The 57671-nt window shown below is 66.6% G+C and carries 48 protein-coding genes, 1 tRNA gene and 1 pseudogene (2 of these 50 cut by a window edge); 43 read left to right on the top strand and 7 right to left on the bottom strand.

Annotation, left to right across the window (positions count from 1 at the left end):
* Both YWC_RS0107400 and YWC_RS0107395 read left to right on the top strand, forming a co-directional pair.
* On the top strand, window positions 1-886 hold the 3' portion of the coding sequence (locus tag YWC_RS0107400; protein WP_027864792.1) for a sensor histidine kinase. Its footprint begins 344 nt before the window's first position; only the last 886 of its 1230 coding nucleotides appear in the window; the start codon falls outside the window, past its left edge; its stop codon occupies window positions 884-886.
* 2 nt (window positions 887-888) lie between these two features.
* Window positions 889-1659, top strand: a complete 771-nt coding sequence (locus YWC_RS0107395; protein WP_027864791.1) for a LytR/AlgR family response regulator transcription factor — start codon at window positions 889-891, stop codon at window positions 1657-1659.
* 4 nt (window positions 1660-1663) lie between these two features.
* On the opposite strand, the gene YWC_RS0107390 is transcribed toward YWC_RS0107395, so the two are convergent.
* Complete coding sequence (locus YWC_RS0107390) at window positions 1664-2263, bottom strand: response regulator transcription factor (protein ID WP_027864790.1); 600 nt, start codon at window positions 2261-2263, stop codon at window positions 1664-1666.
* Window positions 2264-2281: 18 nt separating this feature from the next.
* Window positions 2282-4411 (bottom strand): sensor histidine kinase, encoded by a 2130-nt coding sequence (locus YWC_RS0107385; RefSeq protein ID WP_027864789.1) that lies wholly within the window; start codon window positions 4409-4411, stop codon window positions 2282-2284.
* 182 nt (window positions 4412-4593) lie between these two features.
* Between YWC_RS0107385 and YWC_RS28660 the strand changes: the two genes are divergently transcribed.
* On the top strand, window positions 4594-5931 hold the full coding sequence (locus tag YWC_RS28660; protein ID WP_051306305.1) for an MFS transporter: 1338 nt from the start codon (window positions 4594-4596) through the stop codon (window positions 5929-5931).
* Window positions 5932-6007: 76 nt separating this feature from the next.
* Here the strand turns inward: YWC_RS28660 and YWC_RS0107375 are convergent, their stop codons facing one another.
* Together YWC_RS0107375 and xseA are read right to left on the bottom strand one after the other, a co-directional pair.
* Window positions 6008-6586, bottom strand: a complete 579-nt coding sequence (locus tag YWC_RS0107375) for a superoxide dismutase (RefSeq protein WP_027864788.1) — start codon at window positions 6584-6586, stop codon at window positions 6008-6010.
* Between the two features lie 85 nt (window positions 6587-6671).
* Window positions 6672-8045 (bottom strand): exodeoxyribonuclease VII large subunit, encoded by a 1374-nt coding sequence (gene xseA, locus YWC_RS0107370; protein ID WP_027864787.1) that lies wholly within the window; start codon window positions 8043-8045, stop codon window positions 6672-6674.
* Window positions 8046-9316: 1271 nt separating this feature from the next.
* Here xseA and YWC_RS0107365 point away from each other — a divergent pair.
* From YWC_RS0107365 to adk, 6 genes are all read left to right on the top strand, one after another.
* Window positions 9317-9922, top strand: a complete 606-nt coding sequence (locus tag YWC_RS0107365) for a MotA/TolQ/ExbB proton channel family protein (RefSeq protein ID WP_027864786.1) — start codon at window positions 9317-9319, stop codon at window positions 9920-9922.
* The gene (locus YWC_RS0107360) at window positions 9922-10362 is read left to right on the top strand and encodes an ExbD/TolR family protein (protein WP_027864785.1); all 441 of its coding nucleotides are present in this window, start codon (window positions 9922-9924) and stop codon (window positions 10360-10362) included. Before YWC_RS0107365 ends, YWC_RS0107360 begins: the two co-directional genes overlap by 1 nt.
* A 30-nt stretch (window positions 10363-10392) precedes the next feature.
* Window positions 10393-11421 carry a tetraacyldisaccharide 4'-kinase gene (lpxK, locus tag YWC_RS0107355; RefSeq protein ID WP_027864784.1) on the top strand — a complete coding sequence of 343 codons (1029 nt, stop codon included), beginning with the start codon at window positions 10393-10395 and terminating at the stop codon, window positions 11419-11421.
* Window positions 11402-11572 (top strand): Trm112 family protein, encoded by a 171-nt coding sequence (locus tag YWC_RS31970; protein WP_081926130.1) that lies wholly within the window; start codon window positions 11402-11404, stop codon window positions 11570-11572. Before lpxK ends, YWC_RS31970 begins: the two co-directional genes overlap by 20 nt.
* A 4-nt stretch (window positions 11573-11576) precedes the next feature.
* Window positions 11577-12329 (top strand): 3-deoxy-manno-octulosonate cytidylyltransferase, encoded by a 753-nt coding sequence (gene kdsB, locus YWC_RS0107345; RefSeq protein WP_027864783.1) that lies wholly within the window; start codon window positions 11577-11579, stop codon window positions 12327-12329.
* A gap of 181 nt (window positions 12330-12510) precedes the next feature.
* Window positions 12511-13167 (top strand): adenylate kinase, encoded by a 657-nt coding sequence (gene adk, locus YWC_RS0107340; RefSeq protein WP_027864782.1) that lies wholly within the window; start codon window positions 12511-12513, stop codon window positions 13165-13167.
* Window positions 13168-13211: 44 nt separating this feature from the next.
* Here adk and YWC_RS0107335 read toward each other — a convergent pair whose 3' ends face one another.
* On the bottom strand, window positions 13212-13724 hold the full coding sequence (locus tag YWC_RS0107335; protein WP_027864781.1) for a DsbA family protein: 513 nt from the start codon (window positions 13722-13724) through the stop codon (window positions 13212-13214).
* A 162-nt stretch (window positions 13725-13886) separates the two neighbouring features.
* Here YWC_RS0107335 and YWC_RS0107330 point away from each other — a divergent pair, with 162 nt between their 5' ends.
* From YWC_RS0107330 to YWC_RS0107315, 4 genes are all read left to right on the top strand, one after another.
* On the top strand, window positions 13887-14567 hold the full coding sequence (locus YWC_RS0107330; RefSeq protein ID WP_036213535.1) for a hypothetical protein: 681 nt from the start codon (window positions 13887-13889) through the stop codon (window positions 14565-14567).
* Between the two features lie 140 nt (window positions 14568-14707).
* Window positions 14708-15466 carry a 3-hydroxyacyl-CoA dehydrogenase gene (locus tag YWC_RS0107325; protein ID WP_027864779.1) on the top strand — a complete coding sequence of 253 codons (759 nt, stop codon included), beginning with the start codon at window positions 14708-14710 and terminating at the stop codon, window positions 15464-15466.
* A 63-nt stretch (window positions 15467-15529) separates the two neighbouring features.
* Window positions 15530-17344, top strand: coding sequence for a gamma-glutamyltransferase (gene ggt, locus YWC_RS0107320; protein WP_051306322.1), 1815 nt, complete (start codon window positions 15530-15532; stop codon window positions 17342-17344).
* A 13-nt stretch (window positions 17345-17357) separates the two neighbouring features.
* A complete protein-coding gene (locus YWC_RS0107315) occupies window positions 17358-17969 on the top strand; it encodes a class I SAM-dependent DNA methyltransferase (protein WP_027864777.1) in 612 nt (203 codons plus the stop codon).
* Window positions 17970-18013: 44 nt separating this feature from the next.
* Here YWC_RS0107315 and YWC_RS33670 read toward each other — a convergent pair whose 3' ends face one another.
* Window positions 18014-18907, bottom strand: coding sequence for a PEP-CTERM sorting domain-containing protein (locus tag YWC_RS33670; RefSeq protein ID WP_156923552.1), 894 nt, complete (start codon window positions 18905-18907; stop codon window positions 18014-18016).
* 356 nt (window positions 18908-19263) lie between these two features.
* Here YWC_RS33670 and YWC_RS0107305 point away from each other — a divergent pair, with 356 nt between their 5' ends.
* The 6 genes from YWC_RS0107305 to YWC_RS28645 all read left to right on the top strand — a co-directional run bounded on the left by YWC_RS0107305 (window position 19264) and on the right by YWC_RS28645 (window position 28313).
* Window positions 19264-20421 (top strand): patatin-like phospholipase family protein, encoded by a 1158-nt coding sequence (locus YWC_RS0107305; RefSeq protein ID WP_027864775.1) that lies wholly within the window; start codon window positions 19264-19266, stop codon window positions 20419-20421.
* Window positions 20418-24737 carry a hybrid sensor histidine kinase/response regulator gene (locus YWC_RS28650; RefSeq protein ID WP_051306304.1) on the top strand — a complete coding sequence of 1440 codons (4320 nt, stop codon included), beginning with the start codon at window positions 20418-20420 and terminating at the stop codon, window positions 24735-24737. Before YWC_RS0107305 ends, YWC_RS28650 begins: the two co-directional genes overlap by 4 nt.
* Window positions 24734-25411, top strand: a complete 678-nt coding sequence (locus tag YWC_RS0107295; protein ID WP_027864774.1) for a response regulator transcription factor — start codon at window positions 24734-24736, stop codon at window positions 25409-25411. Before YWC_RS28650 ends, YWC_RS0107295 begins: the two co-directional genes overlap by 4 nt.
* Before the next feature lie 83 nt (window positions 25412-25494).
* A complete protein-coding gene (locus tag YWC_RS0107290) occupies window positions 25495-27123 on the top strand; it encodes an AMP-binding protein (protein ID WP_027864773.1) in 1629 nt (542 codons plus the stop codon).
* 7 nt (window positions 27124-27130) lie between these two features.
* Window positions 27131-27640 (top strand): MarR family winged helix-turn-helix transcriptional regulator, encoded by a 510-nt coding sequence (locus tag YWC_RS0107285; RefSeq protein ID WP_027864772.1) that lies wholly within the window; start codon window positions 27131-27133, stop codon window positions 27638-27640.
* A 7-nt stretch (window positions 27641-27647) separates the two neighbouring features.
* Window positions 27648-28313 (top strand): EAL domain-containing protein, encoded by a 666-nt coding sequence (locus YWC_RS28645; RefSeq protein WP_036213527.1) that lies wholly within the window; start codon window positions 27648-27650, stop codon window positions 28311-28313.
* Here YWC_RS28645 and YWC_RS34160 read toward each other — a convergent pair.
* Entirely contained in the window at window positions 28310-28393 is an 84-nt protein-coding gene (locus YWC_RS34160; RefSeq protein ID WP_371846142.1) for a PEP-CTERM sorting domain-containing protein, read from the bottom strand. The genes YWC_RS28645 and YWC_RS34160 overlap by 4 nt on opposite strands.
* A gap of 292 nt (window positions 28394-28685) precedes the next feature.
* Between YWC_RS34160 and YWC_RS0107270 the strand changes: the two genes are divergently transcribed.
* From YWC_RS0107270 to YWC_RS0107155, 24 genes and pseudogenes are all read left to right on the top strand, one after another.
* Window positions 28686-28760, top strand: a tRNA-Arg gene (locus tag YWC_RS0107270).
* A gap of 134 nt (window positions 28761-28894) precedes the next feature.
* Window positions 28895-31651, top strand: a complete 2757-nt coding sequence (locus YWC_RS31490; protein WP_051306303.1) for a PAS domain-containing hybrid sensor histidine kinase/response regulator — start codon at window positions 28895-28897, stop codon at window positions 31649-31651.
* Between the two features lie 108 nt (window positions 31652-31759).
* Window positions 31760-33715 carry an ATP-binding cassette domain-containing protein gene (locus YWC_RS0107260; RefSeq protein ID WP_027864771.1) on the top strand — a complete coding sequence of 652 codons (1956 nt, stop codon included), beginning with the start codon at window positions 31760-31762 and terminating at the stop codon, window positions 33713-33715.
* 54 nt (window positions 33716-33769) lie between these two features.
* Window positions 33770-34498 carry a CAAX prenyl protease-related protein gene (locus YWC_RS0107255; RefSeq protein ID WP_084416344.1) on the top strand — a complete coding sequence of 243 codons (729 nt, stop codon included), beginning with the start codon at window positions 33770-33772 and terminating at the stop codon, window positions 34496-34498.
* A gap of 55 nt (window positions 34499-34553) precedes the next feature.
* Entirely contained in the window at window positions 34554-35783 is a 1230-nt protein-coding gene (gene epsL / locus YWC_RS0107250) for an XrtB/PEP-CTERM-associated polysaccharide biosynthesis outer membrane protein EpsL (protein WP_229413038.1), read from the top strand.
* Window positions 35784-35802: 19 nt separating this feature from the next.
* The gene (locus YWC_RS0107245; RefSeq protein ID WP_027864768.1) at window positions 35803-37185 is read left to right on the top strand and encodes an undecaprenyl-phosphate glucose phosphotransferase; all 1383 of its coding nucleotides are present in this window, start codon (window positions 35803-35805) and stop codon (window positions 37183-37185) included.
* 296 nt (window positions 37186-37481) lie between these two features.
* Window positions 37482-38597, top strand: a complete 1116-nt coding sequence (gmd, locus tag YWC_RS0107240) for a GDP-mannose 4,6-dehydratase (protein WP_027864767.1) — start codon at window positions 37482-37484, stop codon at window positions 38595-38597.
* A gap of 2 nt (window positions 38598-38599) precedes the next feature.
* Window positions 38600-39637 carry a GDP-L-fucose synthase gene (gene fcl, locus YWC_RS28635; protein ID WP_229413037.1) on the top strand — a complete coding sequence of 346 codons (1038 nt, stop codon included), beginning with the start codon at window positions 38600-38602 and terminating at the stop codon, window positions 39635-39637.
* Window positions 39638-39806: 169 nt separating this feature from the next.
* Complete coding sequence (locus YWC_RS0107230; RefSeq protein ID WP_051306302.1) at window positions 39807-40874, top strand: EpsD family peptidyl-prolyl cis-trans isomerase; 1068 nt, start codon at window positions 39807-39809, stop codon at window positions 40872-40874.
* Window positions 40875-40921: 47 nt separating this feature from the next.
* Window positions 40922-41710 carry a polysaccharide export protein EpsE gene (gene epsE / locus YWC_RS0107225; protein ID WP_027864765.1) on the top strand — a complete coding sequence of 263 codons (789 nt, stop codon included), beginning with the start codon at window positions 40922-40924 and terminating at the stop codon, window positions 41708-41710.
* Window positions 41711-41923: 213 nt separating this feature from the next.
* A complete protein-coding gene (epsF, locus tag YWC_RS0107220) occupies window positions 41924-43330 on the top strand; it encodes a chain length determinant protein EpsF (RefSeq protein ID WP_027864764.1) in 1407 nt (468 codons plus the stop codon).
* A gap of 48 nt (window positions 43331-43378) precedes the next feature.
* A complete protein-coding gene (gene epsG / locus YWC_RS0107215; protein ID WP_229413036.1) occupies window positions 43379-44278 on the top strand; it encodes a chain length determinant protein tyrosine kinase EpsG in 900 nt (299 codons plus the stop codon).
* A 1-nt stretch (window position 44279) separates the two neighbouring features.
* The gene (xrtB, locus tag YWC_RS0107210) at window positions 44280-45263 is read left to right on the top strand and encodes an exosortase B (RefSeq protein ID WP_036213524.1); all 984 of its coding nucleotides are present in this window, start codon (window positions 44280-44282) and stop codon (window positions 45261-45263) included.
* The gene (gene epsI / locus YWC_RS0107205; protein ID WP_027864761.1) at window positions 45260-46012 is read left to right on the top strand and encodes an exosortase-associated protein EpsI, B-type; all 753 of its coding nucleotides are present in this window, start codon (window positions 45260-45262) and stop codon (window positions 46010-46012) included. Before xrtB ends, epsI begins: the two co-directional genes overlap by 4 nt.
* A 25-nt stretch (window positions 46013-46037) precedes the next feature.
* Window positions 46038-47501 carry an O-antigen ligase family protein gene (locus YWC_RS0107200; protein WP_027864760.1) on the top strand — a complete coding sequence of 488 codons (1464 nt, stop codon included), beginning with the start codon at window positions 46038-46040 and terminating at the stop codon, window positions 47499-47501.
* Complete coding sequence (locus YWC_RS0107195; RefSeq protein ID WP_027864759.1) at window positions 47501-49024, top strand: oligosaccharide flippase family protein; 1524 nt, start codon at window positions 47501-47503, stop codon at window positions 49022-49024. Before YWC_RS0107200 ends, YWC_RS0107195 begins: the two co-directional genes overlap by 1 nt.
* 14 nt (window positions 49025-49038) lie before the next feature.
* Window positions 49039-50247, top strand: coding sequence for a glycosyltransferase family 4 protein (locus YWC_RS28630; RefSeq protein WP_229413035.1), 1209 nt, complete (start codon window positions 49039-49041; stop codon window positions 50245-50247).
* Window positions 50237-51046 (top strand): glycosyltransferase family 2 protein, encoded by an 810-nt coding sequence (locus YWC_RS0107185; protein ID WP_084416343.1) that lies wholly within the window; start codon window positions 50237-50239, stop codon window positions 51044-51046. Before YWC_RS28630 ends, YWC_RS0107185 begins: the two co-directional genes overlap by 11 nt.
* Window positions 51047-51101: 55 nt before the next feature.
* Window positions 51102-51723: pseudogene (locus tag YWC_RS28625) on the top strand (IS607 family transposase).
* Window positions 51717-52913 carry an RNA-guided endonuclease InsQ/TnpB family protein gene (locus YWC_RS0107175; RefSeq protein WP_027864757.1) on the top strand — a complete coding sequence of 399 codons (1197 nt, stop codon included), beginning with the start codon at window positions 51717-51719 and terminating at the stop codon, window positions 52911-52913. Before YWC_RS28625 ends, YWC_RS0107175 begins: the two are co-directional and overlap by 7 nt.
* Window positions 52914-53230: 317 nt before the next feature.
* Complete coding sequence (locus YWC_RS0107170; RefSeq protein WP_027864756.1) at window positions 53231-55465, top strand: DUF4962 domain-containing protein; 2235 nt, start codon at window positions 53231-53233, stop codon at window positions 55463-55465.
* A 114-nt stretch (window positions 55466-55579) separates the two neighbouring features.
* Window positions 55580-56440 (top strand): beta-1,6-N-acetylglucosaminyltransferase, encoded by an 861-nt coding sequence (locus tag YWC_RS0107165; protein ID WP_027864755.1) that lies wholly within the window; start codon window positions 55580-55582, stop codon window positions 56438-56440.
* A complete protein-coding gene (locus tag YWC_RS28620; protein ID WP_051306300.1) occupies window positions 56427-57386 on the top strand; it encodes a cation diffusion facilitator family transporter in 960 nt (319 codons plus the stop codon). The genes YWC_RS0107165 and YWC_RS28620 overlap by 14 nt, the downstream gene beginning before the upstream one ends.
* Before the next feature lie 121 nt (window positions 57387-57507).
* On the top strand, window positions 57508-57671 hold the 5' portion of the coding sequence (locus YWC_RS0107155) for a glycosyltransferase (RefSeq protein ID WP_027864754.1). Its footprint extends 1054 nt past the window's final position; only the first 164 of its 1218 coding nucleotides appear in the window; it begins with the start codon at window positions 57508-57510; its stop codon lies beyond the right edge, outside the window.

Genomic DNA, 57671 nt, shown 5'->3' with positions numbered 1-57671 from the left:
CGTGTGCGCATTGCTGCTGGGCGTGCTGCTGGCCTGGTCGCTGACCCCTTTCGTGAGGACCGGCGGCCAGCCGACGCAAGGGCAGGCGTCGGCCGAACTGCAGGCCGAGCAGGAGCGCGACAACCGCCTGGTCAACCTGGTGATCTGGTTCCCGGTGCTGGTCTGGCTGGCCGGCCCCTTCGACCTGGCCGCCTATTTCCGCCAGCGCAGGATGCTGCGCGAGGCCGCCCTGCAGGCGGAGGCGGAGCGTTACAAGCACCAGCGCAACGAAGTCGAGGTGAAGCTGGCGGTGCTGGCCAGCCAGGTCGAGCCGCACTTCCTGTTCAATACGCTGTCGGGCGTGCGCGCCGCCATGCTGTCCGATCCGGACCGCGGCATCGTCATGATCGACCACCTGATCGACTACCTGCGCTCGACCATCCCGCAACTACGCGCCGACCGCGCCAGCACCTTCGTCACCCTCGGTTCGCAATGCGATTCGGTGCGGGCCTACCTGGGCGTGATCGCGGCGCGCATGCCGCGCCTGCGCACCGAGGTGAGCTGTGCGCCGGAGCTGCGCGCCGCCCTGATTCCGCCCCTGATGCTGATTTCGCTGGTGGAGAACGCGGTCAAGCATGGGATCGAGCCCAGGAAAGGGCCGGCGCGGATCCGGGTGACGGCCGCCTCGCGCGAGCTGAATGGCGTCAGGATGCTGGAGCTGAGCGTGATCGACGACGGCATCGGCTTCTCCGCATCGAGCGGCAGCGGCATTGGCCTGGCGAATATCCGCGAGCGCCTGAAGCACCTGTATGGCGGCGCCGCCGCGCTCGAACTGCGCACCGGCGAGGAATGCGGCGTGGTGGCCAGCATCGCGCTGCCGCTGGTCGAGACCATGGAGGAAGATTGAGCATGCCGACCGCGATCATTGCCGACGACGAGGACCTGCAGCGCGCCGAGCTGCAACGCCTGCTCCTGCTTGCCTGGCCGGAGCTCGAGATCGTCGCCTCCGTGGAAGACGGCAGCGAAGCGCTGGCCGCGATCGCCGAGCTGGAACCAAGCGTGGCCTTCCTCGACATCCGCATGCCCGGCATCAGCGGGCTCGAGGTCGCGCGCGCCAGCGCGGGCAAAGCCTGCGTCGTCTTCACGACCGCCTACGACAGCCATGCGATCGAAGCCTTCGACCTCGGCGCCGTCGACTACCTGCTCAAGCCGGTCAACGGGGCCAGGCTGGAACAGGCCTTGCAACGCGTGCGGACCCAGCTCGCGGCGGGCAACGGCGACGCCGAGCGCGCCAAAAGCTGGATGGAACTCGACCAGCGCCTGCGGCCGAACGCCGCCCAGGAGCGGATCCGCTGGATCAGCTGCACGGCGGGGAACATCATCAAGCTGTTCCCGATCGACGAGATCCTGTTTTTCGAATCGGACACGCGCTACACGCGGGTGGTCACCGCCCTGGATGAAGGCTTGATCCGGATGCCGATCAAGGACCTGGCGGCAGGCCTGGACCCCGACCAGTTCTGGCAGATCCGGCGCGGCACCCTGGTATGCGCCCGCGCCATCGCGCGCATCCGTCGCGACGAGCTGGGCAGCTTCCTGGTCGAGCTGCGCGAGCATCCGGCGCAGCTGAAGGTCGGCCAGACCTATGCCTGGCGCTTCCGCAACGAAGTGCTGATCCGCTGAGCTTTCAGTCCAGCAAGGGATGGGCCGCCAGCCAGCGGCCAAGCTCGTTGTCGTTGGCGCACTCCAGTTTGCTGAAGATGTTGGCGCGGTGCGTCTCCACCGAGCGGTGGCTGCAGGGCGGCACCAGCATGCGGGCGATTTCCTTGTTGGGCTGGCCCAGCCCGACAAGCCGCGCCACCTCGCGCTCGCGCGGCGTCAGCTCGGCCCACATGCGCAGCGCGTGGGCGCGGGCGCGCGCCAGCGCGGTGGCGGCGGGCAGCTTGTCGAGCAGCCGCTGGGTGTCAGGCTTTTCCACCCAGTCGTAGGCGCCGCGCCGCACCGCTTCCAGGGCGGTCGGGATGTCGCCGTGCGCCGACAGGAACAGGGTCACCAGCGGGCTGTGCGCGCCCAAGAGGCGCTCGAAGACCTCCAGGCCGCTCATGCCGCCCATGCGCAGGTCGAGGATCACGCAGCCCGGCTGGCGCAGGTCGACGGTGTCGAGGAAGGACTCGCCGGAGTCAAAGGCCTGCACCGCCATTCCCTGCGAGAACAGCAACAGGAGCAGGGAGCGGCGCAGGGCTTCGTCGTCGTCGACGACGTACAGGGTCAGTGGCGCTTCTTTCATGACTCTTTCATGGCTCTTTCATGGAACGATGGGCAGCGTGAACGAGAAGGTGGCGCCGCCGCCCGGCCGGTTCTCGACGCCGATGGCGCCGCCGTGGGCCTCGACGATGCTGCGGCAGATGTTCAGGCCCAGCCCGAGGCCATCGGGCTTGGTGGTGAAGAAGGGGGAGAACACCTGGTCGAGCTGCTCGGCCGGAATGCCCGGACCCTGGTCGGCCACGCTGATGCGCAGCCCTCCTTCGCTGCGGCGGCAGGCCAGCTCGATCGTGCGGCGGTGACGCGGCAGGTCCTGCATGGCCTGCAGCGCATTATGGACCAGGTTGACGAGGACCTGCTCGAGCAGGACCCGGTCGCCGCGCACCTGGGCGCCGGCGTCCTCGAGCAGCAGGCGCAGGGTGGCGCCCTGGGCTTTCAGCTCGGGCTCGAGCAGCGTTTCTGCATGGGTGATCACGTCCTCCATCGCCAGGATTTCGTACTGGGCCCGTTGCGGGTTGATGAAGGCGCGCACCCGCTTGACGATCTCGCTGGCACGCTGCGACTGGCCGACGATCTCGTCGAGCGCACCCGGCAGCAGGTCGGACGGTCCCTGCGCGGCCAGCGCGCGCGCCGCCACGGCAAAATTGGACAGGGCCATCAGCGGCTGGTTGAGTTCGTGCGCCAGCGTGGACGCCATTTCGCCCACGCTGGCCAGGCGCGCGCTGCGCTGCAGGCGCAATTCCTGGTCGCGCTGGCGGGCTTCGGCCTGCTTCTGCGCGGTGATGTCCACCACGGAGCTCATCCAGCCCCGGTGCACGCCCTGGGCGTCGACCAGCGGCGCGGCATAGACCATCGTGATGACGTCGTGCCCGTCCTTGTGGCGGATGCGCGATTCGAAGCCGTGCGGTGCGGCGCGGCCCTGCAGGGCATCGTCGCTTTCGCGCGCCTGCTTTTCCAGGTCGTCCGGATGCCAGTAGGGGTAGGGCGGCCGGCAGCCGAGCAGTTCCTCGGCGCTGTAGCCGACCATGGCGCACAGCGCCGGGTTGACGTAGATGATCTTCCCGTCCGGGTCGCGGGCGCGCATGCCGACCAGGAGGGAGTCTTCCATGGCCTTGCGGAAGGCGTGCGCTTCTTCCAGGTCGCGGGTGCGCTCGTCGACCCGGCGCTCCAGCTCGAGGCGCGCGGTGCGCTGTTCGACGAAGCGCCGCTCGCGCAGCCGCCAGTACAGCGTGCCAAGCAGCAGCAGCGCCACGGCCAGCGTCGTGAGCGCGAGCGCGGAGCGGCGCGCCTGCGCCACTTCCTTCATGTCCGAGGTGACGGTGAGGGTCCAGCCAAGTTCCGGCAGCGGGGTGTCGAGCGCGAGCAGGGTTCGTCGTTGTCCCTGCACCTGGGTGCGCAGGACGAAGCCTGCGCCGTCGGGTCGCGCCTCGATCTTCCACGGCAGGACATCGAAGCGCGTGCGCTTGCCGTACTGGCCGTGTTCGGCGATCCAGCGCGCGTCTTGCGCGGAAACCGGCCGGATGCCCTGGTACAGCCATTCGGGCACGCCGCTCAGGAAGACGATGCCGCGGCTGTCCCTGAGCACGACCGGTTCGAGCCCGCGCATCCAGGTGGCCTGCAGCGCCTCCAGGCTGATCTTGACCACGGCCACGCCGAGGATGGCGCCGTCCACGCGCACGGGCTCCGCGATGAACAGGCCGGACTGGCCCGTGGTGAGCCCGAGGCCATAGAACAAACCGCGGCGGCCCTGCACGGCATCTTCGAAGTAGGCCCGCTGCCGGTAGTTCTGCCCGACGAAGCTCGAGGGCGTGTTCCAGTTGCTGGCGGCCAGCGTCAAGCCATCGCGGTCGACCAGGTAGAGCGCGGCGGCGCCGGTGGTCGCCTGCAGGTCGGCAAAGTAATCGTTGGCGCGCGCCCGCAGGGAGGCATCCTGCGGGGCGCGCAGCAAGTCCTGCACGCCCGGGTGGCGCGCCACGGCATGTGGCAGGAAGTCGTGCTTCTCGACCAGGCCGCGCAGGCCCAGCGCCTGCGCGGCGGCGGCCTGCTGCAGGGCCTGGGTCTTGGAGCGCAGTTCGCGCTGCTCGGCCCAGTGTCCCGCTGCCGCGATCAGGACCAGCGCGCCCACGGCGACAAGAAGCCCGCGCCAGTAACGGGCGATGAACGGGCGGGCCATTCGGTTTCCTCAGGATCAGATCACGAGACGATAGCAGTTGCGCCGGCGCTTTGGAATGCTTCTGCGTAGTTTTACGGAGGCGGGCGCAGCGACATCCCGGATGCGCGCCGTACGGCCGCGCGGGATAGTAAGGGCCTGGAAACGGGAGACGCGTCGATCTCCCGTGCATCACAGGAGACAACATGACTGCAGTCACAACGCGGCAGGCCGTCGAGGGCCGCGCCCAGGCCGGAGAACGGATTTCCGGCAAACGCTTGCGCGCCATCTTCGTCGGCTCGTCCGGCAACCTGGTCGAGTGGTTCGACTTCTACTGCTATTCGGCGTTCGCGCTGTACTTCGCGAGTTCCTTCTTTCCGGCCCAGGACCCGACCGCGCAGATGATGTCCACGGCCGGCATCTTCGCGCTCGGCTTCTTCGTGCGCCCGATCGGCGGCATCCTGTTCGGCCGCCTGGCCGACCGGCGCGGCCGCAGGACGGCCCTGATGGCCTCGGTCCTGCTGATGTGCTTCGGCTCGCTCCTGATCGCCTGCGCGCCGACCTACGCCACCGCCGGCATCCTGTCGCCCTGCATCCTGCTGCTGGCGCGCCTGCTGCAGGGCCTGAGCCTGGGCGGCGAATACGGCGCCAGCGCCACCTATCTGTCGGAAATGGCGGATTCGAAGCACCGCGGCTTCTACGCCAGCTTCCAGTACGTGACCCTGATCGGCGGCCAGTTGCTGGCGCTGCTGCTCCTGCTGGTGCTGCAGCGCTACCTGCTCTCGGACGAAGAGCTGCGGGCCTGGGGCTGGCGCATTCCCTTCTTCATCGGCGCGACCCTGGCGGTGCTGGCCCTGACCATGCGCCACAACATGCCCGAGACCGACTCCTTCGAGGCGGCGCGCAAGAAGGCCAAGAAGATGGGCGGCCTGCAGCAGCTGATGCAGCACCCGCGCGAGGTCCTCCTGGTGATCGGCCTGACCATGGGCGGCACGCTGGCCTTCTACGTCTACACCACCTACATGCAGAAATTCCTGCGCCTGTCGGTCGGCCTCACCGACGCCCAGACCACGGCGGTCTCCGCGGCCTCGCTGCTGTTCGCCATGTGCCTGCAGCCGCTGTACGGCGCGCTGTCCGACCGCATCGGCCGCCGTCCGCTGCTGGTGGGCTTCGCGCTGCTCGGCACCCTGTTCACGGTGCCGCTGCTCACGGCGATCCGCAATGCGTCAGGCCCGTGGGAAGCCTTCGCCCTGATCGCCTGCGCCTGGATCATCGTGTCCGGCTACACCTCGATCAACGCGCTGGTGAAGGCCGAGCTGTTCCCAGCCACCATCCGCGCCACCGGCGTCGGCGTGCCGTATGCCTTCGCGGTGTCGGTGTTCGGCGGGACGGCCGAGTACCTGGCCTTGTGGTTCAAGTCGATCAATATGGAAAGCGGGTTCTACTGGTATGCCACGGGCGTGATCGCCTGCACCCTGGTGGTGTGCTGGTTCATGCGCGATACCGCGGCCAATTCGCGGATCGATGCGGAGGCGCGGGGCTAAGCCTGCCGATTCTTCCTATCCTGAAAAGCAAACGGCCCGCGAAAGCGGGCCGTTTGCATTCATGAACGAGAAGGGCTTAAGCCGCGTTCTGGTTCACGAAGTCCCAGTTCACGACATTCCAGAACGCGTCCAGGAACTTGGCGCGCGCATTGCGGTAGTCGATGTAGTAGGCGTGCTCCCAGACGTCGGCGGTCAGCAGCGGCTTGTCCGAGGTGGTCAGCGGGGTGCCGGCGTTTGAGGTGTTGACGATGTCGACGCTGCCGTCGGCCTTCTGCACCAGCCAGGTCCAGCCCGAGCCGAAGTTGCCCAGTGCCGACTTGTTGAACTCTTCCTTGAACTTGTCGAACGAGCCCCACTTGGCGTTGATCGCGTCAGCGACCTTGCCGGTCGGTGCGCCGCCGCCGTTCGGGGTCATGCAGTTCCAGAAGAAGGTGTGGTTCCACACCTGGGCCGAGTTGTTGAACACACCACCGGTCGACTTCTGGATGATCTCTTCCAGGGACATGTTTTCGTACTCGGTCCCCTTGATCATGTTGTTCAGGTTGGTGACATAGGTCTGGTGGTGCTTGCCGTGGTGGTATTCCAGGGTCTCGGCCGAGATGTGCGGCTGCAGGGCATCCTTAGCGTACGGCAGTGGCGGCAGGGTATGTTCCATGTTCAATTCCTTGTGCGTTGGTTGGACGGGTTTTGTTCCAAAACCGCGCTATTCTAAACCGGATAGCGCGATGTTGCATGCTTGGCTAGTCATTCGGATCACCCAGCGCGGCCTGCACGCTGGACACGACGATGTCGGCCGTGCCGCCGGCCAGCCGCACGCTCAGCTTGTTGCGTGCCTTGACCTGCGCCGGGTCGCGCAGCACTTCGCCCTTGACGTTGCGGACGATGGCATAGCCGCGCTCGAGCGTGCGTTGCGGGTTCAGCAGTTCCAACTGCGCCGCCAGGGCATCGAGGGCGTCGCGCCGCCGTTTGACGGCGTTGCACAGGCTGGTGTTCAGGTGGCGCCCGTCCGCCAGCAATTGCGCGCGCATTGCGCGCATGTCGGGACGGTGGCGCATCCAGCGCTGCTGCAGCTGGGCCAACACCAGGTTCTGGCGGTTGACCGGGGTGCGCACCGCATGGGTCAGGGCGGCCGCCGTCGATAGCAGTTTCACGCGCTGGTGGCGGATCTGGGCCGAGGGGCTGAGCAGGCGCCGGCTGTAGCTGTCCAGGCCCTGGCTGGTTTCCGACAGCGTGCGGCGCATGGCGCGGCGCAGGTCCTGGGCGTCGCCCGACAGGGAGGCCAGCCAGTCGGCGCGCGGCGTGACCGCCAGCTCGGCGGCGGCGGTCGGGGTGGCGGCGCGCACGTCGGCGGCGAAGTCGGCGATGGTGACGTCGGTCTCGTGGCCCACGCCCGAGATCACCGGGACCTGGCAGGCGTCGATGGCGCGCGCCACGCATTCCTCGTTGAAGCTCCACAGGTCTTCGATCGAGCCGCCGCCGCGGCACACCAGCAGCACGTCGGCTTCCTGGCGGCGCGAGGCGGTTTGAATCGCTTCGGCAATCTTGTCGGCGGCGAACTGGCCCTGGACCGGGGCCGGGTAGAGGATCACGCGCACGTGCGGCGCGCGGCGGCGCAGGGCGGTGAGCACGTCGCGCAGGGCCGCGGCCTGGGGGCTGGTGACGATGCCGATGGTGCGCGGGAACAGCGGCAGCGCTCGCTTGCGCTCTTGATCGAACAGGCCCTGGGCCTGGAGCTTTTCCTTGAGCCTCAGGAAGGCTTCGTAGAGCTGGCCGACGCCGGCGCGGCGGATGGTCTCGACATTGATCTGGTAGTCGCCGCGCGCGCCGTACAGGGTGACCAGGGCGCGCACCTCGACCTTGTCGCCTTCGCGCGGATTGAATCCGGCGTATTGCGCGCGGCTGCGGAACATCACGGCGCGCACCTGGGCGGCATCGTCCTTCAGCGTGAAATACCAGTGGCCGGAACTGGCGCGCGTGAAGTTCGAGATCTCGCCGCCGATCCAGACCAGTGGAAAACTCCGTTCGAGCAGGCGGGCGACCTGCTGGTTCAGGGACGTCACGGTCATGACGGGTGGCGCGGTGTAGGCGGGATCGGCGTCGCTTTGATATTCCATGGAGGCTGCTTGGCTGCTTTGGTAAAGCTGATGCTTATGTCATATCTTGGGGAAAACGACAAGGCTTGGCGGCAGTCGTGCGCACCGGTGCGGATGTTTGTCCAGCATGAAGCGTTGTTGCCAGTTTTCAATGCATTCTATTGAAAGTCTTTGAAATCAATGGCTTGCAGAGGTGTCTTCAGGTTTTAACGCGACTTTATCCACAAAATCTGTGGGCAACTCATCCATAAGACAGGCGCCTGCTCAAGAATGGAGCGTGGAGCTCGCCTCCCTTATGCGTCAAGCACTTAGCAGCCCTATGCCTGGCTTGGACACATTGTTGTCCACAAAATATGTGCATATCCTAGCTTCGACGACCCAGTCCCGAAGACTGGGCAGGAGCACGATGCGCCTGCCTAAAAATGACGCTAGGAAAGTTTATTGTTTTAGATCAATGACTTAAGCTAGCGAAGGGCGCCTTGCACACAATTTTGTCCACACAAAGTGTGCACAAGAGCGCTTGCCGTGGTCGGCGGGGGCGGTTTGCGCGCGCTGAAGCGCTGGATCAGCCCGCCCAGCGGCTTGGAACACGGCTTTTCCGGCATTTGCCAGCATTTGCATGTTTCGCAGGCAGTCCCATCCGATCCCTTATGAATCAATGGCTTAGCTTGCCGCATACATCATTCATCACATCCTTATCCACAAAAAATGTGCAGATGTGAATTTTCTTAGCCGCTGAGTCTGCAGCACAGAATAAGTCATGCATGAAAGGGCAGAGTTGCACACAATCCATCGCATTACTGCTGAGTGATGAAATTTTATGCATTAATGGTTTCTTGTTTTATATCAAGCACTTAGTATCGAAAATCGGCCCTTGCTCACACTTTTGTCCACAAAAAATGTGAGGAACCGCACAGAACCGGGCGCTAGAGGACAAGCTACGACACTGCCTATTTTTTGCGCTCCGGAAATTTCTCGAAACGAAACAATGACTTAGCTGCAGTCAGGCGCCATTGCGCACAATTTTGTCCACAGAATTTGTTCGTAAGTGCAAACGGTTGAGCTAGATCAACATCATCCCCAACAAGACGTCTGAGCTGGAAGCATGCTCATCTGACACGTGCCGTTTTCTTGCGCAGGCGCAGAATGTCCTTTGAAATCAATGCTCTTTGATCCAGAAGAGGGCCTTGCACACATTTTTATCCACAGAAGCTGTGCAGAACCACACTTGCCGCACTGCTGGCAACTTGTTACATTGCTGAACTGATTTTCTTTCCCACTAGGAGTTTCTTTTGCTCGCCATTTTTCAAGCTGCAGGCTGGCCCATCTGGTTCTTGCTGATTGCCTCGATCATTGCCGTCGCCCTGATCGTGGAACGCCTGATCTACCTGCGCCGCGAGAAGATCCTCCCGAAGGCATTGCTGGATGAAGTGATCCGCGTCTACCGCGCCGGCAAGGTCACGCCCGACGTGGTCGACAAGCTCGAACACAATTCGCCGCTCGGCACCGTGCTGGCCGCCGCGCTGCGCAACGTCGACGCGCCGCGCGACGTCATGAAGGAATCCATCGAGGAAGCCGGCCGCGGTGTCGCCCACGGCCTGGAACGCTTCCTCACCACCCTCGGCACCATCGCCTCGCTGGCTCCGCTGCTGGGCCTGTTCGGCACGGTGGTCGGCATGATCGAGATCTTCGGCGCGCAAAGCCCGACCGGCAACAACCCGGCCCAGCTGGCGCACGGCATCTCGGTGGCGCTGTACAACACCGGCTTCGGCCTGGCGATCGCCATGCCGGCCCTGGTGTTCTACCGCCACTTCCGCTCCTCGGTCGACAGCTTCATCGTCGAGATGGAACTGCAAGCCGTGAAATTCGTCGACGTCGTGCACGGGACCCGCAAATGATGAACTTCCGCCGCGGCCGCCAGCGCGAGGAACCGGAGATCAACCTGATTCCGTTCATCGACGTGCTGCTGGTCGTCCTCATCTTCCTGATGGTCTCGACCACCTACAGCAAGTTCACCGAGCTGCAGATCACGCTGCCCACGGCCGACGCCGAGAAGGTGCAGGAGCGTCCCTTCGAGATCAACGTCACCATCGACGCCAAGGGCAACTACACGGTGAACAATGTGCCGGTGTCCTTCCACAGCGTGGCCGGCCTCGCAGAAGACTTAAAAACTGCGGCCCGCAATGCCCCGAGCGGTCAACCAGCGGTCGACCCGGTGGTGATCGTCAACGCCGACCAGTTCGCGATGCACCAGATGGTCATCAACGTGCTGGAAGCGGCGCGCGTGGCCGGCTACGATAAGCTGACCTTCGCTGCCCAGACCGGCACCAGGAAATAACAACGCGGACGCCCCGGCGTCCGCTCCTCCATGGCTTCCAACCTAGAATCGACCCTCACCCGTGCCTGGCTGCGCCGCGGCCCGCTGGCGCTGGCCTTGCTGCCGCTCGCGCTGCTGTTCCGCGTTCTCGCCGGGGTGCGCACGCTGCTGTATCGGCTTGGCCTGAAGAAGAGCGAGCGCCTGCCGGTGCCGGTCATCGTGGTCGGCAACATCTTCATCGGCGGGACCGGCAAGACGCCACTGACGATCTGGCTGGCGGACAGCCTGCGCGGCGCCGGCCTGCGTCCTGGCGTGATCTCGCGCGGCCACGGTGGTGCGGCCGAAGTGCCGCGCGAGGTGACGCCGCAATCCGATCCCCGTGAAGTGGGCGACGAGCCGCTCCTGATCGCGGCGCGCGCCGGCTGTCCGGTCGTGGTGGGACGCCAGCGTGCCCAGGCGGGCAGGGCGCTGCTCGCCAGCCACCCGGAGGTGGACGTCCTGATCACCGACGATGGCCTGCAGCACTACGCGCTGGCGCGCGACGTCGAGATCGTCCTGTTCGACGGCCGCGGCGTCGGCAATGGCTGGCTGCTGCCGGCCGGCCCGCTGCGCGAGCCGCCTTCGCGGCGCCGCGATTTCACGGTGGTGAACGCGCCCGAGATCACCCCGAGGCTGGCGCGCGCCGTCGGCGGCCAGCCTTTCCAGATGCAGCTGGCGGGCGACTTCGCCGAGCCCCTGATGCGGCCGGAAGATTGCCTGCCGCTCGCGCGCCTGAAGGGCAGGCGCATCGTGGCCGCTGCCGGCATCGGCAATCCGGGCCGCTTCTTCGCCATGCTGCGCGGCGCCGGCCTGGACTTCCAGGAACTGCCGCTGCCCGACCACCACGACTTCCTCGACCGACCTTTCGACGGGCTCGACGCCGATGTCATCCTGATCACGGAGAAGGATGCAGTAAAATGTCGGCAACTTGATAACCTGAAGGACGATCCGCGCTTGTGGGTCGTGCCCGTGACCGCGCGGATCGACCCCGCGCTGGCCGAACAAATCGTGGAGAAATGTCGTGGACGCTCGACTGCTTGATATCCTGGTCTGCCCGCTGTGCAAGGGCCCGCTTGAATACGATAAGAAAGCGCAGGAACTGACCTGCCGCCCGGACCGCCTGGCATACCCGATCCGCGATGGTATCCCGATCATGTGGGCTGACCAGGCGCGCAAGATCGAACCGGTGTAAGTCGATGGGCTTTACCGTCATTATCCCGGCCCGCCTGGCCTCGACCCGCCTGCCGAACAAGCCGCTGGCCGACCTCGGCGGCAAGCCGATGGTGGTGCGCGTGGCCGAACGCGCGCGCGAATCGGGAGCGAGCCGCATCATCGTGGCCACCGATCACCCCGACATCCTGGCGGCCTGCGAGGCGCACGGCATCGAAGCCTGCATGACCCGCGCCGACCATCCTTCCGGCACCGACCGCATCGCCGAAGTGGCGCACAAGCTGGGCCTGGCGCCAGGCGAGGTGGTGGTCAACCTGCAGGGCGACGAACCGCTGATCGACCCGGACCTGCTGGCGGCCTGCGCCGCGCGCATCGTCGAGGGCGTGCCGATGGCCACCGTGGCCCACCCGATCGTCGACGTGGCCGAGGTGTTCAACCCGAACGTCGTCAAGGTCGTGCTCGACAAGGCGGGCAGGGCGCTGTACTTCTCGCGCGCCACCATTCCCTGGGACCGCGACGCCTTTGCAGCAAGCAAGGATGCGCTGCCGGCCGGCTACGCGCCGCTGCGCCACGTCGGCCTCTATGCCTACAGCAACGCCTTCCTCCAGGCCTATCCGGCGCTGGAGAGTTCCCCCCTCGAAACCATCGAGGCGCTGGAACAGCTGCGCGTGCTGTGGCACGGCTACCCGATCGCCGTGCACATCACGGACAGCGCGCCGCCCGCCGGCGTCGATACCCCGGACGACCTGGAGCGGGTGCGCCGCCACTACGCTGCCTGAACTTTCTTACGCCAGTTTTACGTTGTCTGCGCTATGTCAAAACGAGCTGGCGGAGGCCCCGGGGATTGGCGTTAAAGCTGACTTTTGTGGTAACTTTCGTGTCAAGTAGCCAGATATGCATCAAACACAATCGTCTGCCAACATAAAAATTATCAACATCCTCTAAGAATCTAGGAAACTCATGCGTCTCATTCTGTTAGGAGCACCCGGCGCCGGCAAAGGCACCCAAGCCAACTTCATCAAGGAAAAGTTCAACATTCCGCAGATTTCCACCGGCGACATGCTGCGCGCCGCGATCAAGGCCGGAACCGAACTGGGCATGGCTGCCAAGAAGGTGATGGATGCTGGCCAGCTGGTGTCGGACGACATCATCATCGGCCTGGTGAAGGAGCGCCTGAAGGAGACCGATTGCGCGGGCGGCTACCTGTTCGACGGCTTCCCGCGTACCATCGCGCAGGCCGACGCCATGAAGGACAGCGGCGTGCAGATCGACTACGTGCTGGAAATCGACGTGCCTGACGAACTGATCGTCGAGCGCATGTCGGGCCGCCGCACCCACCAGGCCTCGGGCCGCGTGTACCACACCAAGTTCAACCCGCCCAAGGTCGACGGCGTCGACGACGTCACCGGCGAGCCGCTGGTGCAGCGCGACGACGACAAGGAAGAAACCGTCCAGAAGCGCCTGGCCGTGTACCACAACCAGACCGAAGTGCTGCTCGGCTACTACAACAAGTGGGCGCAATCGGGCCTGCCGGGCGCGCCGAAGTACCGCAAGATTTCGGGTGTCGGCCCGGTCGAGCAGGTGCGCGACGCGGCCTTCGCGGCGCTGTCGGAATAAATACTCAGCAAGTTGATCGAACGGCCCTGCGGGGCCGTTTTTCATTATAGATAGCGCTCGACGGCCGCCGTCAGCGACTCCCGGTCCGAATCTCCGTGGTAGCGTTCACCGTTGATGAAGAAGCTTGGCGTCCCGCTCGCCCCCAGCGAATGCGCTTCCTCCGCCTGCGACTGGATCCGCTCGCGGTGCCGGCGCTGGGCCAGGTCGGCGTCGAAACGCCCCGCGTCCAACCCCAGGCCCTGGGCCAGCAGCGGCAGCTGGGCCGGCGCCATCTGCGCCTGGTGCTCGAACAGGGTGTCGTGCATCTCCCAGAACTTGCCCTGGGCGCCCGCCGCTTCCGCCGCCTCGGCCGCGCTTTCCGCATAGGGGTGCATGCCGAGCGGCAGGTGGCGATAGACCAGCGCGATGCGCTCGCCGTACTGCTTCTGCAGCCCGCTCAGGGTCGGGTGGGCCCGCGCGCAGTAGGGGCACTGGAAATCCCCATATTCGATGATGACGATGTCGGCATCGGGATTGCCCCGTACGTGGTCGCCTTCCACGATCTCTACCTGCCTCATGCTCGCTCCCGTGAATGTGATGGGCCGATCTTCGCATGCTCTTCCACAGCTGCGCCGCCCGTTACCGTTCAACAATCATGTGAGGAAGTGTTTCGCGTGCGCCGATCGCCCCAATGCGGGCAGATAATGGCCTGTCCAATATCCATTCGCGCGAGGTGCACCATGCGTCCCATCCAGTCCATGATTGCCGTGCTGTTCGCCCTGGGTTCGGCGGCAGCGCTGGCCCAGAACCAGGCGCCGGCCCAGCCGCCGACGGGCAAGCCGGTCGACGACAGCGCCACGTATGGCCCTGTGCTGAATCCGCAGCAGCCGACCCCGGCCACCACGCAACAGCCGACCCCGGCCAGCACGCAGGCGGCAGGCGAGGCCCGGCCGCAGGCGCAGGAAGAGCGCGCCGGCCAGCCGCCGGTCACCAGCAAGCAGAACGAAGTCGATCCTTCGGCCCGTCCCGCGCCCGGCACCGGGCAGCCGGCGACCCCGACCCCGCTGCAGGCCCCGGCCCAGCCGCAAACGCAGCAGCCCAAGACCCAGCAGGAACTCCAGGGCAAGCCCGAGCGCCAACAGCAAACGAAGAAACAGGCCCAGCGCCGTCCGGGCGCGGTCCAGCGCATCGAGCCCACGCCGCGCATCGCCGCGCCAAGTCCGGCGCCAGTCCCGCGTGCCGGGGTGGCGGCGGCGCCCAGCCCGGTCGGTCCGCAGTCGAGCCAAGTGATGAGCTGCGTGGGCGGCACCTGCACCGACGTCAACGGCACGACCTATAACGCGGGCGGACCGGGCAATGTCGCGGTCAGCAGCAGCGGCCGCGCGTGCACGACCAACGGCACCACGGTGCAGTGCCTCTGATCCGACCGCATCATCGCGCTCGCGGGATGGTTTTTCTTGCCAAAAGTTCGCTACAATGCCGGCTGTTTGACGTTTACGTTAACGTCATGTTCGCGTAAGCCGTCATCACAGCGGCACTAGAACTTTTAAAAGGGAAAACCATGCAAATTCAGAACAATGTGTTCATCGTGACCGGTGGCGCGTCGGGCCTGGGAGCAGCCACGGCGCGCATGATCACGGAAGCGGGCGGCAAGGTCGTCATCGCCGACGTGCAGGCGGAGGCAGGCGCCGCGCTGGCGGCTGAGCTGGGCGGCCAGTTCGTCAAGTGCGACGTCACGCAGGAAGCGGACGGCCTCGCGGTCGTGGACGCGGCCACCAAGCTCGGCACGCTGCGCGGCCTGGTCAACTGCGCCGGCGTGGCGCCGGCCGTCAAGACCGTCGGCAAGGACGGCCCGCACCCGCTCGACGCCTTCCAGCGCGCGGTGAACATCAACCTGGTCGGTACCTTCAATATGTGCCGCCTGGCGGCCGACGCCATGGGCAAGACCGAAGCATCGGAATACGGCGAGCGCGGCATCATCATCAACACCGCCTCGGTCGCGGCCTTCGACGGCCAGATCGGCCAGGCCGCCTACGGTTCCTCGAAGGCGGCGGTGGCCGGCATGACCCTGCCGATGGCGCGCGACCTGGCGCGCAGCGGCATCCGCGTGATGACCATCGCCCCGGGCATTTTTGAAACCCCGATGCTGATGGGCATGCCGCAGGAAGTGCGCGACTCGCTGGGCAAGATGGTCCCGTTCCCGCCGCGCCTCGGCATGCCGAAGGAGTACGCGCACCTGGCCAAGGCCATCATCGAAAACGTGATGCTCAACGGCGAAACCATCCGCCTCGACGGCGCGATCCGCATGCAGCCGAAGTAAGCTTCCTGAAGGCTCTTGCCAATTGTTGTAGGATTGGCAGATGTCGGGCGCATGGCGCAAGCCATGCGCCCGTTTTGCTTTTGGAGAAACGATTTGAACAATACGAAGTTGCGCAGCACTGTCCTGGCCCTGGCCCTGGCTTTTACTGTCCAGCCGCTGCTGGCCCAGGACACTCGCCAGGCGGCCCCGGAAGCCGCCACCGGCTATACCACGAAGCCCGGCTGGCCCGCGAAAAAATACATGGTGGCCGCGGCCAATCCGCTGGCGGTGCAGGCCGGCTACCAGATCCTGCGGCAAGGCGGCAGCGCGATCGACGCGGCGATTGCCACCCAGCTGGTGCTGACCCTGGTCGAGCCGCAGTCGTCCGGCATCGGCGGCGGCGCCTTCCTGGTCCACTACGACGGCCGCAAGACCCAGGCCTTCGACGGCCGCGAGACCGCGCCCTCGAAAGCCGACGAGCGCCTGTTCCAGCGCCCTGACGGTACGCCGCTGTCGCGTACCGAGGGCATCGTCGGCGGCCGTTCGGTCGGCGCGCCGGGCGTGCTGCGCATGCTCGAGCTGGCGCACAAGGAGCACGGTCGACTGCCCTGGAAGGCCTTGTTCGCACCTGCCATCCGCTTGTCGGAAGAGGGCTTCGCGGTCAGCCCGCGCCTGCACGCACTGCTGTCCGGCGACCGCCACCTGCGCAAGGACCCGGAAGCGGCGCGCTATTTCTACGGCAACGGCGGCCAGCCCTGGCCGGTCGGCCATATCCTGAAGAACCCGGCCTTGGCAAAGACGCTGCGCGAGATCGCCGAGGGCGGCGCCGACGCCTTCTACCAGGGCCGCATCGCGCGCGACATCGCCGCCAAGGTGCAGGGCCACCCGACCAACCCGGGCCTGCTCAGCGCCGCCGACATCGCTGCCTACCAGCCGAAAGTGCGCACCCCAGTGTGCAGCGACTATCGTGCCTACACCGTGTGCGGCATGCCGCCGCCGTCCTCGGGCGGCATCGCCGTCGCCCAGATGCTCGGCATGTTCGAGACTTTCGACATGAAGGCGCTCGCGCCAGGCAATGGCGTCCCGGGCCCGGATGCGCTGCACGTGTTCAGCGAAGTGGGGCGCCTGGCCTATGCGGACCGCAACCGCTACGCCGCCGACGCCGATTTCGTGCCGCTGCCGGGACGCGGCGTGCCGAGCCTGATCGACAAGGCTTACCTGGCCACGCGCGCCAGGCTGGTGGGGGCGCGCTCGATGGGCGAGGCGCCGGCCGGCAAGCCGCCCGGCATGGAGATGGCCTGGCACTGGGGCAAGGACAATGCCATCGAAACGCCGTCGACCTCGCACCTGTCGGTGGTCGACGGCCACGGCGCGGGCCTGGCGATGACCACGACCATCGAAGATGCGTTTGGATCGCGCCAGATGGTGGACGGCTTCATCCTCAACAACCAGCTGACCGATTTCTCCTTCGCCTCGCGTGACGCCGACGGCCCGATCGCCAACCGGGTGGAAGCCGGCAAGCGCCCGCGCAGCGCGATGTCGCCCACCGTGGTGTTCGACCGCAAGACCGGCAAGCTGGTGCTGACGGTCGGTTCGCCCGGCGGCCCGGCCATCATCAACTACGTCGCCAAGGTGCTGGTCGGGACGCTCGACTGGGGCCTCAACGTGCAGCAGGCAATCGCGCTGCCGAACTTCGGCAGCCGCAACGGCCCGACCGAACTCGAAGTGGGACGCTTCCCGTCGACCACCATCGAGGCGCTGAACGCGCGCGGCCACAAGGTCCGCCTGGGCGAGCAGACCTCGGGCCTGCACGGCATCCAGCGCATCGAGGTGCATGGGGTGCCGCTGTGGTACGGCGGAGCCGATCCACGCCGCGAAGGCGTGGCGCAAGGGGACTGAGCGGACCATCCGGATGCAGCCCCCGTCGACCGCCGCCGCTTACGACCAGCTGGCCGAACGCTGGCTGGACGGGGTATTCGACGCCAGCAATGGTCTGCGCCAGCACGAGCGGGCGCTCGCCTTTCTCGCGCCGGCAGCCGATGGCTGGGCGCTCAACGTCGGCTGCGGCTGCAACACCCGGTTCAATCCCCTGTTGCGCCGGCATGGGCTGCGGATCGAGGCTGTCGACCTGTCGGCGCGCATGCTGGCACTGGCGCAGGCGGCCGACCCGGAGGTCGTCCTGCACCAGGCCGATATCCGTGATTGGCCGCTTCCGCGCGGCTACCATTTCGTGGCGGCCTGGGACAGCATCTGGCACGTCCGCCTGCAAGACCAGCGCGCACTCATGCGCAAGCTGATGGGGGCGCTCGAGCCGGGCGGGGTCTTCCTGTTCACCGCGGGCGGGCTGGACCAGGCCCATGAGCACGTCGATGCCGCGATGGGCCCCGAGGTCTACTACGGCACCCTCGGGATACCCGGCCTGCTCGCGGTGGTCGAGGAGGCGGGCTGCCTGTTGCGGCACCTCGAATTCGACCAGCATCCGGAACAGCACCTGGTCGTCATCGCACAGCGCCCAAAAAAATAATGCCGCCCGATGCAGATCGGGCGGCATGTTATGTGGGAACTCCCTTACCCCTTGCGGCGCCTGCGCTGCGAGGCCAGCGCCGCCAGGCCCAGGCCGATCAGGGCCGCGGACGCCGGTTCCGGAACTTCGCCAGTAGCGCTGCCTTCGCCCGAGCTGCCACCGATGGAACCACTATCGATCGAGCCGCCATCGATGGAGCCGCCACCATTGGAACCGCCATCGGTCGAGCCGCCGCTGGTCGAGCCACCGCTGGTCGAGCCGCCGCTGGTCGAGCCGCCGTTGGTCGAGCCGCCGCCAGTGGAATTGCCGCCGCTCGAGCTGCCCTGATTTCCATCGTTCTGGACTGGAGGCGGCATATAGATGCTGGCGGGAATAAGGCCTTGCACGCCGATGCCGCCTGTCTTGCCTCCTGCATCGCCGATGTGGGCGGCGAAGCCGTAGCCGCCGGGTTGGCCCTTGTTCTTTGCAGTGCTTGGCGCGAATGCATCCAGGGAAAGGCCGGCCATGCTGAGACTAAATTCGAGCGGGATGCCGACCTTGCTGGAAATGCCGCCGCTGTTCAGCTTGAAGCCATGCGTGAACATGCCGTCCGGGGTCAGGTTGAACGGTCCTCCGCTTAGCACGCTGAAGGCGTTCCCGGTGTAGCCGATGACTGCATTCTGGTAGGCGCTGGCCAGGCTGAAGCCGAAAGTCGGGCTATCGCTGGGTCCAGTCCCGGCAAAATAATAATTGTCAGCCAGGCTTACCTTGACGTCGACGCGGTCGGCCGACGCCTGGGTCAACTGGACCGTGACGGGGCTGCCAGTGAAGGTGGCGGACGTGGACAAGTTGTATTTATACGACGTGCCGACGGCAATGGGCGTGGCGTGTGCTGCAAACGACACGCTAGCAAACAGTGCTGCGGCAGCGATTTTCTTCAGGACTTGGACTTGGTTCATGTAATAGTTAAAACAAATATTGATTATCTGTATTTATGCAATTTGCGTGCCAGTAGATTCAAATGATTGATTTTATTGATTTAATTTTTATATCGATGTCCAGATGAGATAAGGTTATAAAATTTTCCGACAGTAAATTATTGTTATGAAAAAGAATTTTTCTAGTTTTGGCCCTGCACTTCAATTGTACAAAGGGACTCTTTCCATGTGTAAATTCCTTCAACTCGAGTCGGGAGCCCGTTTCACGCTCCCTGTGGTTAAAAAGCCTTGGACAGGCCATGCTTGACCCATATATTTCCCATTAGATACTCGACTTTTGCTAAGCTTCGCGGGTGGACAGTAGAGCAAAAACAGGCCTGGTCCTCACAGGCGGTGGAGCACGCGCCGCCTATCAGGCCGGCGTGATGCATGCGATCGCCCGCATCCTTGCCGACGCCGGCCGTCCGGCCCTGCGCTCTCCCTTCGACATCATTTGCGGCACCTCGGCCGGCGCGCTCAACGCCACCGCGCTGGCCTGCCGCGCCGACGACTTCAGCAGCGCCGTGCGCGGCCTGCTGGGCGTCTGGGAAGGCGTCAGCGCCCACCAGGTCTACCGCGCCGATTCGCTGGCCGTGCTGCGCTCGGGCGCGCGCTGGCTGTCGCTGCTGTCCTTCGGCTGGCTGCTGCGCAAGTGGCACGCTGCGCCGCCCCAGTCCCTGCTCGACAACACCCCGCTGGCTGGCCTGCTGCACCGCGCCCTCGACCTGCCGCGCCTCGATGCCGCGCTGGCCGACGGCGTCCTGCACGCGCTCGCGATCACCGCTTCCTCGTACAGCAGCGGGCATCACATCACCTTTTACCAGGCGGCGCGCGAGATCGCGCCCTGGCTGCGCCACCAGCGCCTGGCGCTGTCGACCCAGATCAGCGTCGAGCACCTGCTGGCATCGAGCGCCATTCCCTTCATCTTCCCGGCGGTGCCGCTGTACCTGGGCGGCCGGCGCGAATACTGCGGCGATGGTTCGATGCGGCAGCTGGCGCCGATCGCGCCGGCCATCCACCTGGGCGCGACGCGGGTGCTGGTGGTGGGGGCGGGGCGCATGTCGGAAACGGCGGTCGCCCCCCCGCCAGGTCCGGCGACCAGCGGCGGCTATCCGAGCCTGGCGCAGATCGCCGGCCATGCGCTGTCCTCGATCTTCCTCGACAGCCTGGCGGCCGACATCGAACGCCTGCAGCGCGTCAACCAGACGCTCGAGCGCGTGCCGCTCGAGGCTCGTGCGGCGCTGCCGCTGCGCCGCGTGGAACTCCTGGTGATCGCACCGTCCGAACGCCTCGACGACATCGCCCTGCGCCACGTGCACAGCCTGCCGTCGCCGGTGCGCACGCTGCTGGGCGGAATCGGCGCCCTTGAAACGCGCGGCGCGGCGCTGGCTTCCTACCTGCTGTTCGAAGGCAGCTATACGCGCGAGCTGATCCGTCTCGGCGAACACGATACCCTGGCCCGGCGCGACGACGTGCTGGCCTTCTTCCCCGAATGAACGCGCTGATCCGATGGTGTGCGGCGGCGCTGCTGCTGGTGCTGAGCGTGGGTGCGCTGGCCGCACCGCCGCGCCCGACCCTGCGCTTCGAGCACCTGTCGGTGTCCGAAGGCCTGGCGCAGGAGACCGTGCTGGCGGTGGTGCAGGACCGCGACGGCTTCATGTGGTTCGGCACCCAGAACGGCCTGTCGCGCTTCGACGGCTACCGCGTCATCAACTACCGCACCGTGCCCGGCAAGCCGCGCTCGCTGTCGAACAGCTGGGTGCGCGTGCTGCACCTGGACCGCCACGGCCGCCTGTGGCTGGGCACCGACGGGGGGCTGAACCTGTATGACCCGGTCACCCAGTCCTTCACCCTGTTCGTGCCGGAAGAGACCGCGCGGCGCGGCAACGGCAACCGCCACATCAACACCATCGTCGGCGACGACCGCGACGGCCTGTGGATCGGCACCAACGACGGGCTGCAGCACTTCGACACCACGCTGCGCCGCTTCACCACCTGGCACCACGAGCGCGGCAACGAAGCGAGCCTGAGCGACGACAACGTCAACGCGCTGGCGCTGGACGCCGGCGGGAGGCTATGGATCGGCACCGGCGGGGGACTCGACAGCCTGGTCATCGGCAAGGACGCCGGGCGCGCGCGCATCGAGCACCACCCTGCAGGCCTGGGGCCGCGCGGCAACCCGGTGCACGCGCTGGTGGTGGACGGCCAGCAACGCCTGTGGGTCGGACGCCTGGGCGGGCTGGAACGGCGCGAGCTCGACGGGCCGGATGCGGGCAAGGTACGCCGCTTCGGTCCTGAAGACGGCATCGGCCCGTGGTGGATCACGACCCTGTACCGCGACGCCGGCAACGAAATCTGGGTCGGCACCCATGACGACGGCCTGCTGCGCTGGCGCGGGCACGAGGACAAGTTCGAGAGCCACCGCCATGCGGTCAGCGACCGCCACAGCCTGGGCGACAACCAGGTGGCTTCGCTGTACCGCGACCGCCTCGGCACTTTCTGGGTTGGCACCTGGTACGCCGGCGTGTCGCGCGTGGACCTGGGCAGCGGCGGTTTCGCCCGCATCGTGCGCCGCGGCGACCTGCCCGACACCCTGGCCGACAACAAGGCGCGCGCGCTGCTGGGCGACGGCAACAAGCTCTGGGTCGGCACCGCCACCGCGCTCAACCACGTCGACCCTGCCACCGGCGCGGCCAGGGTCTATCGCCCCGATCCGCGCAATCCGAACAGCCTGGCCGACCTGCCGGCCAGCGCACTGGCGCGCGAACGCAGCGGCCGCCTGTGGATCGGCAGCCGCACCGGCCTGACCTCGTTCGACCCGGTTAGCGGCCGCTTCGAGCGCCTGACGCTGTCCGGCGACGCCGACGCCAACAACGTGCGCGCCCTGTATACCGCGCCGGACGGCGGCATCTGGGTCGCCACCCGCGGCGGCCTGCACCGGCTCGACCCGGCCACGCGCAAGACCGAGCACTGGCGCCACGACCCGGGCAAGTCCACCAGCCTGGCCGACGACATCGTGCGGCCGATGCTGCTGGACCGGCGCGGCCGCATGTGGATCGGCACCTTCGACGGCCTCGACCTGATGGACCGCGCCAGCGGGCGCTTCCGCCATTTCCGCCACGATCCCTACGACGCGGCGAGCCTGAGCCACGACGAGGTGCACGCGCTCTTCGAGGACAGCCGCGGCGACGTCTGGGTGGGCACCGCGGTGGGCCTGAACCGCATGGTGACGGCCGCCGACGGCTCCGTGAGCTTCGTGCGCTACACCACCCGCGAAGGCCTGCTGGACGACGCGGTCGCTGCGATCCTGGAGGACGAGGACGGCCGCCTGTGGGTCAGCACCACCAGCGGCATTTCCCGTTTCGATCCGCAGAAGGGGACCTGGCGCAACTACACCGCCGCCGACGGCCTCACCGAGGGCGCCTTCTTCGACTCGTCGGCGGTGCGCGGCCCGGACGGCATCCTGTACTTCGGCGGCTTCAACGGCATCACGGCCTTCGATCCGCGCGCGATCCGCGACAACCGGGTGGCGCCGCGCCCCGTCATCACCGGCCTGACCATCTTCAACAAACCTGTCGAGGAGGCGCTGCCGGGCGTGCTCAAGGGGCCGGTGGAGCATGCCGAGACGGTGACGCTGCCGGCCGGCGCCTCGGTGTTCTCGCTCGAGTTCTCGGCCCTGCACTTCGCCGCGCCGGGGCGCAACCGCTTCGCCTACCGCCTCGACGGCTTCGACCAGGACTGGGTCTACGAGGACGCCGCCAGGCGCTTCGCCACCTATACCAACCTGGATCCGGGCACCTACGTGTTCCGGCTGCGCGCGGCCAACAAGGACGGCGTCTGGAGCGAGCAGGTGGCGGCGCTGGCGATCACGATCGAGCCGCCGCCCTGGGGCACGCCATGGTTCCGCGCCATCGCCGTGCTGCTGCTGGCGGCCCTCGCCTACCTGGGGGTGCGGATGCGCATGTCCGGCCTGCAGCGCCAGAAGGAACAGCTGGCGCGCCAGGTGGGCGCGCGCACCGAGCAGGTCGAACAGCAGAATCGCATGCTCGAGCGCCAGACCGAGGAACTGCGCGACCAGGAGCAGCGCGTGCGCCAGCAGTCCAACGAGCTGGCGCGCGCCTATCGCGCGCTGCAGGAGAACGAGGAATTCCTGCGCCAGGCCAAGCAGCGCGCCGAGGATGCGACGCGCCAGAAATCCGAATTCCTGGCCAACATGAGCCACGAGATGCGCACCCCGCTGGCGGGCGTGATCGGCATGCTCGGGTTCGCGCTGCGCGATGCCTCGCTGCGCGAGACCACGCGCGAGCAGATCCAGCGCGGCCAGGGCAATGCCGAGGCCCTGCTGGCGATCATCAACGACCTGCTCGACTTCTCCAAGATCGAGGCGGGCAAGCTGAGCATCGAGAACATCGATTTCGACCTGCACGCCAAGATCCGCAACGTGGCCAGCCTGTTCGAGGAACAGGCCGCCGGCAAGAGCGTGGGCTTCAACGTGAGCATCGACCCCGGGCTGCCGCGCTTCGTGGTAGGGGACCCGACGCGCCTGCGCCAGGTGCTGGTCAACCTGGTCGGGAACGCCTTCAAGTTCACCCGGGCGGGGGCGATCGACCTGCTGGTCGAGCTGCGCGCGGACGACCAGGTGCGCGGGGAGGGCTGGAACATGGTGCGCTTCACCGTGCGCGACACTGGCATCGGCATCCCGGCCGATGCGCTGCCGCGCCTGTTCCAGAAGTTCGAACAGGCCGACACCACCACCACGCGCCGCTATGGCGGCACCGGCCTGGGCCTGGCGATCTGCCGCCAGCTGGTGGCCCTGATGGGTGGCTCGATCGCGGTCAACAGCATCGAGGGCAAGGGCAGCACCTTCAGCGTGCTGGTGCCGCTGGCCGACGGCGTCGAGCCGCCGCACGTGGAGCAGGCGCCGCGCGCGCCGCACACCCACCGCCTGCGCATCCTGTGCGCCGAGGATTTCGCGACCAACCAGATCATCGCCCGCACCATGGTCGAGGAGATGGGCCACCAGATCGACATTGTCGACAACGGCCTGCATGCGGTGGCCGCCTGCGCCCGCAGCCGCTACGACCTGGTGCTGATGGACGGGCGCATGCCCGAGATGGACGGCGCCACCGCGACTCGCCTCATCCGCGCCGGCGGTACGCCGGAGTCCAGGGTGCTGGACCCGCACCTGATGATCGTGGCCCTGACCGCCAATGCCAGCGGCGAAGACCGGGCGCGCTACCTGGCCTGCGGCATGGACGCCTTCCTGACCAAGCCGATCGACGAGGACGCGCTGCACCTGCAGATCTCGCGCGCCATCGAGCGCCAGCTGGGGCGCGGCATCGCGTTGCCGCCGATGCCCGCCGCCGACGGCCCTGCCAGCGGCGAGGCGCAGCAGGCCTCGCCGCTGGCCGCGCTGGACGCGATGTTCGGCGTCGCCCCGACGCCGCATGCCCCATCCCCGGACGCCGCTGCGGCAGCGCCGCCCAATGCCGGCCGCCGCGCCGACGACCTGGCTGCGCGCCTGCGCGCCGCCTTCGCCGCCGACCTGCCGCGCCGCCGCGCCGAGCTCGCGCAAGCGCTCGACGCGGACGACCTGGAAGCGGCGGGCAGGGTGCTGCACGGCCTGCGCGGCAGCGCCGCCTACCTGGGCGAGACCGCGCTCGGGCAACTGTGCGCCGAGCTGGAAGCGGCTGCCGATGCGGGCGACCGCACGCGCCTGCTGGCCGGGCTGGCGCGCCTGGGCGTGCAGCTGGCCGTGTTCCAGCCCACTATAATGAGCCTCGACAGTGGGCAGGAGGACAGCGGAACATGATAGTGCTGGCGGTGGACGACGACGTGGTGTCGCGCATGATGCTGATGCATCTGGTCGACAGCTGCGGACAATACGAGATCGTGGAAGCGGAGGACGGCGAGGACGCCTGGCACCGGCTGGAGGCCGGCCTGCGCCCCGGCATCGTGTTCTGCGACCTGCGCATGCCGAAGCTCGATGGCATGGCGCTGCTGGCGCGGGTGCGCGCCGCAAGCCACGATCCTGCCCTGCAGGCCGTGCCCTTCGTGCTGGTATCGGCGGCATCGGACGCCGATACGCTGGCCGAGGCGGGGCGCCTCGGCGCCGACGGCTACATCGTCAAGCCTTTCGCCGCGGGGCAGGTGCGGGCCCAGCTCGCGCGCCTGGCGCCGCAGGACGAAGAACCGGCCTCCGTGCAGCAGCGCCTGGGCATCACGTCCGAACGCCTGCTCGCCTATCTCGGCGGCCTGCAGCGCCAGCTCGAGGACGCAGGCCCGGGCCTGGCGGCACTGCCGCTGGACGGGGGCGAGCGGTTGCAGCGCCTGGCCGAAGGCTGCGCCACGCTCGGACTGGCGGACAGCGCGGCGCGCCTGCGCGCCGTGATCGCGAGCGGCGATGCGCACGCGCTCCAGGCAGCGCTGGCGCATGCACGCGGGGCGGTCGGCCGCCAGCAGCAGCGCGCGCAAGCCATCTCATAAATACGCTTGCTGGCAGATTACTTTAGATTTAAAGTAAGTCGGGATCGCTGCATTATTGCCGGAACATCCAACAAAGGCCCGACATGACCGACGCTTCCGCAGCACTTGCGCCGTCCGGCTACGCCGACGGTTTCGCCCGCGCCCAGCTGCCGCCCCCGGGCGAGTGGCCTGAATTCCGCTTCGACCTGCCCGAGCTGCAGTATCCGCCGCGCCTGAACAGCGCGGCCGAGCTGCTCGATGGCGCCGGCGCGCGCGGCTGGGACGCGCGCACGGCACTCATCGGCAGCCGCGAGCGCCTCAGCTACGCCCAGCTGCGCGCGCGGGTCGACCGCATCGCCCACGTGCTGCGCCAAGGCCTCGGGCTCGCGACCGGCAGCCGGGTGCTGCTGCGCGGCGCCAATTGCCCCATGATGGCGGCCTGTATCCTGGCCGTGATCAAGGCCGGCTGCATCGCGGTGCCGACCATGCCGCTGCTGCGCGCCCGCGAGCTGGGCATCATCGCCGGCCGCGCCCGCGTCGATGCGGTGCTGTGCGCGGCCTCGCTGCGTGCGGAGGTCGATGCGATGGAGCCCGGCGGCCTGCCGCTGGTGCTGTTCGACGGGGATGCGTCCGATTCGCTGGAAGCGCGCATGACGGCCCACGACGAACCCTTCCATGCGCCCGACACCGCCGCCGACGACATCTGCCTGATCAGCTTCACCTCGGGCACCACCGGCGTGCCGAAGGGGACCATGCACTTCCACCGCGACCTGCTGGCGATCTGCGACTGCTTCCCGCGCCACACCCTGGGCGCGCGGATGGACGACGTGTTCATCGGCACGCCGCCGCTGGCCTTCACCTTCGGCCTGGGCGGGCTGCTGCTGTTTCCGCTGCGCGTGGGCGCCAGCGCCGTGCTGGTCGAGCGCTTGAGCCCGGAAAGCCTGCTGGCGGCGATCCAGGAACACCGCGCCACGGTGTGCTTCACCGCGCCCACCTTCTACCGCCAGATGGCCCAGCTGGCGCCGCGCTTCGATTTGCGCAGCCTGAGCCGCAGCGTGTCGGCCGGCGAGGCGCTGCCGGTCGCCACCCGCGAGGCCTGGAAGGTGGCAACAAGCCTGGACATGATCGACGGGATCGGCGCCACCGAGATGCTGCACATCTTCATCTCGGCCGCGGGCAGCGAGGCCAGGGCCGGCGCCACCGGCAAGCCGGTGCCGGGCTACCAGGCCTTTATCCTCGACGAGCACGGGCGGCCGGTGGGGCCGGGCGTGGTGGGGAGGCTGGCGGTGAAAGGCCCGACCGGCTGCCGTTACCTCGACGACCCGCGCCAGCGCAACTACGTGCAGGATGGCTGGAACATCACCGGCGACGCCTACGAGATGGACGCCGACGGCTATTTCTACTACCGCTCGCGGCTGGACGACATGATCATCTCGGCCGGCTACAACATCGCCGGCGCCGAGGTCGAGGAAGCGCTGCTACACCATCCGGCGGTGGCCGAGTGCGGCGTGGTGGGGCGCCCCGACGAGGAGCGCGGGCAGGTGGTCGAGGCCCATGTCGTGCTCAAGCAGGGCGTGGCGGCAAGCGGCGAGCTGGCCGCGGCGCTGCAGGAATTCGTCAAGGCCCAGATTGCCCCGTACAAGTATCCGCGCGTGGTGCGTTTTCGCGAACAGCTGCCGCGCACCGAAACCGGTAAACTACAACGGTTTAAATTACGCATGGACGCGGTCTGAGGAAAACATGTCCGATCTCGAGGACTCGGGCCAGGCAGAGCAGGAGCTCGACCTGGCAAGCCGGCTGACGCAGGATCACCATCAGTCGCTCAAGCTGTGGCTGCGCATGCTGTCGTGCACCGTACGCATCGAGAACGAGATCCGCTCGCGGCTGCGCGCCGGTTTCGGCATCACGCTGCCGCGCTTCGACCTGATGGCCCAGCTCGAGCGCCATCCCGACGGACTGCGCATGGGCGAGCTGTCCCGGCGCATGATGGTCACCGGCGGCAACGTCACCGGCATCACCGACCAGCTCGAGCGCGAAGGACTGGTGCTGCGCGTGCCCGATCCGCACGACCGCCGTGCCTGGGCGGTGCGCCTGACCCCGGCCGGACGCAGCGCCTTCGCCGAGATGGCGGCGGTGCACGAACGCTGGATCGACGAGATGCTGGCCGATATCCCGGCCGAGGACAAGGCCAGCCTGATCGCGCTGCTGGCGTCCATGAAGCAGCGCCTCAACACCGGCGAAGAACGTTAGCGTCGACCTGAAGACACGCAGCATCTGGGCGCACGAGGCGCTGGTGCGCGGGCCGCGCGGCGAGGGCGCCTGGTCGGTGCTGTCCCTCGTCAACGAGGACAACCTCTACGAGTTCGACCAGGCCTGCCGAATCGAGGCGATCCGCGGTGCGGCGCGCCTTGGCCTGCCTGGCCGGCTGTCGATCAAATTCCTGCCGAATGCCGTCTACCATCCGGCGACCTGCATCCAGCGCACCTTCGAGGCCGCGAACGAAGCCGGTTTCGCGCTCGAGAACATCGTGTTCGAGGTCAGCGAGGGCGAGCGCCTGCGCGACCGGCCGCACCTGGTCCAGATCTTCCGTGAATACCGCCGCTACGGCTTCGGCACCGCGATCGACGATTTCGGTTCCGGCTTTGCCGGACTGGACCTGCTGTCGGCGTTCCAGCCCGAAGTCCTCAAGCTCGACATGGCCCTAGTGCGCGGCATCGACGGCGACCGCGCGCGCCAGGCGGTCGTCAAGGGAGTGCTGGCGATGTGCGCGGAACTGGCGGTGCGGGTGCTGGCGGAAGGCGTCGAGACGCCGGCCGAGCGCGACTGGCTGGCCGGGGAGGGCGTGGACCTGATGCAGGGTTATCTGTTCGCCAGGCCCGCGCTGCACGCGGCCGGCGACATCCACCCGGCGGCCTGGGCCTAGACTTTGCTGGTGCGGCGGCGGCTGCTACAGACCGCGAGCGCGCCCACGGCCAGCAGCGCCAGGCTGGCCGGCTCCGACACGTCGTGGTGTTCCTGGCTGCCGGCTTGCAGTCCATCGCCAATCAGACCGCCACCGGCCTGGCTAGCACCGCCTTCGCCGGCGGTGTTCTGGCTCGTATCCTTGACCGGAATCTGGATCGACGGCGAGGTGATGTAATGGCTGAGGCGGCCGAAAAATGAAATACCAACCTCTGCTTGTAAAGCTTTTCGTATTTATTCAGGAATGCGCGTAGCTGTTTTGCCACTGTTCTGATTTGGCAAGGGGGCTGGTACAATACAGGACTGCACCTGCGCACACGCGTGGGAGCGATGTGTCGCCATAGTACAATGGATAGTACAAGGTCCTCCTAAGACTTAGATGCAGGTTCGATTCCTGCTGGCGACACCATCTTCTCCTGCCCACCCGGGCGTGATTTTCCATCATCTCGGCTATACTTTCCCGCGCGCCGCCAATCCCCGGCAGCGCCTCCTGCTTCCGTGGCACGGCCCTGGCAGCGCCCTTGCCCCAACCGGACCCGCACGATGTTCCTCACCGCTTCCTCCCCCGGCCAGCCTGGCGCTGTCGAAACCCTGATGGCCGAGCACGACTGGAACGCCGCCGCTTGCGGCGATCCTGGCGGCTGGGAGCCGGCGCTCCAGCACGCGGTGCGCCGGATGCTCGACTCGGCCGTCGCGACCTTCATCGTCTGGGGAAGCGAGGAAACCTTCCTGTACAACGATGCCTACGTGCCGGTGCTGGGCCGGCGCCATCCGGAAGCGCTGGGCCGGCCGTTTGCCGCCGTCTGGCCTGAATCCTATCCCAAGGTGGCGGGGGCGGTGGCCCAGGCGATGGCGGGGCGCACGGCCAGCTTTACCCATGCGCCCTTCATCGTCACCCGCAACGGGCTCGAAGAGCAGGCCTGGTTCTCGTTCACCTATTCGCCGCTGCGGCGCCTGGACGGCACGGTGCGCGGCTTCGTGTGCGCAGTCACCGAGACCACCGACCTCGATGCCATCAAGCGCAGCGAGGCGGCCCTGCGCGACGCCCAGATGCGGCTCGAAGGCGCGCTCGGCGCAGCCCAGGTCGCGACCTGGAACTGGAACGTGCGCGAGAACCGGCTGTATGCCGACGCCAACCTTGCGCGCCTGTACGGCGTGCCGGCCAGGGACATCGACGGCGGCCCGGTCGAAGCCTACCTGGCGGCAATCCATCCGGACGACGTGGCCCGGGTCCAGGCACGCATTGCGAACGCGCTGGCGAGCGGCGAAGCCTTCGGCGACAACTACCGCGTGCGCGGCGCGGACGGCCGCTGGCGCCACGTGGAGGCGCGCGGCAAGGTGAGCTTCGGGGACGACGGACAACCGGAGTGGCTGCCGGGTGTGGCGCTCGACGTCACGGCCCAGAAAGAGGCCGAAGCCGGCTTGCGGCGCAGCGAGGCGCGCTTCCGGCGCCTGGCCGAATCGAACGTGCTCGGCATCGTGCAATACCGCTTCGACGGCACCCTGATCGAGTCGAACGATGCCTTCCTCGACATCCTGCGGGTGACGCGCGCCGACCTGGAGCGCACCGGTTTGTCCTGGCGCGAGCTGACTCCGCCCGAATGGCACGAGGCCGACGAACGCGGCTGGGCCCAGTTGCGCGCGACCGGCGTGATGGAGCCGTATGAAAAGGAGTACCTGCGCAACGACGGCAGCCGCGCCGCGGTCTACCTCGGCGCCGCCAACGTCGATGGCAGCGCCGACGAGGGCATCGCCTACGTGCTCGACATTTCCGGCATCCGCAGCGCCGAGCGTGCCCTCAAGGAAAGCGAGGCGCGCTTCCGGGTGATCGCCAACGCCATGCCGCAGTCGGTGTGGTCGACCCGTGCGGACGGCTTCCACGACTACTACAACGACCAGTGGTATGCCTTCACCGGCATGCCCTACGGCTCGACCGACGGGGCCGGCTGGAATGCCCTGTTTCATCCGGACGACCAGCCGCTGGCCTGGGAACGATGGCGCCATTCGCTGCGCACCGGCGAACCCTACGAGATCGAATACCGGCTGCGCCACCACACCGGCAGCTACCGCTGGGTGCTGGGGCGCGCACTGCCGGTGCGGGGCGAGGACGGCGGCATCGTGCGCTGGATGGGCACCTGCACCGATATCCACGAGCAGAAGCTGACCCAGGAAGCCCTGCAGGACGCCGACCGCCGCAAGGACGAGTTCCTGGCCATGCTGGCGCACGAGCTGCGCAATCCGCTGGCGCCGATCGCCACCGCCGCATCGCTGCTGGCGATGGCGGCGCAGGATCCGGCGCGGGTGCGCCAGGTGGGCGCGGTGATCTCGCGCCAGACCGCCCACATGACCGGCCTGATCGACGACCTGATGGATGTCTCGCGCGTCACGCGCGGCCTGGTCAGCCTGGAGCGCGACGACCTGCCGCTGTCGCAGGTCGTCGACGACGCCGTCGAACAGGTGCGTTCGCTGCTCGAGGGCAGGACGCACCGGCTCGAGGTGCGGCTCGCCTGCGCCGGCGTGACCGTGAACGGCGACCGCAAGCGCCTGGTACAGGTGCTGGCCAACATCCTCGGCAATGCCGCCCGGTATACCCCGGCGGGCGGCCACATCGTGCTCTCCGGCGGCGTCGAGGACGGCTGCGCCGTGCTGGCGGTGCGCGACAACGGCATCGGCATGGCGCCGGAGCTGGTGGCCAGCGCCTTCGAGCTGTTCTACCAGGGCAAACGCAGTCCGGACCGCTCGCAGGGCGGCCTCGGGATCGGGCTGGCGCTGGTGCGCAGCCTGGCCGAGCTGCACGGCGGCAGCGTGGAAGCGGCCAGCGAGGGCGAAGGGCGCGGCAGCACCTTCACGCTCAGGCTGCCGCTGCTGGAGCAGGGCGCTCGCAGCGCGGGGCAGGCGAGCAAGCATGCGCTGCAGCAGGCTCCTGCGGCGCTGCGCGTGCTGGTGGTCGACGACAATACCGATGCGGCGGAACTGGTGGCGATGTTCCTGGGCCTGCTCGGCTATGAGGTCAGCGTCGAGTTCGGCGCGGCTGCGGCGCTCGAGCGCGCGCGCCAGCTGATGCCGCACGTCTGCCTGCTCGACATCGGCCTGCCCGGCATGGACGGCAAGGAACTGGCGCGCCGCCTGCGCCGGCTGCCCGGCCTGGAACGGGTCAGGCTGGCGGCCATGACCGGCTATGGCCAGCCGCACGACCGGCGCGAAACCGAAGCGGCGGGCTTCGACGTCCATTTCGTCAAGCCGGTCGAGACCGATGCGCTGGCGGCCTGGCTGGCCGAGGTGGAAACGCCCCTCGCCTGAGATGGCGGCGGCAGCACGCCGCCGAAACCACGGCGCCAGTCGGTACAATGGCGTCTTCTTTCAACATTTTGCGCCCGCCGCCTTGCGTGTCGGGCAGGTTCACGGATCATGGCTGTCATTTCCCTCACTTCCGCGCAACTGGCCTTCGGCCACGTCGCGCTGCTCGACCACGCTGACTTTTCCCTGGAGACCGGCGAGCGCGTCGGCCTGATCGGCCGCAACGGCACCGGCAAATCCTCGCTGCTGAAGATCATCTCCGGCCGCTCCAGGCTCGACGACGGCCTGCTGGTCATGCAGCAGGGCGTCAAGATCGCCTACGTCGAGCAGGAACCGGTCTTCGATCCGGACGCGAGCGTGTTCGATGCGGTGGCCGCCGGCATGGGCGACCAGCAGGCCATGCTGGCCGAGTACGAGTCGCTCACCGGGCAGTTCGGCGGCGACAACGACGATGCCCTGATGGAGCGCATGCACGAGATCCAGGTCAAGCTCGACGCCGTCGACGGCTGGAATCTGGCGCACAAGGTCGACACCACCCTCGACCGCCTGGGCCTGAACCGTGAAGCGAAGATGGGTACGCTGTCGGGCGGCATGCAGAAGCGCGTGGCCCTGGCCGTGGCGCTGGTCTCCGCACCCGACGTGCTGCTGCTGGACGAGCCGACCAACCACCTCGACTTCACCTCGATCAAGTGGCTGGAGGGCCTGCTGCGTGAGTACCGCGGCTCGGTGCTGTTCATTACCCACGACCGCAGCTTCCTCGACAACGTCGCCACCCGCATCATCGAGCTCGACCGTGGCCGCCTGCTCTCGTTCCCGGGCAACTTTTCCACCTACCAGGAACGCAAGCGCGAGCTGCTTGCCAACGAGGAAGTCGAGAACGCCAAGTTCGACAAGTTCCTGGCCCAGGAAGAAGTCTGGATCCGCAAGGGCGTGCAGGCCCGCCGTACCCGTGACGAAGGCCGGGTGCGCCGCCTGGAAGCGCTGCGCCTGCAGCGCGCCGCGCGCCGCGAGCAGCAGGGCACGGTCCGTCTCGATGTTGGCGCCGGCGAGCGATCGGGCAAGATCGTTGCCGAGCTGGAAAACATCTCCAAGTCGTACGGCGAGAAAGTGATCGTCAGCAACTTCACCGGCACGATCCTGCGCGGCGACAAGGTGGGCCTGATCGGGCCCAACGGCGCCGGCAAGACCACGCTGCTGAAGATCATCCTGGGCGACGAGACCGCCGACAGCGGCTCGGCCAAGCTGGGGACCAAGCTGAACGTCGCCTATTTCGACCAGATGCGCGCCCAGCTCAACGACGAGGCGAGCCTGGCCGACACCATCTCGCCGGGCAGCGACTGGGTCGAGATCAACGGCCAGAAGAAGCACGTGATGACCTATCTCAGCGACTTCCTGTTCGCACCGGAACGTGCCCGCTCGCCGGTGAAGTCGCTCTCGGGCGGCGAGCGCAACCGCCTGCTGCTGGCGCGCCTGTTCGCCAAGCCGGCCAACTGCCTGGTGCTGGACGAGCCGACCAACGACCTCGACATCGAAACCCTCGAGCTGCTCGAGGAACTGCTCGAGGAATACACGGGCACCGTGTTCCTGGTCAGCCACGACCGTACCTTCCTCGACAACGTCGTGACCCAGGTGATCGTTGCTGAAGGGAATGGACTGTGGCGCGAATACGTCGGTGGCTATACCGACTGGGAACGCGCGCGCGCCAACGATGCCGCGTCTGCAACGAAGGCCGCCGCCACTCTTGCCAAGGGCGCCGCGCCCTCGGCGACCCCGGTCGACCCGGCAGCCAAAGCTGGTGAAATGTCATCTACCGCACAGAGCGGGTCTGGTAAAAAGGTAAAGTTGAGCTACAAGGAACAGCGCGAACTGGAGGAACTTCCCCAGCTGATCGCGACTCTTGAAGATGAGCAGTCGGCGATCACGGCCCAGCTGAATTCGCCCGACTTCTACAAGCAGAATCCCGGCGACGCGCGCCGCCTGAGCGAGCGCCACGCCGAGATCGACGAGCTGCTGCTCGACGCCCTCGAACGCTGGGAGCGCATCGAAGCCCGCGCACGGGGCGAGTAGCGTAACAAACGGGGCAGGCCAGGCGCCTGCACAGACCAGGAGTAACGTCCGGACATGACCGAGCACAACGAATCCCGTACCGCTCCATCCGCAGCATCCGCGTTATCGGTCGACGCACCCCTCTTCAGCCGCGCCGCCTGGGCGCGGATCCTGCCTTTCGGCGCCTACATCTTCTTCATCATCCTCGGCGACATGCTCGAGCGCACCGGCCTGTCGCGCGCCGAGCTGCGCTGGCTCTACCCGGTGCAGATCGGCGTCGTGGCCGTCCTGCTGGCGGTGTTCTGGCGCCGCTACCACGAGCTGCGCGCGCCGCTGCCCGGCGCGGCCCAGCTGCTGGTGTCGGTGCTGGCCGGTATCGTGGTGCTGGTGCTCTGGATTAATCTCGACGCCCCCTGGATGACGGTCGGTTCGAGCCCCGGCTACGACCCGCGCACCAATGGCGAGCTCGACTGGCTCCTGATCGTCATCCGCATTGCCGGCGCCGCCCTGGTCGTGCCCGTCATGGAAGAATTGTTCTGGCGCTCCTTCGTCATGCGCTGGGTCGACGCCGCCGACTTCGAAGCCCTGGAGCCCGCACGGGTCGGCATCAAGGGTTTCCTGGTGTCGGTCGTCCTGTTCGGTTTCGAACACAACCTGTGGCTGGCCGGCATCGTCGCCGGTGTGGCCTATAGCCTCCTTTACATGCGTCATCGCAACCTGTGGTCCGCGGTGATCGCCCACGCTGTCACCAACGGCCTGCTCGGCGCCTGGGTGGTCGCGACCGGCAGCTGGGCCTTCTGGTAATCCGCAGGCGAAGCTTCACCATCCCAAGCGCAATGAATCAGAAAAGACAAACAACATGATGCCTTTACGCCACCCATCCCTCCGCCCGATCGCCTTGCTCATCGGGACGATGTTCATGTTCCCGGCCCACCAGGCGGCCGCCCAGCAGCAGCAACAGCCGGAAGAAGGCCTGAAGCTCTACGGCGGCATCGGCTGGGGCTACGACGACAACCTGCTGCGCGTGCCGGACAACCGTCCGGCCTTCGGCGGCAAGCGCAGCGACCGCTGGCGCCAGGCCGAGGCCGGCGTTGTGTACAACAAGCGCATCAGCCGCCAGCGCGTGGCGGTGGTGGCCAAGGCCTCGAAGGTCGACTTCGACTTCTTCAAGCAGCTCGACTACGACGGCCGCGACCTGCAGGCCACCTGGTTCTGGGAACTTGGCAACAAGTTCGAAGGGCAGGCCGGCACCCTGTACGACCGCACGCTGGCTTCCTACACCGACTTCTTCAGCGACGAGCGCAATGTGCGCGAGCGCCGCCGCAAATGGTTCGATGCCGGCTGGAAGATGCACCCGAGCTGGAAGCTGCGCACCGGCTTCACCCACGAACGCTACGAATACGAGCTGGTGCGCCAGCGCTGGAACAACCGCACCGAGAAGGCCTCCGAAGTCGAGCTGCTGTACCGTCCGAAGAGCGGCAGCTCGGTGGGCCTGGTGGCGCGCCGCCTCAAGGGCGAGTACCCGTTCCGGCGCCCGACCACGATCGGCGTGCTGAACGACGACTTCACCCAGGACGAACTGAAAGTGCGCGTCAACTGGTACGCCACCGGTTCGACCACGGTGCAGGCGCTGGCCGGCTACGTGCGGCGCGAGCAGCCTTCGTTCGGCGAGGGCACGACCAAGGGCTTCAACGGCCGCGTGAACGCCTATTACCAGCCGCGCGGCAAGGTGACCTACAACGCCTCGCTGTGGCGCGAATTCGCCCCGATCGAGAGCACCATCGTCAGCTACACCCTGAACCGCGGCGCCAGCATCGGCGCCACCTGGCAGGCCACCGGCAAGATCAAGGTCGATGCCAACGCCGCCTACGAACAGCGCGCCTACAACCCGCGCTCGGTCGCAGCGAGCGGCCTGTCCGACCTGGACGACTCGCTAAAGACGGCCAGCCTGCGCGCCACCTGGCAGGTCAAGCGCAAGATCGCGGTCTCGGCCGGCTGGCAGCACCAGTCGCGCAGCGGTTCGCAGACGCTCAACCTGGGCAAATTCGACGCCAACACCGTGATGGTGAACGCGAACGTGCTGTTCTGAAGCACCCACGAAGTGACTTATGACGGTAAACGATATTCCGATCATCTCGTTTTTCCAGCGCGTGCTCGATCCCCTGATCATCATGGGGACCCTGTATCTGGCCACGCTGTATTACCAGGAGCCGTTTTCCGGGTATTCGCTGGTGCTGATGATCCTGGCGTTCTTCATCTCGTCCTCGGTCTACCAGCACGTCGATCCCTACCGCACCTGGCGCAGCGGCCGCATGCTGGCCTATGCACGCGATACCGTGTTCGGCTGGTGCCTGACCATCGCGGTGCTGTACTTCCTGGGTTCGGCCAGCGGCCTGAAGTACTTCTACGACGAGCGCGTGCTGCTGGCCTGGTTCATCGCCACGCCGGTGACGATCCTGGCCAGCCACCTGGCGGTGCGCAAGGCCACCGGCAGCCGCGACCGCAAGCGCGAAGTGCGTTCGATCGTCGTGGTCGGCATCAACGACGTCGGCATCAAGTTCGCCAAGGTGTGCGAGCGCCACCCCAACCTGTTCATGGAAGTCTGCGGCTTTTTCGAAGACCGCAACGATGAGCGCCGTCCGAGCGAAATCGGGCATCCGGTGCTGGGCGGCATGGCCGACGTCTGCGCCTACGTGCGCCAGCACAACATCAAGATGATCTTCATCAGCCAGCCGATCTCGGCCCAGCCGCGCATCCGCAAGCTGATCGACGAACTGAAGGACACCACCGCCTCGGTCTACTTCCTGCCGGACGTCTACGTGTTCGACCTGATGCAGGCCAGGTTCGATACCGTCGGCGGCATGCCCGTCATCGCGATCAGCGAGACCCCCTTCATGGGCTGGAACAGCGTGATCAAGCGCGGCAGCGACATCGTGATCGGCAGCATCATCCTGGTGCTGCTGGCGCCCCTGATGCTGGCGAGCGCCATCGCCGTCAAGCTCAGTTCGCCAGGCCCCGTCATCTTCCGCCAGCGCCGCTATGGCCTGTATGGCGAGGAGATCTTCGTCTACAAGTTCCGCTCGATGACCGTCACCGAGGACGGCCCGAACGTGGTGCAGGCCTCGAGGAACGACCAGCGCGTCACGAAGGTCGGCGGCTTCCTGCGCCGCACCTCGCTCGACGAGCTGCCGCAGTTCATCAACGTGCTACAGGGGCGCATGAGCCTGGTCGGGCCGCGCCCGCACGCGGTCGCCCACAACGAGCAGTACCGCAAGCTGATCAAGGGCTACATGCTGCGCCACAAGGTGCGCCCCGGGATCACCGGCTGGGCCCAGGTCAACGGCCTGCGTGGCGAGACCGCCACGCTCGACAAGATGGAGGCGCGCATCCAGTACGACCTCGATTACCTGCGCAACTGGTCGCTGTGGCTCGACCTCTGGATCATCATCAAGACGGTGAAAGTCGTGCTGACCCGCAAGAACGCGCACTGAGCGCCCACTGAGCGCGCACCGGGCGCATATTGAACCCGGCGTTGCGACAGGCATCGAATAGCAGGATGATGGACAGATCGAGGTCGGTGCGAAATGTAATTAACTGCTCGCAACGTGTGCTTATTTACCAGTGAAAACACTTTAAATTCAAGTTGGCAATAATTCGCTTAAGGTCAACTTAAAAGCCACGCGCACGATTGGTATCTTGCTTGCATGACCACACGAGCTGCGTAGAATCGTTGATGAGTTTGCAACTGCCGGGGCTGGTGTTTGCCTAGTTCCGCAAGGGAAAACATATGAAGAAAGCACTGATTACCGGCGTTACCGGTCAGGATGGTTCCTACCTGGCGGAGCTGCTGCTCGAGAAGGGCTACGAGGTCCACGGCATCAAGCGCCGCGCTTCCCTGTTCAACACCGGGCGCATCGACCACATCTACCAGGACCCGCACGCAGACAATCCGCGCTTCTTCCTCCACTACGGCGACCTCACCGATACGTCCAACCTGACCCGCATCCTGCAGCAGGTACAGCCCGACGAGGTTTACAACCTGGGCGCGATGAGCCACGTGGCGGTGTCCTTCGAGTCGCCCGAGTACACCGCGGACGTCGACGGCATCGGCACCCTGCGCCTGCTGGAGGCGATCCGCTTCCTCGGGCTGGAAAAGAAAACCCGCTTCTACCAGGCCTCGACGTCCGAGCTGTACGGCCTGGTGCAGGAGACCCCCCAGCGCGAAAGCACGCCCTTCTATCCGCGCAGCCCCTATGCCGTGGCCAAGCTGTACGCCTACTGGATCACCGTGAACTACCGCGAGGCCTACGGCATGTACGCCTGCAACGGCATCCTGTTCAACCACGAATCGCCGCGCCGCGGCGAGACCTTCGTCACCCGCAAGATCACCCGCGCCCTGGCCAACATCGCCCAGGGCCTCGAGCCCCAGCTCTTCCTCGGCAACCTCGACGCGCTGCGCGACTGGGGCCATGCCCGCGACTACGTCCACATGCAGTGGTTGATGCTGCAGCAGGACAAGCCCGAAGACTTCGTGATCGCCACCGGGCGCCAGTATGCGGTGCGCGATTTCGTCGAGATCGCCGCACGCGAGCTGGGCATCGAGATCGCATGGCAGGGGCAGGGCGTCGACGAGCGCGGCCTGGTGGCGTCCATCCGCGGCGAGAATGCGCCGGGCGTGGTGGTAGGCCAGCCGATCGTGGCGGTGGACCCGCAATATTTCCGTCCGACCGAGGTCGAGACCCTGCTGGGCGACCCGAGCCGTGCGCGCGAGCGCCTCGGCTGGGAACCGACAACCAGTTTCGAAGCGATGGTGCAGGAAATGGTGGCGCACGACCTGGACACGGCGCGCCGCCACAAGCTGCTCGCATCGCATGGCTACAACGTTGCACTTTCACTGGAGTAAGCGTGTCGAATAATCAGCCTCGTATCTATGTCGCCGGCCATCGTGGCCTGGTCGGCTCCGCCATCGTGCGCGCCCTGCGCGCACAGGGACACACCGACATCGTCACCCGTACCCATGCCGAACTGGAACTCACCGACCAGGTACAGGTGCGCGAATTCTTCCGTACCGAACACATCGACCAGGTCTACCTGGCCGCGGCCAAGGTGGGCGGCATCCATGCCAACAATACCTATCCGGCCGAATTTATCTACGACAACATGATGGTGCAGGCCAATGTCGTGCATGAAGCATGGCGCGCCGGCGTCCAGAAGTTGCTGTTCCTCGGTTCCTCCTGCATCTATCCACGCCTGGCGGCGCAGCCCATCCGCGAGGAATACCTGATGAACGGCATCCTCGAGCCGACCAACGAACCCTATGCCATGGCCAAGATCGCCGGCATCAAGCTGTGCGAGAGCTACAACCGGCAATACGGCACCGACTACCGCAGCGTGATGCCGACCAACCTGTACGGTCCAGGCGACAACTATCACCCGGAAAACAGTCACGTGATCCCGGCCCTGCTGCGCCGCTTCCACGAAGCGCGCGAAAGCAATGCGCCGGAAGTGGTGATCTGGGGCAGCGGCAAGCCGATGCGCGAGTTCCTGTACGTGGACGACATGGCGGCTGCCAGCGTCTACGTGATGAACCTGCCGATTGACGTGTATGCGGCCAACACCGACCCCATGCATTCGCACATCAACGTCGGCACCGGCCAGGACGTCACGATCGCCGAGCTGGCGCGGCTGGTGGGCGAGACTGTGGGCTACCGCGGCCGCATCGTGTTCGACGCCGGCAAGCCGGACGGTACGCCGCGCAAGCTGCTCGACGTGTCCAAGCTGGCCGCGCTCGGCTGGCGCGCCAGCACGCCGCTGCACGAAGGCCTGCGCCGTGCCTACGAAGCCTTCGTCGCCGAGCAGGAAGCGGAAGAGGCCGGCTCGCAGGACGTGCCTGCGCAGCTGCTGGGACGCCCGGCCGGCAGCGCGGCGCGGGCGCTGGCATGAAGCGCGGGACATGTCGCGGTAGCAGTTTGTTAATTGACGAACAGAGGGCGAATCGTGTGGAACCCAGAATGGATGAGTCCTGAATCTGCTCCGTGATGCGGGGCAGGTCACGAATAACAAAAGGAACACGCGGCGGGCTCGCCCGCTAACCAACGTCGAGGAAACTATCTTGAAAACCTTCCATTTGGCAGCCAAACCAACTTCCTTCCCAAGCCCCAGGCGCCTGCTGTCCACGGCGGCGCTGGTGTTGTGCGCGACGACCCTGGCCGCTTGCAGCAAGGATGAAGCACCCAAGGAGTCGAAGCCGGGCCAGGCCCTGGCCAGCGTCAACGGCGAAGAGATCACCGTCTTGCAGCTGAACGAGGAATTGCAGCGCCTGGGCGTCGGCGCACAGCAGCAGCAGGTGGCCGGCAAACAGGTCCTGCAGGCCCTGATCGACCGCGAACTGCTGGAAAGCGAGGCTGCCAAGGAAAAGCTCGACCGTGATCCGAAGGTGATGCAGGCCATCGAACGGGCGCGTTCGCTGATCATCGCCCAGGCCTACATGCAGAAGCGCATCGGCGAACCGCAGCGTCCGTCGCAGGCCGAAGTGGAGGACTACTTCAACAAGAACCCGCAGTTCTTCAGCAACCGCAAGCAGTTCGCCATGAACGAGCTGATCCTCGCGGCCAGCGACCTGACCCCGGAAGTGCGCGCCGCGGCCGACAGCGCCAAGTCGCTGGAAGAAGTGGCCGTGTTCCTCGACGCGCGCAACATCAAGTACGGCCGCGCCCAGGTCACGCGCAGCACCGCCGACCTGAACGCGCAGCTGTCCGCCAAGCTGCTGTCGATGCAGAAAGGCCAGCTGTTCGCGGTCAAGGAAGGCGACCGCGCCATGCTGATCTCGATCGCCGAAGTGCGCGACGCGCCCGTCACGCTGGCCATCGCCGCCCCGCAGATCACCCAGTACCTGACGAACAAGAAGAACAAGGAGCTGGCCGCCGCCGAGATCCAGCGCCTGCGCGGCACCGCCAAGATCGCTTACCTGAACAAGGAATACGAGCCGAATCCGAACGCCCCGGCGGGCGGGTCGCCGGCAGCGGCGCCCGCCGCCGGCGACCCGGCCGGCGCGGGCGATCCGGCCGCGACCGCGGTGGCGACGGCGCCGGCAGGCCAGTCCTCGGTGGCGCCGCCGCCGGAAAGCGGCCCCACCACCGACAAGTCCGCGCTCGAACGCGGCGTCGCCGGCCTCAAGTAATCGAACTCATCGACTCATCGACCCAAAAACAAATAGAAGGAGCAATCATGAAACGATTCGTCAAGTGGATGATGGCCACCGCGCTCGTCCTGAGCATGGGTGTCGCCGCTGCCGCCGAAGTCCTGCTGGGACCGGGCGACGTGGTCAAGCTGTCGGTCTACGGCAGTCCCGACCTCTCGCTCGAAACCCGCGTCAGCGAAAGCGGCAACATCACCTTCCCGCTGCTGGGCCAGGTCGCGGTGGGCGGCCTGTCGGTGGCCGCGGCCGAGAAGAAGATCGGCGACATGCTGGAGAAGGGCGGCTACCTCAAGAAGGCCCAGGTCAACATGCTGGTGACCACGCTGGCCAGCCAGCAGGTGTCGGTGCTGGGCTATGTGAACCGCCCGGGCCGCTACGCGGTGGAGGGGCGCCGCAAGGTGCTCGACCTGCTGGCGATGGCCGGCGGCATCCACGGCGACGGCGGCGACATCATCAACCTGGTGCGCACCCGCGACGGCAACACCACGCGCGAGACCATCGACGTGGTCGACATGGTCCGCAAGGGCGAGCTGAACAAGGATTACGAAGTGGCCGGTGGCGACATCATCTATGTCGAGCGCGCCCCGCGTGCCTACGTCACCGGCGAAGTCCAGCGCCCGGGTCCGTTCCGCCTCGAGCGCGGCATGACCGTGCAGCAGGCCGTCTCGGCCGGCGGTGGCCTGAGCATGCGTGGCAGCAATAACGGCATGAAAGTCACCCGCAAGGATGCCAGCGGCAACCCGGTGACGATTGATGTCAAGGCACATGATCCAGTCCAGGTTGACGATGTCATCGTCGTGCGTGAGAGCTGGTTCTGATTGATGCCGATAAACCTACTGCGCGTCGCGCTGACGCCCTGCGATGCTCCTCGTACATCCGTACGACTGCGCTTCTCGAGCGCCAGCGCTTCCGCTCGCTACGGTTTCTCGGTATCAATCGGCTTGCCACTGTTCACCCGTTTTGAAAATTCTTTAGTGCTGCGCCCGTTTTGTCCACCCCGCTGTCAAGGCATCTGATGCAAAGGTAAGGCCATGAACGTTCATCAATTCCTGCTGATCCTGCTTGCCAGGAAGAAGATCATCCTGGGAACCCTGCTGGTCACCGTCCTGCTCGCGCTGGGCTGGAGCCTGATCCAGCAGAAGACCTACAAGGCAACCGCATCCGTGCTGTTGAACTACAAAGGGGTGGATCCGGTGAGCGGGCTCACCATGCCAGGCAACCTGATGCCGGGCTATATGGCCACCCAGATGGACATCATCACCAGCAAGAACGTGGCCCTGCGGGTGGTCGACTCGCTGCGCCTCGCATCGAGCCCGGCCGTGCAGGCGCAGTGGCGCGAAGCCAGCGAAGGCAAGGGCTCGGTGCGCGACTGGCTGGCCGACCTGCTGCTGAAGAAACTCGAGATCATGCCCTCGCGCGAATCGAGCGTGGTCGAGATCAGCTTCAAGGGCGCCGACCCGGCCTTCGCCGCCGCCGTCGCGAATGCCTTCGCCGACGAATACCAGAAGATCAGTGTCCAGCTCAAGACCGAGCCGGCCAAGAAAGCCTCGTCCTACTTCAATGAACAGACCAAGCAGCTGCGCGACAACCTGGAAGCCGCGCAGGCGCGCCTGTCGAAATACCAGCAGGAGAAGGGCATCGTCAGCCTCGACAACAACCGCGTGGACGTCGAGCTGTCGCGCCTGAGCGACCTGTCGGCCCAGCTGGTCGCGGCCCAGACCCAGGCCATGGAAGCCAGCTCGCGCGAACGCATGGCCACCGGTGTCGGCTCGCCCGACGTCGCCAACAATGCCCTAGTGCAGAGCCTGCGCGTGAGCCTGGCGAGCGGCGAAGCCAAGCTGGCCGAAGCCGCATCGCGCTACGGCCGCAACCACCCGGCCTACCAGTCGGCCCAGGCCGAGGTGAGCAAAATGCGTGCCGAACTGAACGCCGCCCTGGGCAGCGTGTCGAAGAGCGTGGGCGCCAATGCCCAGGTCTACCGCCAGCGCGAGGCCGAGCTGCGCGCCGAACTGGCCGCCCAGAAGACCCGCGTGCTCGAACTGAACCGCACCCGCGACGAACTCGGCGTGATGCTGAAAGACCTCGACAGCGCCCAGCGCGCCTTCGACGCCGCCAGCAACCGCTTCTCGCAGACCCGCATCGAGGCCCAGGCCGAGCAGTCCGACATCTCGATCCTGAACCCGGCGGTGCCGCCGACCGAGCCCGCAGGGCCGCGCGTGCTGCTCAACACCCTGGTCTCGATCCTGCTGGGCACCATCCTCGGCGTCGGCTTGGCCCTGCTGCTGGAACTGATCAACCGTCCGGTCCGCTCGACCGGCGACGTCAAGGACATGCTGGGCATCCCGGTGCTCGGCACCATCGAATGGCGCATGAAGCGCCCGCGCAGCGGCGGTATCCGTGCGCTGATGACCCCGCGCCGCCTGCTGCGTTTGAACTGAGGCGCGCGGCGCTCGCGCATCCGAACCAGAAAAGAATAGGACACGACCATGAATTCATCCGTGCTATCCGCATTGCCGACCGGTGCACCCCACGAGGGCGCACTGCACAACGGGGCTCAGGCCGATTCGAGCATGGGCGCATTGCTGCTCGATTCCGGCAAGCTCACCCCCGAGAGTGCCGAGCGTGTCCTGCGCATGCAGAAAGACCTCGGGATCCGCTTCGGCGAAGCCGCCGTGCGCCTGGGCCTGGTGAGCGAGGAAGACATCCAGCAGGTGCTGGCACGCCAGTTCTCCTATCCCTACCTGCAAAAAGGGCAGGCCAACCTGTCGCCCAAGCTGGTCGCCGCCTACGACCCGTTTTCGCCCCAGGTCGAGGCCCTGCGCGCGATCCGCAGCCAGCTGATGCTGCGCTGGTTCGCGCGCGGCCGGCGCGCCCTGGCGATCGCCGGCGTGACCCCGGAAGACGGTTCCAGCCTGTTCGCGGCCAACCTGGCGGTGGTGTTCTCCCAGCTGGGCGAGCAAACCCTGCTGGTGGACGCCAACCTGCGCAGCCCGCGCCAGCAGGAGATGTTCGGCGTCAAGCCGCGCCAGGGCCTGTCCGACCTGCTGGCCGGCCGCGCCGACCTCGACGTGATCCAGCGCGTTCCCGCTTTCGTCGACCTGTCCCTGATGCCGGCCGGCACGCTGCCGCCGAACCCGCAGGAACTGCTGGCGCGCGAAGGCTTCCGCAACCTGAACACCCAGCTCGAGTCGCGCTACGACGTGGTGCTGTACGACCTGCCGCCGTTTGCCAGCGGGGCCGATGCGCTGGCGGTGGCCGGCCGCGCCGGCGGCGTGCTGCTGGTGGCCTGCAAGCACCGCACCCGTATCGCCAACATCAGCCGCATGGCCGAGCAGATGGCCGAATCCGGCGCCGAAGTGGTCGGCTCGGTGGTGGTGGAGTTCTGAGATGGCGACCGCGGCACCAGATCACGCAAGGGCGCAGGCGGAACTGCCGCCTCCGACCGTGGCAGGGACCCTCGATGGCCTGAAGGGCTCCATCTCCGAATGGTGGCCGGTGTATGCCGGCCTGGCAATCCTGTTCGGCCCCACTTTCTACAGCCTGTTCACCGGCGCCTGGATCAGCGAAGAGCAGGGCCACGGGCCCATCATCTTCTTCCTGGCGCTCTGGCTCATCTGGCGCAAGTGGCCCGAAGTCATGGCTGCGGTCGGTCCCAGGCCCGAGGGCAGCTGGACCGGCTGGCCGGTGCTGGCGATCGGCCTGATGTTCCACCTGCTGGGCCGCTCGCAGAAGATCCTGATGTTCGAGGTGGCCTCGATCGTGGTGGTGATGGCGGCCCTGGTGCTGCTCAAGTTCGGCAGCCGGGCGCTGCGCACCCTGTGGTTCCCGTTCTTCTTCATGCTGTTCCTGATCCCGCTGCCGAGCGAACTGGTGGCGGCGGTGACGATGCCGATGAAGATGGCGGTGTCCTGGGTGACCGAGCACATCCTGTTCGCGCTGGGCTACCCGATCTCGCGCTCGGGGGTGGTGCTGCAGATGGGCCAGTACCAGCTGCTGGTGGCCGATGCCTGCGCCGGCCTGCAGACCCTCTTGACGCTGGAAGCGCTTGGCCTGTTCTACCTGAACCTGATGCGCCACCCTTCGGCCTTCCGCAACATCACGCTGGCGATCCTGATCATCCCGATCTCGTTCACGGCCAACGTGATCCGCGTGATCGCGCTGACCCTGATCACCTATTACTTCGGCGACGCCGCCGGCCAGGGCTTCCTGCATGGCTTCGCAGGCATGGTGCTGTTCGTGACCGCGCTGCTGCTGATCCTGGCGGTCGACAACGGCCTGCAATGGTGGATCAAGCGCCGCGGCAATCGCGGCGGCGGCCCGGGCGCGGGCGGCGGCCGCCGCATGCCCGGCACTCTGAAGGAGGCAACATGAACCGCCGTTTCGCCATCAGCCTGGTGCTGGGCCTGGCCATGGCCGGCACCTCGGCCCTGACCGGGGCGCTCACCCCGAAGCCGCGGGTGCTGCAGCCGCATGAACAGTTCAGCCTGGAACAGATGATCCCGCAGCGCTTCGCCGACTGGCGCATCGACCCTTCGGTGGTGCCGCTCGCGCCCGATCCGGAGCAGCAGAGCATGCTGGAAAAGATCTACGACCAGACCCTGTCGCGCACCTACATCAACAGCCAGGGACAGCGCGTGATGCTGTCGATCGCCTACGGCGGCGACCAGAGCAAGGCGCTGCAGCTGCACCTGCCCGAGGTCTGCTACGTGGCCCAGGGCTTCCAGATGCAGAAGGACGCCGAGGACAGCCTGACGACCCGCTTCGGCGAGCTGCCGGTCAAGCGCCTGGTGGCGCGCCTGCACGAGCGCAACGAGCCGATCACCTACTGGATCACGATCGGCGAGCACGCCTCGCGCGCCGGCATCCAGCAGAAGCTGCACCGCCTGGCCTACGGCCTGTCGGGCGAGATCCCGGACGGCATGCTGGTGCGCGTCTCGACCATCCAGTCCAACGAGACCCAGGCCTACGGGGTGCAGGACCGTTTCGTCGCCGAGATGCTGGGCGTCATGGCGCCGCGCGACCGTACGCGCCTGCTGGGCTCGGGCTTGGCAGGTGCACCGGAAGCGGCGCCGGAGGCGGCCGCCGCGGCGCCCGCGGCGCATGGTCCGGCGCATGGCTGAGACAGGGAGAAGGTAACGAGCGCCGATGAACACGATCCTCCCATACATTTATTACTCGCTGCCGTGGGCCTTCATCATCGGCCTGTCGATCGCAGCCGTCGCGGGGATCGGCATCGGCATCGCATGGCCGCGCTTCCTGGTCTACCCCTACCTGGCGGTTTACTTCTGCATGAACTCCACCAGCTACGGGAACATGGCGATCTTCGCCACCCGCAGCATCTACAGCCGCGGTTCCGGACTCCTGCTGTTCGGCCTGGTGCTGTGGTACGTGCTGGGCGCCTGGGCCTGCGCGCGGGTGGCCGCCACCTTCCAGCGCTACCCGACCCCGGCCTGCAACCTGCGGCCCTGGTTCTGGGCCTGGTTCGTGCTGCTGCTCGGCCACCTCGCCGTGGGCCTGATGAACGGCGTCTCCGTGGCCGAGGCGCTGACCCCGCAGGGCTTCTCGAACATCATCTGGATGGCGCCGCTGATCTCGCTGATGCTGCTGTCCTTCCGCACCCGCGAGCACCTGATCGAGCTGACCCATTTCATCCTGATCGTGGGCCTCTGCCGCTCGCTGTTCGGCCTGGTGCGCTGGGCAGCCTTCGGGGGCGACCCGAACAACGTCTATGCCAACATGGGCGCGATCAAGATCCGCCTGACCTTCTTCGACATCAACGACAGCCTGGTGTGCGTCATCGCCTTCGCGATCGCCGCCGTCCACCTGTTCCAGACCGTCAAGACGGATCGCCCGAAATTCTGGCGCAGCATCGAGTGGATGACCCTGATTTCCACCGCGCTGTGCATCCTGCTGTCCTACCGCCGCAGCGCCTGGATCGGCTTCATGCTGGCCTTCCTGGTGATCATGATGCGCTTCCCGCTCAAGCGCCGCATGCAGCTGATGACGGCCGGGCTGCCGGTGGTCGGGGCCGCGCTCACCTACGTCGCGGTGCAACGCCTGTCGCAGACCAAGGGGGCCGGCACCGGCCTGTCCAGCCTGGTCTACGACATGCAGTCCAAGCGCTTCGGTCCCGAGAGCGAGCGGGTGCTGGAACTGAAGTTCGCGCTGGGCGACTTCCTGGCCAACCCGATCACCGGCATCGGCACCTGGGGCAGGTACACCGGCTACCAGTACATCTCGTGGCAGCAGAACCCGGACGGCGGCCTGTTCCTGCATAGCGGGGTGCTGCACATCGCGCTCAAGAGCGGCCTGATCGGCACCGTGCTGCTGTTCGGCACCCTGATCACCTTCGTGCTGTTCGCACGCCGCGCCCTCAAGCAACTGCCGCCGGAACTGCTCGGCCTGGCCACCGCCGGGGTGGCGGGGCTCGCCTTCATGATTCCCGATTTCCTGATCGGCACGCCGTTCCCGCAGGTACGCACCAGCCAGATGCTGGCCGTCTGCATTGCCCTGCCTTACCTGGCCATGGCGGTGGCCAAGGCGGCGCCGGTGACCAGGCCCGCAATGAAACCCTTCACGCCGCCGCGTCCCCACCTGGTGCCCGCCTGATGAACCTGCGTCTTGCCCGTAACGCCTGGTCGAACCTGCTCGGCGCGGCCATCCCCGCGCTGGTCATGCTCGGCACCGTGCCGCTGGTCGTCAAGGGACTGGGCGATGCCGGCTATGGCCTGTATTCGCTGGTCACGGCCATCGTCGGCTATTTCGCGGTCATCGACATCAACGTCACCGCCGGTTCGGTCAAGTACATCGCCGAGCACAATGCGCGCAAGGACGAAGACCGCATCTTCGAGACCGTCTCCTTTGGCCTGGCCACCTACACCGGCATCGGCCTGCTGGGCGCGATCGGCCTGTTCTTCAGCGCCGGCTGGCTGGTGGAGGGTGTGTTCGCGGTGCCCGAGCGCCTCGTTCCCGAAGCGGTCGCCACACTGCAACTGGCCGCGCTCGGCTTCCTGGCCGGCCAGCTGCAGAGCTACCTGAACAGCGTGCCGCAATCGCTGATGCGCTACGACATCTCGGCGCGCCTGGAAATGGTGTTCGGCACCCTGGTGCCCCTGGCCACCGTCGGCGTGCTGCTGCTCGGCTACGGCCTGTTCGAGGTGATCCTGCTGCGCGTCGCCGCCAGTACCCTGCATTGCACGATCCTGTGGGGCGCGATCCGGCGCCTGCTGCCCGGCCTGCGCTGGCGCTGGCCGGGAGCGCAGTTCCGCAATGCGCTGCTGGGCTTTTCGGCCTATTCCTTCCTGTCGCGCTTCGCCACGCTGTCGTACGCCCATGCCGACAAGCTGATCATCGGCGCCCTGGTGGGCGTCACCGGGCTGGCCTATTTCACGGTGGCGGCCACGCTCGCCAACCGCGTGCTGAGCCTGACCTTCCGCCTGTCCGGCGTGTTCTTCCCGGCGGCCAGCGCGCTGGCCGCCAGCGGCGAATATGCGCGCCTGGACCGCGTCTACCTGAAGGCGACCCGCTACGTGGTCTTCCTGAACGCCGCGATCCTGGTGCTGGTGGCCGTGTTCGCCCACCAGATCCTTGGCTACTGGATGAACGAGGACTTTGCCGGCGCCGGTGCGCTGGTGCTGGCCGTGATGGCGCTGTCGCAGTTCGTCGATTCGCTCACCAGCTTGCCGTCACTGGTCAACGACGGCATGGGCCACCCGCGCGTGTCCGGCCTGTTCGCCGTCACCCGCGCCCTGGCCGGCCTGGCCATCGTCTACACCGGCGTGGCGGGCTGGGGGATCGACGGCGCCGCCTGGGGCCACTTGGTTGCGTCGCTCGTGTTCACCAGCATCTTCCTGGTCTATGTCCATGGCCGCACGGTGCCGACCACCCTTGGGCGCCTGCTGGGCCAGGGCTATGTGCCGGGCCTGTTCGGCGTCGCCCTGGTGGCGGTCGCCGCCACCGCGGCCGAGCAGCTGTTCGACCGCGGGGCCTGGGATTTCGTGTTCATTCTCGGCGTGACCGTGCTGCTGCTGGGTGTGCATGGTGCGCTGTTCGTCGTCGAGCGCGACGACCGGCTGATGGCGTGGTCGCGCCTGAAGTCGGGCTGGTCGCGCTGGCAGGCGAAAGGAGCCTAGATTTGCGGATACTGATGGTCTCGGAAGATTTGCCGGGCGCCCAGCTCGGCGGCCTGGCCAAGCATGTCGTCACGCTGTCGAATGCCCTGCTCGAAGAAGGCCACCACGTGGACATCATGGGCCGCTCCGACCGGGCCCACCCCGGGAGCGCCGAGGAGATCGGCTTCCAGGGCCGGTTCGTCCCCGGTTTCGACTTCCGCCGGGTCGGCTGGAAGGAAGCCCAGCTCGGCTTCTTCAATCCCGCCAAGCGGCCCTGGTTCGCCGCCAGGGTGGCGCGCGCGCTGTCCGAGCATGCCCGCAGGATCGGCAACTACGACGTGGTGCACTACCACGGCCACCTGCCGATGACCGGGCTGTACGTCGACCCCGGCCTGAACTTCGTCCAGACCCGCCACGACCAGGGCAGCGAATGCGTGACCCACCTGCGTTTCAAGGACGACGCCGTGTGCCTTGAAACCTCGCCCCGGGCCTGCGCCGGCTGCGCCCACGCGGCGCCGGGGCCGGTGCGCACCCTGTTGTCCGGCCACGCGGTGGCGCGTTACCGCGGCGAGACCGAGCGCAGCTTCGCGCAGCACAAGACGATCTTCGTGTCGGACTTCCTGCGCCGCCAGTTCCTGCGCACGCTGCCGCATGCCGACCTGTCGCGCTCGCGCGTGATCCACAACTTCATCAACTACCGCAAGCTGGCGCGCCTGGCCGCCAGCAGCGGCGCGCCAAGGCCGGGGCAGGTGCTGCTGGCCGGGCGCATCGATACCGGCAAGGGCTTCGCCGAATTCCTGGCCGCGGCGCGCGGACGGCTGCCTGCCGGGGCCCGGCTGCTGGTGGTCGGCGACGGCCCGCTGCGCGCGCGCCTGGAAGCCGAGTATGCGAGCGAGCAGATACGCTTCCTCGGCTGGCAGCCGAACCAGGAAGTGGTGGCCCTGACCGCCACCAGCCATGCCTGCGTGGTGCCTTCGGTGTGGGAAGAACCCTGCGGCACCACCATCCTCGAAGCGCTGGCTCTGGGCCGACCCTGCCTGGCGCTGGCGCGCGGCGGCAATCCCGAGCTTGCCGTCTACGAATCCTATTCCGGCCAGTTGCGCCTGGCCACGTCGATGGAGGAGCTGGTGGAGCTCCTGGTCGACGAACTGGCGCAGCCGGCTCAGGCGCGTCCATTGCCGGCAATCGCCGGGATGGACGTTTTCCAGGCCCTTCCCAAGATCGTGGACTTCTATGCACAATAATGCTTCGACCCCTGTCGCCGCCAAGCCGACTTTTTCCATTGTTACCTGCACCTGGAACAGTGCCGCAACCCTGGCCGACACCCTGGCCTCGGTGCAGGCCCAGACCTGCCAGGACTACGAACACATTTTCGTGGACGGCGGCTCCACCGACGGCACCCTCGACATGATCGCGGCCTATCCGGGCAACAAGCGGGTGCTGCGCGACGTCGGCGGCGGCATCAGCCGCGCCATGAACCAGGGCATCGAAGCGGCGCAGGGCGAATACATCGCCCATTTGCATTCGGACGATTATTACAACGGCCCCGACGTGCTGGCCACTGTCAAACGCGCCTTCGACGAGGCCCGGGCGGCAGGCCAGCCGGTGGATTGGGTGTACGGGAACATCCAGGTGCTGAAGGACGGCAAGATGGTGCCGCCTTATGCGATGCCGGTCTTTTCCTATCGCTCCTTCGTGGCCGGGCGCAGCTCGATCCCGCACCCGGCCGTGTTCATCCGCAAGTCGGCCTTCGAGCGCGTCGGCGCCTTCGACGAGAAGCTTAAGTACGCGATGGACATCGACCTGTGGCTGCGCCTGGGCGCCGAGTCGCGTCCGGCCATGATCGACCAGCCCCTGACCGTGTTCCGCGACCATGCGGGCAGCGTGTCCTCGGCCAACCGCCTGAAGGCGCGCCAGGAGGAATTCAACGTGCGCCGGCGCCACATGGACAAGGCGCCGCTGGCCTTCGGTATTTACTGCCTGCGCTACCTGAAACGGGTGCGCGAACTGCAGGCCGAGGCGCGCGCGGTGCCGGCGCAATGAAAGGGGATTAACAGTTCACAAGGAACTTACCTATCCTTGGCTAGTCTCATTCAATTTGAATAGGTTCGTGCCCATTACCACTGCTGCGAGCGTTTTAGGCGTCTCGGCCAGCATCTGCGGCGTTGGGAAGCCAGGGGCAAGCTTGTCCCATCCCTTACGCAGAGCGGCCAGCGGCGCTATGATCTCGCTACCCTGCGTCCCAAGTCGAACCATGCTGCGCCAGCATGACGCCGCACGATCGCGCATGCGCGCGTGTCCGGCGTTGATCTGAACGCGGATTTGGAGCGCCAGAAGCAGGTGCTGGAGCTGTACTGCGCCAGTCAGGGCTGGACATTCGACGTCATCGCCGACCTCGGTTCGCGCATGAACTGTCATAAGAAGGGCTTAAAACCTTGCTCGACAGCATCCCGGATGGACAGGCCGGACGTCTTGTCCTTACGCGCAAGGACCGGCTGTTGCGCTTTGGTGCCGAACTGGTGTTTGCCATCTGCGAGGCGCGCGAACTCGAAGTCGTGATCATCAACCCGGGGCAGGACAGCAGCTTCGAGGAAGACCTGGCAAATGACGTACTGGAGATCACCACCGTGTTTTCAGCCCGGCTCTACGGCAGCCGCAGCCACCGGAACCGCAAGCTGATCGAAGGGGTGCGGCAGGCCGTGCAGGAGGCGCAATGCTGACGGCGCACCGGATCCGGCTCGATCCGAACAGGGCACAGGCCAGCCACCTTGCTCGTGCCGCCGGAACGGCCCGTTTCGCCTATAACTGGGCACTGGCTGAGTGGCGCCGGATGTATGCGGCCAGCCTGGCTGATCCTGCACTGCCAAAGCCGAACGAGGCTGCCCTGCGACGGCGCCTGAACGCCATCAAGCATGAGCAGTTCCCATGGATGCTGGAAGTCAGCAAGAATGCGCCGCAGATGGCGATCATGCAGCTCGGCCGTGCCTTCGAAAACTTCTTCGCCAAACGGGCACGCTATCCGAGGCCGCGCAGGAAAGGCCGGCATGACCGCTTTACCTTGACCAACGACCAGTTCCGCGTCGAGGAAAAGCGCATCTGCATTCCGAAACTGGGCTGGGTACGCATGCGGGAAACGCTGCGTCTTGCCGGTCATATTGTCTCGACAACCGTGTCCCGCGTGGCCGGGCACTGGTATGCCAGCATCACCGTCGACATGGCCGATGGACTGCCCTTGCCGCCAGCCGAAAACCAAGGCGCGGTGGGCGTGGACCTGGGCGTGAAGACGCTGGCCACGCTGTCCAACGGTGAAGCCGTCGTTGGACCGAAGGCACTGCGCTGTTCGCTCAAGCAGTTGCGCCGCCTCGGGCGTGCCTTGTCACGTAAAGTGAAGGGCTCGCGCAATCGGACCAAGGCAAAGCTGAAACTGGCCAGGCTGCACGCTCGCATCGCCAACTTGCGGCGCGATGGCCTGCACCAGCTCACGACCAGCATCACGCGGCGTTTCCACACAATCGTCATCGAGGACCTGAACGTGAGAGGCATGCTGGGCATGCGCAGCCTTGCGCGCGCCATCGGCGACATGGGTTTTCACGAGTTGCGGCGCCAGCTGGAATACAAGGCCGCACGGCGCGGCAGCCATGTCATGGTGGCGGATCGTTGGTACCCGAGCAGCAAGCTCTGCTCGTGCTGCGGTTACCAGCTGGAAGCGCTCGCGCTGAGCGTGCGCCAGTGGCGCTGCCCTGGCTGCGCCACGCTGCACGAGCGCGACTTGAATGCGGCGATAAATTTGAAGAATCTGGCGGTGAGTTCCACCGTGTCGGCCTGTGGAGGGATCGGCTCTGACCCGGCGCGCGAGCGCAGGGTGAAACCGGTCCCAGCGAAGCAGGAATCCAACAGCAAGCAGCATTAGGCAGAATGGCTAGCGTTGCGTAAGTTTGGAGGAACAGTAGCTTTCTGACAGCTTTGCAGTTTTATCTTTTCAGGCGGTTTACGACCGTTAGAAGCCTGCAAATATTGTTCGGTAAAAGTTGAAATTCTGTCGTGGGATTTCTGCAAAGCAACCAAAAAATCTGTGATTTCTTTGGGGAATTTGCCTGTGCTCAACTTACTTTGGGGTAGCATAACTGCTTCAAGTAAGTCGTTTCTTCAGAGCATCAAGCGTTCTCAAGCCCTGCCGGCAAGCCCGGCCTGGCGCACGGATTTCAAGATTTTTTTCGGAGTACCCACATGCAATTTCAACGGAAGAGCCTGGTCCTGATGGCCGCCGTCGCCTCGCTGTTCGCGAGCGTTTCCGCGCGTGCCGACTGGGTCCAGTCGACCGATCCCCTGGTCGTGCAGGCCAAGCCAGAAATGAACTCGGTGCAGGCGCAGAATCCACCTGGTTTCACCTGGGCCCGCCACGCGGCCGGTCCGGCCAGCTACGAGGTCGAGGTCACGCCGGTGGGCGGCACTCCGACCCGCGCCGTGGTCGACCGCAACTGGTACCTGCCGACCAAGGCGCTCGCCCTCGGCAACTACACCTGGCGCGTGCGCCCGGTGGGCAGCAACGAATGGTCCACCCCGCGCAACTTCTCGATCACCAGCAAGTCGACCAAGTTCGAAGTGCCGGACAACGCCACCCTGCGCAGCCGCATCCTGTCGAAAGCGCGTCCGCGTTCGCTGCCGAACTCGGTGACCCCGTTCTCGACCTGGAACTATGCCAAGCGCACCACGCTCGAACCCTACCTGAGCCGCCTCGGCAACGAAGTCAAGGCCCAGGTCAGCGCCGTGCCCAGCCTGACAGACTCGCGCTGGAACATCGTCATCAGCTCGCCGCTGACCGCCGCCATGGCCTCGCAGCAGACCGACGTGCGCCAGCGCATCAACGAAGCGACCCGCCAGATGGAAGCGGCGGCGCTGATGTACAAGCTGAAAGGCGAGACCGTCTACCTGACCGAAGCCCTGCGCCGCGGCGATGAGCTGGCCGCGCTCAATCCATCGGGCCCGACCAGCTACGCCAACCAGGACCAGGCTACCCGCCAGATCGCCTGGGGCCTGGCCAAGACCATCGACCTGCTGGGCGGCGCGCTGGACGGCACCCGCAAGGCGCGCTGGCTCGGTTCGATCAAGATCCGCACCACCGAGATCTACAATAACCTGGCCGGCGACAACGGCCGCCTCGACCAGTACCCGTTCGACTCGCACGGCAACACCAGCCTGGTGTTCCTGGTCCTGATCTCGACCCTGACCCTGGGCGACATCCCGGACGCCGAGAAGTGGTTCGACTTCTCCTTCCGTGCCTATGCCCTGAGCCCGAACCCGTGGAGCGGCCCGGAAGGCGGCTATGCCAACGGCACCGCCTATGCCGAGTACGCGGCCGGCTACCTGCTGGCCCTGTGGGATCCGCTCACCCAGGCCAGCGGCGTGAACTTCTTCGGCAAGCCCTGGACCCTCGGCTTCCTCGACTTCGCGATGGAATTCACCCCGCCGGGCGCGCGCACCCACGCCTTCGGCGACGCCTCCGAGACCAAGCCGGACGCGCGCGTGTTCCGCGCCTTCGCCACCCGCATGTGGTCGCCGCGCGCCGCCTGGTACGTGAAGAACACCACCGGCATGGAAGACGCGATGTCGCTGCTGCAGGCCGAATACCCGCTGCCGGTGAGCTACACCACCTACCTGGAGGCGCCGCAGAACTCGGCCTATTACCCGAGCATCGGCTGGGTCGCCATGCACAGCGACCTCGGCTCATCCTCGCGCATCTCGACCTTCTTCAAGTCCAGCCCCTACGGCTCGTTCAACCACAGCCACGGCGACCAGAACGGCTTGCTGCTGTCGATCGCCGGCCAGCCGATGCTGGTCAAGGCCGGCTGGTACGACTGGTACGGCTCGCCGTACTGGACCGACTGGTACCACCAGACCCGCTCGCAGAACGCGATTACCTTCGACGGCGGCAAGGGCCAGATGGTGACCGGCTACCGCGAGCAGCTGCAGCGCAACGGCAGGATCACCGCCTTCACCGCCCAGCCGAGCTATGACTATGCCGAAGGCGACGCCACCCCGTCGTATGGTGGCCAGCTGACCATGGCCAAGCGCCAGGTCTGGCACCTGCGCAACGCCGGCAACGCCATCCTGGTGCGCGACCGCCTGTCCAGCACCGTGGCCCGCACCTACGAGTGGAACATCCACACGCCGGTCATCATGACGGTCGAGAACGGCCAGAACGTCAAGGTGGTGGCCGGCAACCAGTCGCTGTGCCTGCGTTCGCTGAACGGCAACGCCAACTTCGCCAAGTGGATCGGCCCGGGCGCCAAGACCAACGTGGTGGAAGACCACGGCGCCTTCTACCTGAAGGCCGATGCCAACGCCACCGCCGAGTACCTGGTGCTGCTCGACGTCGGCTGCAAGAAGCCGGCCGTGAACATCTCGACCTCGGGTTCGGTGCGTACCGTCACCGTGGGCGGGCAGTCGGTGACGATCAACTAAACCTCGCGCTGCGATCTGCGCGCGCCATGCTAGACTCGGCGCGCGGCACAAGTCCCCTGCGGCTCAGGCTGCAGGGGACTTTTTTATTGGCGGTCGCCAAGGCGGGAGAGAGCGATGAAGCAGGTGTTCCTGATCTGTGCGCACAAGGATGTCGACCAGCTCAATGCGCTGGTCGCGGCCTTGTCCGACCCCGACTTCACCGTCTACGTCCACCTCGACCGCAAGAGCGCGCTCGACCCGGCCGCGCTGCATCGCGCGGCCCGGCTGGTGTCGCCGCGCATCGACGTGCGCTGGGGCGGCTTCTCGCAGGTGCAGGCGACCCTGGTGTCGCTGCGCCAGATCCTGCGCGAGCAGCCCGACTTCGACAAAGTCATCTTCCTCTCCGCCCAGGACTTCCCGCTGCTGCCCAATGCGCTGCTCAAGCGCGAGCTCCTTCGCTTGCGCGACCATGAGCTGCTGGAGACGGCGCCGATCCGCGCGGGCGGCTGGAACGTGGCGTTCCGCTACCAGTTCTTCTATCGCGAAGGAGGAGGGCGCCTGGAGCGCCTGGCCTGCGGCCTGGCCAACCGCGTCCTGCGCGCCACCGGGCGCCGGCGCAGCATGCCGGACGGCTTCGCGCCGCATGGGGGATCGTCCTGGTGGGCCCTGTCGCGCGACTGCGTGGCCGAGGTGCTGCGCCTGGCCGACGCCCACCCGCGCCTGATGCGCTTCCTGCGCACCGTGCAGTGTCCGGACGAGATGCTGTTCCAGACCCTGGTGATGGGCTCGCGCTTTGCGGACCGGGTGCTGTCGGATAACTACCGCTACGTGCAGTGGCCGGAGCAGGGCGCGCGCAATCCCAAGGTCCTGGACGCCGGCGACTTCGAGCGCATCCGCGCCTCGAACGCCCATTTCTGCCGCAAGCTGGACAGCCGGGCCAGCGCCGCCCTGCTGCCGCAACTGGTGCAGTGGAAGGAAAGCCGTGCCGCCGCCTGAGGAGTCCGGCCGCGCAGGCGAGACGCCGCGGCGCGGATCCCAGAAGGTCATCTATGCCGCGATCGTCGCCAACCTCGGAATCGCGACCGCCAAGTTCATTGTCGCCGGCGTCACCGGCAGCGCCGCCATGGTGGCGGAAGGCATCCACTCGGCCGTGGACACCGGCAACGAATTCCTGCTGCTGCTGGGCGAGCGGCGCAGCCGCCGCCCGGCCGACCGCAAGCATCCCTTCGGCTATGGCAAGTCGATGTACTTCTGGGCCTTGATCGTGGCCTTGTCGGTGTTTTCGCTGGGCGGCGGGCTGTCGATCTACCACGGGCTCGATGCGCTGGAAAACCCGCCGCCGCTGGAAGACCCGCTGTGGAACTACGTCGTGCTGGGCGTCGCCGCGCTGTTCGAAGGCTATAGCTGGAACGTGTCGCGCAAGGCCCTGAATGCCGTACGCAAACCCGGCACGACGCTATGGCAGGCGGTCCGCGCGAGCAAGGATGCCTCGGTCTTCACGGTCTTCATCGAGGATTCGGCCGCGCTGCTGGGACTGGCGATCGCCGCGCTCGGCATCGCGCTAGGGCATTATTTCGACAATCCGTACGCCGACCCGGTCGCCTCGGTCCTGATTGGCGTCCTCTTGATCGGCGCGGCCATCATGCTGGCGCGTGAAACCGGCGCCCTGCTGGTCGGTGAAAGCATCGACCGCGACCAGCTGGCGGCGCTGTATGCGCTGTTCCGCCGCGAGCCGGCGCTGGACAGCGTGAGCAGCCTGCGCACCATGCAGATGGGGCCCGAGGAAGTGCTGCTGGCGGCGTCGGTGCAATTTCGGCGCGGCATGCGCATCGACGAGGTCGAGCAGGCGATCGCCCGGATCGAGACCGCGGTTGCCAGCGCGCATCCGGTGATTCGCCAGATCTATTTCGAGGCGTCGGCGCTGCGCACATCGATGCGCTAGGAGCGCAAAGCCGGCTTTTTGCCCGCCTGTGTGCTCTAGCGCACATATGCGTGCCGCGCCCGATCCGTGCTCGCAAGACCTTGCGCTAGAATCGGCTGGCCTCGCTCATCCTGAGAAACGTATGCGCAAGCCCCTGTCCATCGCCTTCATCGTCCGTGATCCACTTCCGCCGCTGCGCGCCGACCTGGCCACCCTGTTCGGCGCCGAGATGCCGCGCTATGGCGTGAATACCGAACTGGTGGGCCAGGCGGGCAGCGAGGCCGGGGCGGCGTGGCCGGCGGGCGG

Source organism: Massilia alkalitolerans DSM 17462, from assembly GCF_000427785.1.
Classification (GTDB): Bacteria; Pseudomonadota; Gammaproteobacteria; order Burkholderiales; family Burkholderiaceae_D; genus Telluria; species Telluria alkalitolerans.
Note: the sequence above shows the minus strand (reverse complement) of the source record. Positions and strands in the feature narration are given on the sequence as shown.

Bases quoted from the DNA above. Each gene is read 5' to 3' on its own strand.
- YWC_RS0107395 (WP_027864791.1), top strand. From the start codon at position 889: ATGCCGACCGCGATCATTGCCGACGACGAGGACCTGCAGCGCGCCGAG.
- YWC_RS0107390 (WP_027864790.1), bottom strand. From the start codon at position 2,263: ATGAAAGAAGCGCCACTGACCCTGTACGTCGTCGACGACGACGAAGCC.
- YWC_RS0107385 (WP_027864789.1), bottom strand. From the start codon at position 4,411: ATGGCCCGCCCGTTCATCGCCCGTTACTGGCGCGGGCTTCTTGTCGCC.
- YWC_RS28660 (WP_051306305.1), top strand. From the start codon at position 4,594: ATGACTGCAGTCACAACGCGGCAGGCCGTCGAGGGCCGCGCCCAGGCC.
- YWC_RS0107375 (WP_027864788.1), bottom strand. From the start codon at position 6,586: ATGGAACATACCCTGCCGCCACTGCCGTACGCTAAGGATGCCCTGCAG.
- xseA (WP_027864787.1), bottom strand. From the start codon at position 8,045: ATGGAATATCAAAGCGACGCCGATCCCGCCTACACCGCGCCACCCGTC.
- YWC_RS0107360 (WP_027864785.1), top strand. From the start codon at position 9,922: ATGAACTTCCGCCGCGGCCGCCAGCGCGAGGAACCGGAGATCAACCTG.
- lpxK (WP_027864784.1), top strand. From the start codon at position 10,393: ATGGCTTCCAACCTAGAATCGACCCTCACCCGTGCCTGGCTGCGCCGC.
- kdsB (WP_027864783.1), top strand. From the start codon at position 11,577: ATGGGCTTTACCGTCATTATCCCGGCCCGCCTGGCCTCGACCCGCCTG.
- adk (WP_027864782.1), top strand. From the start codon at position 12,511: ATGCGTCTCATTCTGTTAGGAGCACCCGGCGCCGGCAAAGGCACCCAA.
- YWC_RS0107335 (WP_027864781.1), bottom strand. From the start codon at position 13,724: ATGAGGCAGGTAGAGATCGTGGAAGGCGACCACGTACGGGGCAATCCC.
- YWC_RS0107330 (WP_036213535.1), top strand. From the start codon at position 13,887: ATGCGTCCCATCCAGTCCATGATTGCCGTGCTGTTCGCCCTGGGTTCG.
- YWC_RS0107325 (WP_027864779.1), top strand. From the start codon at position 14,708: ATGCAAATTCAGAACAATGTGTTCATCGTGACCGGTGGCGCGTCGGGC.
- ggt (WP_051306322.1), top strand. From the start codon at position 15,530: ATGCGCCCGTTTTGCTTTTGGAGAAACGATTTGAACAATACGAAGTTG.
- YWC_RS0107315 (WP_027864777.1), top strand. From the start codon at position 17,358: ATGCAGCCCCCGTCGACCGCCGCCGCTTACGACCAGCTGGCCGAACGC.
- YWC_RS33670 (WP_156923552.1), bottom strand. From the start codon at position 18,907: ATGAACCAAGTCCAAGTCCTGAAGAAAATCGCTGCCGCAGCACTGTTT.
- YWC_RS28650 (WP_051306304.1), top strand. From the start codon at position 20,418: ATGAACGCGCTGATCCGATGGTGTGCGGCGGCGCTGCTGCTGGTGCTG.
- YWC_RS0107295 (WP_027864774.1), top strand. From the start codon at position 24,734: ATGATAGTGCTGGCGGTGGACGACGACGTGGTGTCGCGCATGATGCTG.
- YWC_RS0107290 (WP_027864773.1), top strand. From the start codon at position 25,495: ATGACCGACGCTTCCGCAGCACTTGCGCCGTCCGGCTACGCCGACGGT.
- YWC_RS0107285 (WP_027864772.1), top strand. From the start codon at position 27,131: ATGTCCGATCTCGAGGACTCGGGCCAGGCAGAGCAGGAGCTCGACCTG.
- YWC_RS31490 (WP_051306303.1), top strand. From the start codon at position 28,895: ATGTTCCTCACCGCTTCCTCCCCCGGCCAGCCTGGCGCTGTCGAAACC.
- YWC_RS0107260 (WP_027864771.1), top strand. From the start codon at position 31,760: ATGGCTGTCATTTCCCTCACTTCCGCGCAACTGGCCTTCGGCCACGTC.
- YWC_RS0107255 (WP_084416344.1), top strand. From the start codon at position 33,770: ATGACCGAGCACAACGAATCCCGTACCGCTCCATCCGCAGCATCCGCG.
- epsL (WP_229413038.1), top strand. From the start codon at position 34,554: ATGATGCCTTTACGCCACCCATCCCTCCGCCCGATCGCCTTGCTCATC.
- YWC_RS0107245 (WP_027864768.1), top strand. From the start codon at position 35,803: ATGACGGTAAACGATATTCCGATCATCTCGTTTTTCCAGCGCGTGCTC.
- gmd (WP_027864767.1), top strand. From the start codon at position 37,482: ATGAAGAAAGCACTGATTACCGGCGTTACCGGTCAGGATGGTTCCTAC.
- epsE (WP_027864765.1), top strand. From the start codon at position 40,922: ATGAAACGATTCGTCAAGTGGATGATGGCCACCGCGCTCGTCCTGAGC.
- epsF (WP_027864764.1), top strand. From the start codon at position 41,924: ATGAACGTTCATCAATTCCTGCTGATCCTGCTTGCCAGGAAGAAGATC.
- epsG (WP_229413036.1), top strand. From the start codon at position 43,379: ATGAATTCATCCGTGCTATCCGCATTGCCGACCGGTGCACCCCACGAG.
- xrtB (WP_036213524.1), top strand. From the start codon at position 44,280: ATGGCGACCGCGGCACCAGATCACGCAAGGGCGCAGGCGGAACTGCCG.
- epsI (WP_027864761.1), top strand. From the start codon at position 45,260: ATGAACCGCCGTTTCGCCATCAGCCTGGTGCTGGGCCTGGCCATGGCC.
- YWC_RS0107200 (WP_027864760.1), top strand. From the start codon at position 46,038: ATGAACACGATCCTCCCATACATTTATTACTCGCTGCCGTGGGCCTTC.
- YWC_RS0107195 (WP_027864759.1), top strand. From the start codon at position 47,501: ATGAACCTGCGTCTTGCCCGTAACGCCTGGTCGAACCTGCTCGGCGCG.
- YWC_RS28630 (WP_229413035.1), top strand. From the start codon at position 49,039: ATGGTCTCGGAAGATTTGCCGGGCGCCCAGCTCGGCGGCCTGGCCAAG.
- YWC_RS0107185 (WP_084416343.1), top strand. From the start codon at position 50,237: ATGCACAATAATGCTTCGACCCCTGTCGCCGCCAAGCCGACTTTTTCC.
- YWC_RS0107175 (WP_027864757.1), top strand. From the start codon at position 51,717: ATGCTGACGGCGCACCGGATCCGGCTCGATCCGAACAGGGCACAGGCC.
- YWC_RS0107170 (WP_027864756.1), top strand. From the start codon at position 53,231: ATGCAATTTCAACGGAAGAGCCTGGTCCTGATGGCCGCCGTCGCCTCG.
- YWC_RS0107165 (WP_027864755.1), top strand. From the start codon at position 55,580: ATGAAGCAGGTGTTCCTGATCTGTGCGCACAAGGATGTCGACCAGCTC.